The organism is Hydrogenophaga electricum, from assembly GCF_030160815.1.
GTDB lineage: Bacteria > Pseudomonadota > Gammaproteobacteria > Burkholderiales > Burkholderiaceae_C > Hydrogenophaga > Hydrogenophaga electricum.
In genome coordinates, this window is the sequence record NZ_BSPB01000028.1 from 1 (window position 1) to 46,865 (window position 46,865).

General features: G+C 68.3%; 46 protein-coding genes, 3 pseudogenes and 2 riboswitches. Of the genes and pseudogenes, 16 read left to right on the forward strand and 33 right to left on the reverse strand.

The features are described 5' to 3' along the window. Both QQK43_RS15210 and phnF read right to left on the reverse strand, forming a co-directional pair. Positions 1–221 (reverse strand): annotated as a pseudogene (locus QQK43_RS15210) (DUF1045 domain-containing protein); the annotation flags it as partial. After that, entirely contained in the window at positions 203–952 is a 750-nt protein-coding gene (gene phnF / locus QQK43_RS15215) for a phosphonate metabolism transcriptional regulator PhnF (RefSeq protein WP_348533538.1), read from the reverse strand. The gene phnF and the pseudogene QQK43_RS15210, both read right to left, overlap by 19 nt. A 78-nt stretch (positions 953–1,030) precedes the next feature. On the opposite strand from phnF, the gene QQK43_RS23425 reads away from it, so the two are divergent. From QQK43_RS23425 to QQK43_RS15235, 4 genes are read left to right on the forward strand one after another with little or no spacing between them, the layout of a single operon-like run. Further along, a complete protein-coding gene (locus QQK43_RS23425; RefSeq protein WP_348533539.1) occupies positions 1,031–1,429 on the forward strand; it encodes a hypothetical protein in 399 nt (132 codons plus the stop codon). 7 nt (positions 1,430–1,436) lie between these two features. Then, positions 1,437–1,775 carry an NIPSNAP family protein gene (locus QQK43_RS15225; protein WP_284308407.1) on the forward strand — a complete coding sequence of 113 codons (339 nt, stop codon included), beginning with the start codon at positions 1,437–1,439 and terminating at the stop codon, positions 1,773–1,775. Further along, positions 1,772–2,116: an antibiotic biosynthesis monooxygenase family protein gene (locus tag QQK43_RS15230; RefSeq protein WP_284308408.1), complete on the forward strand. Its 345-nt coding sequence runs from the start codon at positions 1,772–1,774 to the stop codon at positions 2,114–2,116. Before QQK43_RS15225 ends, QQK43_RS15230 begins: the two co-directional genes overlap by 4 nt. Positions 2,117–2,120: 4 nt before the next feature. Continuing rightward, positions 2,121–2,813, forward strand: a complete 693-nt coding sequence (locus tag QQK43_RS15235; RefSeq protein WP_284308409.1) for an ArsR/SmtB family transcription factor — start codon at positions 2,121–2,123, stop codon at positions 2,811–2,813. Between the two features lie 12 nt (positions 2,814–2,825). On the opposite strand, the gene bla is transcribed toward QQK43_RS15235, so the two are convergent. Further along, on the reverse strand, positions 2,826–3,719 hold the full coding sequence (gene bla, locus QQK43_RS15240; protein ID WP_284308411.1) for a class A beta-lactamase: 894 nt from the start codon (positions 3,717–3,719) through the stop codon (positions 2,826–2,828). 104 nt (positions 3,720–3,823) lie between these two features. On the opposite strand from bla, the gene QQK43_RS15245 reads away from it, so the two are divergent. Next, the gene (locus QQK43_RS15245; protein WP_284308412.1) at positions 3,824–4,690 is read left to right on the forward strand and encodes a LysR family transcriptional regulator; all 867 of its coding nucleotides are present in this window, start codon (positions 3,824–3,826) and stop codon (positions 4,688–4,690) included. 158 nt (positions 4,691–4,848) lie between these two features. Here QQK43_RS15245 and QQK43_RS15250 read toward each other — a convergent pair whose 3' ends face one another. From QQK43_RS15250 to QQK43_RS15275, 6 genes are all read right to left on the reverse strand, one after another. Then, positions 4,849–5,982 carry a hypothetical protein gene (locus QQK43_RS15250; RefSeq protein ID WP_284308413.1) on the reverse strand — a complete coding sequence of 378 codons (1,134 nt, stop codon included), beginning with the start codon at positions 5,980–5,982 and terminating at the stop codon, positions 4,849–4,851. Between the two features lie 66 nt (positions 5,983–6,048). Beyond that, positions 6,049–6,567: a type I restriction enzyme HsdR N-terminal domain-containing protein gene (locus tag QQK43_RS15255; protein ID WP_284308414.1), complete on the reverse strand. Its 519-nt coding sequence runs from the start codon at positions 6,565–6,567 to the stop codon at positions 6,049–6,051. A 173-nt stretch (positions 6,568–6,740) separates the two neighbouring features. After that, positions 6,741–8,366, reverse strand: a complete 1,626-nt coding sequence (locus QQK43_RS15260; protein ID WP_284308415.1) for an ABC-F family ATP-binding cassette domain-containing protein — start codon at positions 8,364–8,366, stop codon at positions 6,741–6,743. A 169-nt stretch (positions 8,367–8,535) separates the two neighbouring features. Further along, positions 8,536–8,790 (reverse strand): hypothetical protein, encoded by a 255-nt coding sequence (locus QQK43_RS15265; protein WP_284308417.1) that lies wholly within the window; start codon positions 8,788–8,790, stop codon positions 8,536–8,538. Positions 8,791–8,965: 175 nt separating this feature from the next. Next, positions 8,966–9,415 (reverse strand): carboxymuconolactone decarboxylase family protein, encoded by a 450-nt coding sequence (locus QQK43_RS15270; protein WP_066151953.1) that lies wholly within the window; start codon positions 9,413–9,415, stop codon positions 8,966–8,968. A gap of 158 nt (positions 9,416–9,573) precedes the next feature. Continuing rightward, positions 9,574–10,503, reverse strand: coding sequence for a sigma-70 family RNA polymerase sigma factor (locus QQK43_RS15275; protein ID WP_348533540.1), 930 nt, complete (start codon positions 10,501–10,503; stop codon positions 9,574–9,576). 119 nt (positions 10,504–10,622) lie between these two features. On the opposite strand from QQK43_RS15275, the pseudogene QQK43_RS15280 reads away from it, so the two are divergent. After that, positions 10,623–10,772, forward strand: a pseudogene (locus QQK43_RS15280) (DUF1428 domain-containing protein); the annotation flags it as partial. 12 nt (positions 10,773–10,784) lie between these two features. Here the strand turns inward: QQK43_RS15280 and QQK43_RS15285 are convergent. Then, positions 10,785–11,390 (reverse strand): glutathione S-transferase family protein, encoded by a 606-nt coding sequence (locus QQK43_RS15285; RefSeq protein ID WP_284308419.1) that lies wholly within the window; start codon positions 11,388–11,390, stop codon positions 10,785–10,787. A 113-nt stretch (positions 11,391–11,503) separates the two neighbouring features. On the opposite strand from QQK43_RS15285, the gene QQK43_RS15290 reads away from it, so the two are divergent. The 3 genes from QQK43_RS15290 to QQK43_RS15300 all read left to right on the forward strand — a co-directional run bounded on the left by QQK43_RS15290 (position 11,504) and on the right by QQK43_RS15300 (position 17,522). Then, positions 11,504–12,472, forward strand: coding sequence for a helix-turn-helix transcriptional regulator (locus QQK43_RS15290; protein ID WP_284308420.1), 969 nt, complete (start codon positions 11,504–11,506; stop codon positions 12,470–12,472). Between the two features lie 333 nt (positions 12,473–12,805). Then, a complete protein-coding gene (locus QQK43_RS15295) occupies positions 12,806–16,153 on the forward strand; it encodes an AAA domain-containing protein (protein WP_284308421.1) in 3,348 nt (1,115 codons plus the stop codon). Then, positions 16,140–17,522 (forward strand): phospholipase D-like domain-containing protein, encoded by a 1,383-nt coding sequence (locus tag QQK43_RS15300; RefSeq protein ID WP_284308422.1) that lies wholly within the window; start codon positions 16,140–16,142, stop codon positions 17,520–17,522. The genes QQK43_RS15295 and QQK43_RS15300 overlap by 14 nt, the downstream gene beginning before the upstream one ends. Positions 17,523–17,757: 235 nt before the next feature. Here QQK43_RS15300 and atzF read toward each other — a convergent pair whose 3' ends face one another. From atzF to QQK43_RS15330, 6 genes are all read right to left on the reverse strand, one after another. After that, positions 17,758–19,593 (reverse strand): allophanate hydrolase, encoded by a 1,836-nt coding sequence (gene atzF / locus QQK43_RS15305; RefSeq protein ID WP_284308423.1) that lies wholly within the window; start codon positions 19,591–19,593, stop codon positions 17,758–17,760. A 32-nt stretch (positions 19,594–19,625) separates the two neighbouring features. Continuing rightward, the gene (gene uca / locus QQK43_RS15310; protein ID WP_284308424.1) at positions 19,626–23,252 is read right to left on the reverse strand and encodes an urea carboxylase; all 3,627 of its coding nucleotides are present in this window, start codon (positions 23,250–23,252) and stop codon (positions 19,626–19,628) included. 285 nt (positions 23,253–23,537) lie between these two features. Further along, positions 23,538–24,206: an urea amidolyase associated protein UAAP2 gene (locus QQK43_RS15315; protein WP_370465287.1), complete on the reverse strand. Its 669-nt coding sequence runs from the start codon at positions 24,204–24,206 to the stop codon at positions 23,538–23,540. A 17-nt stretch (positions 24,207–24,223) separates the two neighbouring features. Next, positions 24,224–24,922, reverse strand: coding sequence for an urea amidolyase associated protein UAAP1 (locus QQK43_RS15320; protein ID WP_370465289.1), 699 nt, complete (start codon positions 24,920–24,922; stop codon positions 24,224–24,226). Positions 24,923–25,097: 175 nt separating this feature from the next. Then, positions 25,098–25,958, reverse strand: a complete 861-nt coding sequence (locus tag QQK43_RS15325; protein WP_284308426.1) for an ABC transporter ATP-binding protein — start codon at positions 25,956–25,958, stop codon at positions 25,098–25,100. Between the two features lie 5 nt (positions 25,959–25,963). Then, the gene (locus QQK43_RS15330) at positions 25,964–26,872 is read right to left on the reverse strand and encodes an ABC transporter permease (RefSeq protein ID WP_284308427.1); all 909 of its coding nucleotides are present in this window, start codon (positions 26,870–26,872) and stop codon (positions 25,964–25,966) included. Positions 26,873–26,951: 79 nt separating this feature from the next. Beyond that, positions 26,952–27,076: riboswitch (guanidine-I (ykkC/yxkD leader) on the reverse strand. A 414-nt stretch (positions 27,077–27,490) separates the two neighbouring features. On the opposite strand from QQK43_RS15330, the gene infA reads away from it, so the two are divergent. Further along, entirely contained in the window at positions 27,491–27,754 is a 264-nt protein-coding gene (gene infA / locus QQK43_RS15335) for a translation initiation factor IF-1 (RefSeq protein ID WP_234266547.1), read from the forward strand. Between the two features lie 79 nt (positions 27,755–27,833). Then, positions 27,834–28,130, forward strand: a complete 297-nt coding sequence (gene rbp / locus QQK43_RS15340; protein ID WP_234266546.1) for an RNA-binding regulator — start codon at positions 27,834–27,836, stop codon at positions 28,128–28,130. 84 nt (positions 28,131–28,214) lie between these two features. On the opposite strand, the gene QQK43_RS15345 is transcribed toward rbp, so the two are convergent. Beyond that, a complete protein-coding gene (locus QQK43_RS15345) occupies positions 28,215–29,111 on the reverse strand; it encodes an NAD(P)/FAD-dependent oxidoreductase (RefSeq protein WP_284308428.1) in 897 nt (298 codons plus the stop codon). After that, positions 29,098–29,571 (reverse strand): Rrf2 family transcriptional regulator, encoded by a 474-nt coding sequence (locus tag QQK43_RS15350; RefSeq protein WP_284308429.1) that lies wholly within the window; start codon positions 29,569–29,571, stop codon positions 29,098–29,100. The genes QQK43_RS15345 and QQK43_RS15350 overlap by 14 nt, the downstream gene beginning before the upstream one ends. A gap of 152 nt (positions 29,572–29,723) precedes the next feature. Here QQK43_RS15350 and QQK43_RS15355 point away from each other — a divergent pair, with 152 nt between their 5' ends. Together QQK43_RS15355 and QQK43_RS15360 are read left to right on the forward strand one after the other, a co-directional pair. Next, entirely contained in the window at positions 29,724–30,140 is a 417-nt protein-coding gene (locus QQK43_RS15355) for an ankyrin repeat domain-containing protein (RefSeq protein WP_284308430.1), read from the forward strand. A 126-nt stretch (positions 30,141–30,266) separates the two neighbouring features. Next, a complete protein-coding gene (locus QQK43_RS15360) occupies positions 30,267–30,476 on the forward strand; it encodes a hypothetical protein (RefSeq protein ID WP_234266542.1) in 210 nt (69 codons plus the stop codon). A gap of 50 nt (positions 30,477–30,526) precedes the next feature. Here QQK43_RS15360 and QQK43_RS15365 read toward each other — a convergent pair whose 3' ends face one another. From QQK43_RS15365 to QQK43_RS15380, 4 genes are all read right to left on the reverse strand, one after another. Beyond that, positions 30,527–30,895 carry a hypothetical protein gene (locus QQK43_RS15365; RefSeq protein ID WP_284308432.1) on the reverse strand — a complete coding sequence of 123 codons (369 nt, stop codon included), beginning with the start codon at positions 30,893–30,895 and terminating at the stop codon, positions 30,527–30,529. Between the two features lie 124 nt (positions 30,896–31,019). Then, positions 31,020–31,499, reverse strand: a complete 480-nt coding sequence (locus QQK43_RS15370) for a DUF2127 domain-containing protein (protein ID WP_284308434.1) — start codon at positions 31,497–31,499, stop codon at positions 31,020–31,022. Between the two features lie 61 nt (positions 31,500–31,560). Beyond that, positions 31,561–32,175, reverse strand: a complete 615-nt coding sequence (locus QQK43_RS15375; protein WP_234266539.1) for a DUF6198 family protein — start codon at positions 32,173–32,175, stop codon at positions 31,561–31,563. Positions 32,176–32,183: 8 nt separating this feature from the next. Then, positions 32,184–33,023: an AraC family transcriptional regulator gene (locus QQK43_RS15380; RefSeq protein WP_284308435.1), complete on the reverse strand. Its 840-nt coding sequence runs from the start codon at positions 33,021–33,023 to the stop codon at positions 32,184–32,186. A 136-nt stretch (positions 33,024–33,159) separates the two neighbouring features. Here QQK43_RS15380 and QQK43_RS15385 point away from each other — a divergent pair, with 136 nt between their 5' ends. The 3 genes from QQK43_RS15385 to QQK43_RS15395 all read left to right on the forward strand — a co-directional run bounded on the left by QQK43_RS15385 (position 33,160) and on the right by QQK43_RS15395 (position 37,289). Continuing rightward, positions 33,160–34,107 (forward strand): DMT family transporter, encoded by a 948-nt coding sequence (locus tag QQK43_RS15385; RefSeq protein ID WP_284308436.1) that lies wholly within the window; start codon positions 33,160–33,162, stop codon positions 34,105–34,107. 87 nt (positions 34,108–34,194) lie between these two features. After that, positions 34,195–36,564: a heavy metal translocating P-type ATPase gene (locus tag QQK43_RS15390; RefSeq protein ID WP_370465288.1), complete on the forward strand. Its 2,370-nt coding sequence runs from the start codon at positions 34,195–34,197 to the stop codon at positions 36,562–36,564. Beyond that, positions 36,561–37,289, forward strand: a complete 729-nt coding sequence (locus QQK43_RS15395; protein ID WP_284308437.1) for a transglutaminase-like domain-containing protein — start codon at positions 36,561–36,563, stop codon at positions 37,287–37,289. Before QQK43_RS15390 ends, QQK43_RS15395 begins: the two co-directional genes overlap by 4 nt. Before the next feature lie 272 nt (positions 37,290–37,561). Here the strand turns inward: QQK43_RS15395 and QQK43_RS15400 are convergent, their stop codons facing one another. The 11 genes and pseudogenes from QQK43_RS15400 to QQK43_RS15450 form a co-directional block, all read right to left on the reverse strand. Then, positions 37,562–38,317: an aspartate/glutamate racemase family protein gene (locus tag QQK43_RS15400; RefSeq protein WP_284308438.1), complete on the reverse strand. Its 756-nt coding sequence runs from the start codon at positions 38,315–38,317 to the stop codon at positions 37,562–37,564. An 89-nt stretch (positions 38,318–38,406) separates the two neighbouring features. Next, on the reverse strand, positions 38,407–39,198 hold the full coding sequence (locus QQK43_RS15405) for an MBL fold metallo-hydrolase (RefSeq protein ID WP_284308439.1): 792 nt from the start codon (positions 39,196–39,198) through the stop codon (positions 38,407–38,409). Between the two features lie 28 nt (positions 39,199–39,226). Further along, complete coding sequence (locus QQK43_RS15410) at positions 39,227–39,856, reverse strand: hypothetical protein (RefSeq protein WP_284308440.1); 630 nt, start codon at positions 39,854–39,856, stop codon at positions 39,227–39,229. Between the two features lie 4 nt (positions 39,857–39,860). Continuing rightward, positions 39,861–40,538: a cysteine hydrolase family protein gene (locus QQK43_RS15415; RefSeq protein WP_284308441.1), complete on the reverse strand. Its 678-nt coding sequence runs from the start codon at positions 40,536–40,538 to the stop codon at positions 39,861–39,863. Beyond that, on the reverse strand, positions 40,535–41,317 hold the full coding sequence (locus QQK43_RS15420; protein WP_284308442.1) for a creatininase: 783 nt from the start codon (positions 41,315–41,317) through the stop codon (positions 40,535–40,537). Before QQK43_RS15420 ends, QQK43_RS15415 begins: the two co-directional genes overlap by 4 nt. Next, positions 41,314–42,246 (reverse strand): DMT family transporter, encoded by a 933-nt coding sequence (locus tag QQK43_RS15425; RefSeq protein ID WP_284308443.1) that lies wholly within the window; start codon positions 42,244–42,246, stop codon positions 41,314–41,316. Before QQK43_RS15425 ends, QQK43_RS15420 begins: the two co-directional genes overlap by 4 nt. Positions 42,247–42,388: 142 nt before the next feature. Continuing rightward, positions 42,389–43,138 carry an SDR family NAD(P)-dependent oxidoreductase gene (locus tag QQK43_RS15430; protein WP_234266276.1) on the reverse strand — a complete coding sequence of 250 codons (750 nt, stop codon included), beginning with the start codon at positions 43,136–43,138 and terminating at the stop codon, positions 42,389–42,391. Then, complete coding sequence (locus tag QQK43_RS15435; protein ID WP_284308444.1) at positions 43,135–43,920, reverse strand: SDR family NAD(P)-dependent oxidoreductase; 786 nt, start codon at positions 43,918–43,920, stop codon at positions 43,135–43,137. Before QQK43_RS15435 ends, QQK43_RS15430 begins: the two co-directional genes overlap by 4 nt. Then, complete coding sequence (locus QQK43_RS15440) at positions 43,917–44,930, reverse strand: fatty acid desaturase family protein (protein WP_284308445.1); 1,014 nt, start codon at positions 44,928–44,930, stop codon at positions 43,917–43,919. Before QQK43_RS15440 ends, QQK43_RS15435 begins: the two co-directional genes overlap by 4 nt. Positions 44,931–45,050: 120 nt before the next feature. Then, positions 45,051–46,085 carry an ABC transporter substrate-binding protein gene (locus QQK43_RS15445; protein ID WP_284308446.1) on the reverse strand — a complete coding sequence of 345 codons (1,035 nt, stop codon included), beginning with the start codon at positions 46,083–46,085 and terminating at the stop codon, positions 45,051–45,053. A gap of 50 nt (positions 46,086–46,135) precedes the next feature. Further along, positions 46,136–46,236: riboswitch (guanidine-I (ykkC/yxkD leader) on the reverse strand. Between the two features lie 185 nt (positions 46,237–46,421). Beyond that, positions 46,422–46,865 (reverse strand): annotated as a pseudogene (locus QQK43_RS15450) (hypothetical protein); the annotation flags it as partial.

Below are 46,865 nucleotides of genomic sequence, written 5' to 3' on the forward strand. Positions count from 1 at the left end.
ATCGGGGCCTTGAGCGTGGCGTGCCAGCCGTAGCGCCGCGGGTCGGCGGTCAGGGCCGCCAGGGACGCCGGGTCCAGCCCGTCGATGGCGGGCTGGGGCAGGGACCAGCGCCGCAGCGCGCAGCGGCCCAGCCAGGCGCTGCCGCGCGCCCAGGCGTCGGATTCGGGGTCGGGCGCCGCATAGATCGCCACCCGGTGCGGCCTCAAAGGTTCATGCGCCATGGTCGTGGTCCACGGTGAGGGTGACTCGGTCGCCAGCGAACCAGGTGCCGGCGTATTCGATCGGCGTGCCGTCGGGGTCGACGTTCACGCTGCTGACGTACAGCGCCGGCCGGGTGGGCGGCCACGGCGGCCTCGGGCAGCCGCGCCGAAATGCGGCTCTGGCGCCGCGTGTAGTCGGGCACGCCCAGCGCGGCCAGGGCCTGGGTGATGGAGCCGCTTTCGCGCACGTGGGCGTCCAGCCCGGCCAGGCGCGGCAGCGGGAAGTAGCGGTCGCTGACGTGCAGCGGCTGGCCCCCGCCATCGCCGATCACCAGCAGGTGCAGCACCGCGCTGCCGGTGCGCAGGCCCAGCGCCTGGGCCACCTCGGCGCGGGCGCGCTCACTGCGGGCGGCAAGCACTTCGAAGCCACCCGGCAGGCCGGCCTGCGCGAGGTTCTGCCGGTGCCGGGTGCGCCGGCCCAGCACCAGATCGACGGCGAAATCCTCCACGTAGGTGCCGCTGCCCTGGCTGCTGCGCACCAGGCCGATCTGGCCCAGGCTCGCCAGCGAGCGGCGGATGGTGTGGCGGTTGACGCCGTAGCGCTCGGCCAGCGAATGTTCGGACGGCAGGCGCTCGCCCGGCACGTAGACGCCGCGGCGGATGGCGTCGGCCAGTTCGTGGGCGATGCGGGCCCAGAAGCTGTGGTCCGGCTCGGGCAATTGCAGGGGAAGGGTGGCGCTGGCTCTTGTCATGAAAGGGACACAGGTCAAACCTAAGCTGGCGGTCGACAACAAGTTGTCTACACAAATTGACCGCAGGCTATCACGATGATGTTTCACGCGTTTGACAACCCCGGGCCACCCCGCGCCCCGAATCCTTCTTCTACAACGACGCCAAGACCGACCCGCGCGCGCGAGATCGTCTTCAAGCTCGCCAAGCTCTCGGGCTTCAAGCCGTCGAGCAACGCGCAGCCGATCCCGATTCACAAACTCGACCTGTTCAGCCAGCGCAACAAGATCGACGCCGACACCACCCTGGCCAAGCTGTTTTCGGGAGCGGTGGAGGGCATCCGATCCACGGTCGCTTCGGTACTGCACGACATCGGCCACCTGCTCGCCGCCGAGCAGGCAGGCCCCGTACCCTGCACGCGGGCCCGCACCCTTCGGCCCGCACCGAAGCATCCGAAGGCCCACCGGCGGCACAGTGGACACCCTGTTCCACCCCTGTAGGGCCACCATGTCTGTCACCTGCTTCATCCGTTACCAGATCGACCCTTTCCAGCGCGAAGCCTTCCGCCGCTACGCCGAGGCCTGGGGCCGCATCATTCCCCGCTGCGGCGGCAACCTGCTGGGCTACTTCCTGCCGCACGAAGGCAGCAACCACATCGCCTGGGGCCTGGTCGGGTTTGACGATCTGGCCGCCTACGAACGCTACCGCGCCGTGCTGCGCAACGATCCCGAAGGCCGCGCCAACTTCGAGCTGGCGCAGACGCAGCGCTTCATCCTGCGCGAAGAACGCAGCTGGCTCGAAGACGTGGCCGGCACCGTCCACCAGGCCCGGCAGGTGGCGCCGTGATCGCGGTCATCTTCGAGGTGGAACCGCACGGTGGTTCGGCCGCGCCTTACCTCGACCTCGCGGCCGGCCTGCGGCCCGAACTGGAAGCCGTGGACGGCTTCCTCTCGGTCGAGCGCTTTGAAAGCCTGGCCCGACCGGGGCGCTACCTGTCGCTCAGCTTCTGGCGCGACGAAGCCGCCGTGCGTGCCTGGCGCAACCACGAACACCACCGCGCCGCGCAGCAGGCGGGCCGCGCGGGCGTGTTGGCGAACTACCGACTGCGCGTGGCCGCCGTGCTGCGCGACTACGGCCTGCACGACCGCGCACAGGCGCCCGCCGATTCGCGCGCTGCGCTACGCTGAGGCCATGACCCGCAGCACCCCGCACGAACCCCGCCTCGCCCGCGTGGCCGCCATGGTGGCCGACCCCGCGCGTTCGCGCATGCTGGCCTACCTGCTCAGCGGCGAATGCGCCAGCGCCAGCGAACTGGCCCGCGCCGCGTCGGTGACGCCCGCCACCGCCAGCGGCCACCTCACGCAGTTGCTGGAAGCGCGCTTCGTGGTCTGCGAACCGCGCGGGCGCCACCGCTACTACCGGCTCGCCGACGCCGACGTGGCCCACGCGCTGGAAGCCCTGGCCGTGGTGGCCGAGCGCGGCGAGCATGAACAGCAATGGGCCTCGTCCGAACGGGCGCGCCTGCGCGCAGCGCGCTGCTGCTACGGGCACCTGGCCGGGCGGCTGGGCGTGCAGGTGTTCGACGGCCTCATGGCGGCCCAGGGGCTGCAGCCGGTGAGCCCCGGCTACACGCTCACCGGCAGCGGCCGCGCCTGGCTGCAACGGCTGGGGTTCGACGCGCCCGTGCCCGGCAAGCAACGGCGCTACGCCTACCCGTGCCTGGACTGGTCCGAACGGCGCGACCACCTGGCGGGCGAGCTGGCCGACCGGCTGTACCTGCACCTGGTGGCGCAGGGCTGGGTGCGCCGCGGCACGGGCCGCGACGTGGCCATCACGCCGCTGGGGCAGCGGGTCCTGCTGCCGCTGCTGGCGCCGCCAGGCTGACCCGCCCCGGCATCAGAGCGCCCAGCCCTTGAAAACCGCTGCCGCCACCTGCGCGATGGCGGCTTCGCGCACCGCCAGGCTGGCCTTCGATTCGGTCAGGAACACGGCCACCACCAGGGGCGCGCGCCCCTCGGGCCCATAGACACCCACGTCGTTGGTGGTGCCGTGCGCGCCGGTGCCCGTTTTGCTGCCCACGCGCCAGCCCGGGGGCAGGCCGGCCGCCAGGCGCCGGGCATTGGTCTGGGTGGCCTGCAGCCACTGCACCAGTTGTTGCCGGCTGCCGGCCGACAGCGCATTGCCCAGGGCAAAGCGGTTCAGCAGCGCCGCCATGGCGCGCGGACTGCTGGTGTCGCGCGGGTCGCCCGGCGTGGCTTCGTTCAGCGCCGGCTCCCAGCGGTCCAGCCGCGTGACGGCGTCGCCGGCCTGCCGCGCAAACGCGGTCAGCCCTTCGGGGCCGCCGAGCGTCTGCAGGATCAGGTTGGCGGCCGCGTTGTCGCTCTGTGCCACGCTGGCCAGGCACAAGTCGCCCAAGCGCATGCCCGCGCCATCGGCGTGCTGCTCGGTCACCGGCGACCAGGGCAGCAAGGCATCGCGCCCGAAGCGGATGCGCCGGTCCAGCCGCTCGGTGCCCTGGTCCACGCGCTGCAGCACCTGTGCCGCCGCCAGCCATTTGAAGGCGCTGCACATCGGAAAGCGTTCATCCAGGCGGTGCCCCGTGAGCACGCCCGTCTGCGTGTCCAGCACCGCCACGCCCAGGCGGCCCGGGCTCTGCGCCTCGATCGCCGGCCAGGGCAGGGCCTTGGCCGGGTCTGGGCTGCCGGCCTCGGCCGCCGCAGCCCGGGAAAACTGGGGCAACAACACGCTGGCGGACAGCAGCGACACCCGGTGGAAATCTCGGCGCTTCATGGGATTGGATCTTTGAAAGAGAGAAAGAAGTGGGCGATGCTAGGCCGGTCCGCTGCTCCAAACAAACGGTGATTTTTGGCGCCAAACCCCAGAAAATCTGGGGCATGAACCTGCCCTTGAACGCCTTGCGCGCCTTTGAAGCCTCGGCCCGCCACCTCAGCTTCACCCTCGCCGCCACCGAACTGCACGTGACCCAATCGGCGATCAGCGCCCAGGTCAAGAACCTGGAGCAGCGCCTGGGCGCGCCCCTGTTCCGGCGCCTGCCGCGCGGCCTGGCGCTGACCGACGAAGGCCTGGCCCTGCTGCCCATGCTCAGCGAATCCTTCGCGCGCATGGGCGCGATCCTCAGCCAGTTTGAAAAAGGCCGCCTGCGCGAGCCACTCACCGTGGCCGCCGTGGGCACCTACGCCGTCGGCTGGCTGATGCCGCGGCTGCCGGCCTTCCGGCGCGACCACCCGTTTGTCGACCTGCGCCTGATGACGCACAACAACCGCGTCAACCTGGCCGGCGAAGGGCTGGACTTCGCCATCCGGTTCGGCGACGGTTCGTGGCACGGCACACAGGCCGAGCCCCTACAGCAGGCGCCGCTGACGCCCGTGTGCGCCCCCCAGATCGCGCAGCGGCTGCGCAGCCCCCAGGACCTGGCCGGCGAAACCCTGCTGCGCTCCTACCGCGCCGACGAATGGCCCCAATGGTTCGCGGCCGCCGGGCTGGCACCACCCATGCTGCGCGGGCCCGTGTTCGACACTTCATTGGCCATGGCCTCGGCCGCCGTGCAAGGCTTCGGTATCGCGCTGCTGCCGCCCAGCATGTTCACCGCCGACCTGCAACAGGGCCGGCTGGTGCAACCCTTTGACGTGCAGATCGCCCACGGCCGGTACTGGCTCACCTGGCTGAAATCGCGCAGCCCCAGCGCGGCGATGGGGGAGTTTCGGGCGTGGTTGGTGGGGGAGGTTGTGGACGGCGGCTAAAGGCTGAGGGCGGTCTTTCAACCTTGATGAATGCGAATGTCGCGTAAGCCCAGAGCTGACTCTCGCTTTCTTCCATGACTGTCAGCAGAAACGACCCTGTGCCCGCCTCCGAACCAGAGGCTCCCGGCTCATCTAAGACAAACCAGTGACTGATGTCTTCACTTTCTGTTCCCGTAAGCGTCCCGCAGCGCTGTGAAAAGCGCGAGATCGCCATCGAAGAACCGCTTGGCGCTCTCGGCATCCGGCAAACGCACCACCTGCTCATTCGGCGCCAATCCCAAAATTTCACGAGCTGCCCACGAGCCGCATGCCGCAATCCGCTGGACGTCGTCCCTGTGATTGGCAAGTGCGTAATCGCGCCAATCAGGAAGGTCTTTCAACACGCACAACACGATGTGACCCAACGAGTCGTAGTCGACCCAGTTGTGCTCAGTCGGGTGAAGCTCGCCCCCGAGCCCTCGACCATCTAGATTCCTCCAGTAGTCGGCGCCGTCACGTAACAGTTGACGTTCAGCGATCCATGCGTCCTTCAGCAGCGTATGTGCCCGGTTCAAGTTGAAGCGGCCTCGACACTGCTCCTTGCCAACACACTCGTATACGAACCAGTCGGTGAGTTGGTACGCGTGTACATCGAGCTGACTGAGATTGTGTCCTTCGGGGCTCGACAAGATCTGCGCATAGTCGAACTCATCAAAATGGTGGCGCACTTGGTGGTGTCGGAGCTCACCCAACTGGGCTAACGTGGGAATGAACGCCATCAAAATTTTTGACTTCCTTCGCGAGCAGGCCGCAAACTGGAGCACAACCCTGAACTCTGGCGCAGCTTCAAAGCCAGTGAGCGAGAGCGCAATAAGTTTCTTGATTGGCGCTACAGGACAGGAGCCAGGTTGATGGGGACCCAGCCAAGCAGGCATCCAACTGGCTTTACTTCCTGCCTTACCGAACTCGATGAGGGTACGTAAAGCCTGCGCCACATAGTTGTCGTTCAAGTTTCCAGGCTGGTCCGGGAACATTGCGTGCATCAACTCGAATGCTCCGGGGCTCGCTTTATCAACCAGACACTTGGCGACCCCCTCCAAGACGGCCACTGTCTGGTCTGGAAAGAACGCCGTGGCCACAATGTCCTTGATAGATCTCTTTTCAAGTGCGCTTTGCCACAGCGCGTATTCGTCGGTGATGGGCTTCACTTTGCGCCAGTTGTCGTAAACCTTCGCTCGCGCGTCCCGCACTCGTCGTTGTACGGAATGCGAAAACTCCTCAATTCGGCCAGGCGTCATCTCGAGTTCCAGCACGCGACTAACAACCTTGAGCGCGCGGCGCTTCTGGAAGAACCAGGCCTGCCAAGGACCGAGTAGGGCCTAAAGCAAGTGAAACTGGTCCGGCAGCTTCTTAACCTCCACGCGCGCGGCCGGTTGGGTGACGCTCTCATCACGGTCATACACCTCAAAGACTCGCCCGTCACACAGCACAACCAGAGCAGCATCGATTTCAGGGTGCACCGCATACAGCAGCGCCTGTTGCAGTTCTGCTGAGGTGAACTTAAGCGGCTTGCGCTTGACTTTCTTAGCCTCGATGACCCAGAAGGCCTGCGACCACAACGTCATTCGGTAGTCGATGAACAGATCACCATCCGCAACCTTCAGGTGCTTTTCACGTTGCGAGGAGAAGTATGTTTCTTTAGCGTAGCCAAGGACACGGATGACGGGGTCAATGATCTCTGCTCGGACGTCTGCCTCCGAATAGTTTGAGACGTCGTACTTCGAAATGCGCTCCAGTTCCGCCATCTGTTCGGGGATTAACGGCCATGGCGCCTTCGAGTGAAGCAGCAGTTCTCTGATGTCAGCAGCGGTTGCGATTTGAGGTCGTTTGGAGGCCATAGAGATTCGACGGGCGCGCCAGATGCGCTTGCATTATCCGATCAGTGCGATAGACGAGAACAGGCCTCGGCCGCGCACGAGTGACCGGTTCTTGCTGGTTCTCCTGAGACCGAGAGCATCGTACGAAGGGTCACTATCGCTGCAGCACCGACACCCACAGAAGCCCATCCCCTTCAACCCACCGCACCCAACCGCCACCCCTTCCCCGTCGCCTCCAACCGATCCGTCAACCCCAGTGCCTCCAGAAACACCGGATCGTGTGACGCCACCACCATGGCACCCTGGTAGCTCGTCAGCAGGGTTTCCAGCGCGCGCAGCGAAGGCAGGTCCAGGTGGTTGCTCGGTTCGTCGAGCAGCAGCAGGGGCGGTGGTGGGTCGGCATAGAGCGCGCAGGCCAGGGCGGCCTTCAGGCGTTCGCCCCCGCTGAGCAGGCGGCTGGGCAGCGCCACCTTCTGCGCGTCCAGGCCGAGTTGCGCCAGGCGCATGCGCAGCGCGCTTTCGTCCAGGGTGCGTTGGGCTTGCTGCAGTTGTTCCAGCACCGCGCGGTCCGGGTCAAGGTGGCCCAGGCTCTGGTCGAGGTAGACCGCGCCTGTGATCACCTGGCAGCGGCCCGCCAGCGGTTGGATCTGCCCGGCCAGGACTTTGAGCAGGGTGGATTTGCCGCTGCCGTTGGGGCCGGTCAGGCCGATGCGCTGGCGGCCGCGCACCTGCAGGCTGATGCGGCGCAGGGCCTCGGGCACGAAGGGCAGTTCAACGCCGTCCAGCTCGGCCACCAGGCGTTGCGCGACACCAGCGGTGGGCGGCGCGTGCAGGTGGATGGCGGCCTCGTCGGCCACCTGCTCGGCCGCTTCGCGCACGCGCTGCGCCAGGGCCTGCCGCGTGGCCGCCTGCTGCCGCAGCAGCTTGCCGGTGGCATGGTCGCTGCGCTCTTTCTGGCGGTCGAGCAGGATCTTCGCCTGGTTGGCCTGCTGGCCGGCGCGCGCGCCGCGGGCCTGGCGCTTCTCCTGCCGTTCGCGCTGCGCGCGCAGGGCCTGTTCTTCGCGCCGGCGGTCTAGCCTCGCGCGGTCGAGTTCGGCCACGGCGTTCTGCTGTTCGTGTGCCTTGGCCTGCGCATAGAACGCGTGGTTGCCGCCATAACTGCGCAGGCCCAGCGGCGACAGTTCGACGATGCGGTCCAGCGTGTCGAGCAACTGGCGGTCGTGGCTGATGACCAGCAGCCCCCGGGGCCAGTGCGCAAGCTGTTCGATCAGCGCCTGGCGGCTGGGTTGGTCGAGGTGGTTGCTGGGTTCGTCCAGGATCAGGAAGTCGGCCTCGGAGAGCAGCGCGCCGATCAACGCCACGCGCATGACCTCGCCGCCGCTGAGGCGGCTGGCCGGGGTATCGGCCCGCAGGTGCGCCAGGCCGTGTTGTTCAAGCGCGTGTTGCAGTTGCTGGCGGATGTGCCAGCGCTCGCCCACGGTGTCGAAATCCGCCGGTTCGGTGCTGCCCGCCTCGATGCGTTGCAAGGCAGCCAGCAACGCCTGCACGCCCGCCAGATCGGCCACGGTGGCGCCGGGCGCGGGCGTGCTGATCTGCTGAGCCAGGTAGTGCACCGAACCCGCACGCACGCAGCGCCCGCCGGAGGGCGGCTGCAGCCCCGCGAGCATCCGCGCCAGCACGGTCTTGCCGCTGCCGTTGCGACCGACCAGGCCGGTGCGGCGCTGGTCATCGAAGGTTTCGGTGAGGTGGGCGAACAGCAGGGTGCCGTCCGGGAGGACGCAGGACACGTCCTCCAAAGCGAGGTAATGGGTGGTCGCCATACACAGTCCAAAGATGCAAAGAGCTCCCCCGCGTTTGGGGGCAGTGGAGATTTGCCGTCAGGTCGACGGCGGCATCAGTGGCGCATGGGACGGGTACCTCGCTGGGGTGTGAAAGGCCGAATTGTAGGAGCGGCACCTTGATCGACCCCCTGGCCGACCGAAAGTTCGGTCAGGCGTCGAGCACGGTGAGCAGTTCGTCCAGGGCCTGGTGCGCCGCGGTGCCGTGCGCGTCGTCGGGCGTGCCCATGTTTTTCGCGGCCTGCAGATTACCGCGGCCGGCACCGTGAGCGGTGTGGAAGAACGCTCGCTGCGCGCGCTGGTGCAGCGCATGGGGCCCACCATCGATGCCAGCGTGCTGGCCACCCTGGCCACGGCCTGCCGCGACCAGCTTCAGGTGGGCTTCAGCTACCGCGCACTGCCTCATGCTCTGCGGCACCGGCCAGCTGGACTCGCTGGTCTACTGGCTCATGGCGCTGGACGTGGAGTTTGATGTGCTGGAGCCGCCCGTGCTGAAGGAGCGGCTGCGCCGGGTGAGTGAGCGGGTGGGGCGGAGTCCCGCCCTGGAAAGGACACAGGCAAGCATTGGCGGCCCGACAGGTTCACGCTTTGGCCCGCGGCTTCATACGGAAACTCACGCCCATGCGATTGATGGCGTTCATGGCGGCAATCGTGAGCGTCAGATCCACCAGATCCTTCTCACCAAACACGGCCAACGCGGCCGCATAGGCGTCATCGGAGGCGTGGGTCTCGCTCACGCGCGTCACCTCCTCGGACCACGCCAGCGCGGCGCGCTCCTGCTCCGAGAAGAGGTATTCCGCCTCGTGCCAGACGGGAACGAGCACCACCTTCTCCACCGACATGCCTTCGGCAAGCAGGTCCCGCGTGTGGATGTCGATGCAGTGCGCGCAGCCGTTGATCTGCGACACGCGCAGGAAGACCAGGTGCGTCAGCAAGCTCGGAAGGCCGGTGCTCTTGGTGACAAAGTGGTGCAGCGTGCCGACAGCCTTGGCACCCTCAGGAGAGACTTGGAACCAAACAGCGCGATTCATGAATCCATTTCCTTCGATGTGAATGATGGGCGGAGGCCAAAACCGACCTCCCGCTCACAAGACGTTTGACCCGAAGGCGCTGTGACACCAGTTGAAAAAAAATGCGAACGCCGCCAGGCCGCGCACGTTGTCGCGGCCACACACCGGAACCGGCGGCATCAGTGAGGATTCGGCCGGGGCAGCAAGTAGCTCTGGCGTTTGACACCCGCCAGCTTCGCGGGATTGCGCTGTATCCGCACCTGCGAGATGCGGCCAGCGTCGAACTCAAAGGCCTGGACGGACTCCAGTTCCCCTTGCAGGTAACGCAAGAGCGCCCACTCGCCGTTCAACCAGGCCAGTTCGAGTCGCATGTTGTCGCCATGTCGCCGGTGGTGCGCGTAGTAAAGCTGGGCAATGCGCCGGGCCCCGCTCAAAGGTGAGCGCAAGCTTGGACCGACCCCGCCAAAGTCGCCCATCAGGGCGGCCTCCTCGGCCAGCAGTGCCTGGATCCCCTGGAAGTCACCCTCCGTGATGGTCTGGATCAGGCGACGCAAAATCGCGTACTGCTCCTGCGGCGGGGTTCGCGCGTGCTGCCGATCTGCGCCGCGCACTTTCTTCAAACGTTGCTTGGCGCGGTGCACGATCTGGCGGGCCGACGCCTCGCTCTTGCCAATGGCCGCTGCGACCTGCTCGTAGTCGACTTCAAAGACCTCCCGGAGCAAGAACGCAGCCCGCGCCTCCGGGGTCAGGCAATCGAGCAGCACGAGGAAGGCGATGGAAACGTCATCGGCGAGTTCGCGGATCTGCTCCGGCGAGGCTGGTCCATCCTCGACCAGGGGCTCGGGCAGCCAGAGGCCCGGGTAGGCTTCACGTCGCAGCTTGGCAGAGCGCAGTCGATCGATGGCCATGCGCGTGGTGACCGTGACCTGCCAAGCCTCTGGAATGAGCACGGCGGCATGTGGATCCTTGAGTTCATCGTGCCAACGCAGCCAGACATCCTGCACCAAGTCCTCGGTCTCCTGGACGGAGCCAAGCATTCGATAGCCGATGGCCATCAGCCTTGGTCGCAAGCGTGAAAAGACTTCTTCAGACGGTGGGGACAAAGTCACCTTTTTGATATTCCTTCTATCGCCGTTCCTGCACGCGCAGCGCGGCGCCTGACCCATTGTGAGACATCCATTGAGCGCCCCATCGAAAAGATGTCGGGCTGCCTACAGTCCAGCGACTCCCGAGCGAGGCCTGGGGCGACGCCGGTATGAAAAAGATGCTGGAAGACCCGCGCATGGACCCGGCCAACCCCGACAACCCGCCCATGCCTTTCGACGGCAAACGCATGATCTTCGGCGGCTTCGAAACGGTGGTCGAAGTGAAGGCTTGAGCGGCTGTTCGCTCAGGCGTCGATCTGCATCGCCGGGCGCGCCTGCACCTTCTGCAGCCAGGCGTTGGTGGTCGGGTGCTCGGCCACCGGCGCGCCGAGGTAGGCGCTGTAGCCGATCACCGAGGCCACGATCAGGTCGACCAGCGAGTAGGCATCGCCGAGCAGCCAGGGGTGCTGGTTCAGGCGCCCGTCGAGCACGCTGAGCAGCTCGTCCAGGGCCTTGTGCGCCGCGGCGCCGTGGGCATCGTCGGGCGTGCCCATGTCCTTCGCGGCCTGCAGCCGCACCAGCTGAGCGCCGTAGGTCACGTAGGACCAGGTGCTCCAGGCCATGGCCTGCAGGTGTTCCGGCGTGCCGCCGGCCGGCCACAGGCCGCTCTTCGCGCCGTAGGTTTGGCCCAGCCACAGCTCGATGGCCAGCGCCTCGAACATCGGCGCGCCGTCCACGGTCAGGGTGGGCACCTTTCCGTTGGGGTTGAGGGCCAGGTAGTCGGGCCGGCGCTGCTCGCCGGTGGTGATGTCGACCTTGACGCGCTCGTGCGGCACGCTGAGTTCGGCGAGGGCGCAGGCGACCGGGGTGGCGCTGGACATGGGGTGCCAGTAGAGAACGATCTGGGACATGGTGGGCTCCTGGGTGGTGTGGGTGGCGGGCCCGGCACCGCGCCGAACCCGTGGCCGCAATGTCGCGCCCATTGCGGACAGCTTCGGCCCTCGATAAAAGTTAGAGTGCGGCCATGCTTTCATCGTCCTCGCGCCTGCTGCGGGTGCTGTCGCTGCTGCAGACCCGCAGCCACTGGGCCGGCCCCGAACTGGCCGAGCGGCTGGCCGTGCACCCGCGCACGCTGCGGCGCGACATCGACCGGCTGCGCCAGCTCGGCTACCCCATTCACGCCAGCAGCGGCGTGGCGGGCGGCTATGCGTTCCGCGCGGGGCAGTCGCTGCCGCCGCTGCTGCTGGACGACGAAGAGGCGCTGGCGGTGGCCATTGCCCTGCAGATCGCCGCGGCCGGCACCGTGAGCGGTGTGGAAGAAAGCTCGCTGCGCGCGCTGGTGAAACTGGAACAGGTGATGCCCACCCGCCTGCGCCGCCGCACGGGTGCGCTGCGCTCGGCCATCGTGCCGGTGCAGCGCATGGGACCCACCATCGACGCCAGCGTGCTGGCCACGCTCGCCACGGCCTGCCGCGACCAGCTGCAGGTGGGGTTCAGCTACCGCGACCTGCGCGGCCAGGCCAGCGTGCGCCAGGTGCAGCCGCACGGACTGGTGCACACCGGCCACCACTGGTACCTCGTGGCCTGGGACCCGGCGCGCGACGACTGGCGCACCTTCCGCATCGACCGCGTGCAGGGCACGCCCCGCACCGGCGCGCACTTCGCGCCGCGCCCGCCGCCCGCGGGCGACCTGCGCGCCTACGTCACCGGGGCCATGGCCGGCGTGCACCCGCAGGGCGACCAGGCGCGCGTGGTGCTGCACCAGCCGCGCGAGGTGATGGCCAAAACCATTCCCCCATCCGCCGCCACGCTGGAAGCGATCGACGATACGCACTGCCTCATGCTCTGCGGCACCGGCCAGCTGGACTCGCTGGTCTACTGGCTGATGGCGCTGGACGTGGAGTTTGATGTGCTGGAGCCGCCCGTGCTGAAGGAGCGGCTGCGTCGGGCGAGTGAGCGGGTGGGGAGGAGTTTGGAGCGGGGTGGGGGGTGAGCATAGTGGTCGCGACAAAGGTTCAGGTCAGCTGCAAGACCGCTTTGGGCTGAACTCGATCGGTCAAGCTTGACATCACAAACGTCCGCTAGACCGGATGCCGGTCGCCGACCAACTCGCGGCGTGGTTATCGGCTACCCTTCGACCGAGATGCCACCAAGCTGCAGTTGTGTGTCCGACGGCACGCCGACATCAACGACGAAGTTGAGAAGAAGCAACCTCTGCAGTACCCCTATTGACCCCGGAAGATTGGCCCATGAAGCTTGCGTTTAGCTGGACTCTTGACGGCGCTAACTTCGCTGGGGAGTGATTCTTGGAGCGTAGACTGCCCGTATGAGTTCGCGTGCATTTCTCTTTTCTGACTTTGAGGCATCGGATGTCAAGCGTACGGGCGGGATGTCTGAAATTGTGCGTGCCAAGTTGACCTCGACGGGTGACATATGTGCACTCAAGTTCTCCAGCCGAGTTGACGGCGATTCTCAAGCCACCGCGAGCTTTGCTCGAGAGGAGGCCGCTCTTAGCGACTTGTCTCATCGTCACATCGTGCGGCTGCTCGGAATCGGTACTGATGGTGCGAAGAGGTTTCTCGTGCTGGAATGGCTCGAAGAAACACTCGCCGACTACATACAGTCGGTGGGCCCCATGGAGTGGTCGGTCTTCTACGAGAACTTCGGAAGGCCAATTCTCGACGCTCTCAAACACGCACACGCAAGAACCTATATCCACCGCGACCTGAAACCTCTCAACATCATGTTGAACCGCATGCGCGAGCCGAAGCTGACCGACTTCGGAATATCGCGCTCGACCGGTGATATCCGACTCGGGGTCACGTTCGCATCGGCGGGATCACCGCCCTGGACCCCGCCTGAGCTGGACGATGGCTTGTTCAGCGAGCGTCGAGACCTCTATTCCTGGGCGGCGATTTGTGTGGCATGCCTCACGGGTCGTGTGGACTACCGTGGCGTGGCCGACCTGCGCGCGGCAGCAAAGGGCCTCGGGCAAGCTGCCCCGCAGAAACTCCTCGAACGATGCCTGTCGGATTCTCCGCATGAGCGTGTGGAGTCCGCGAGCTTCCTAATGTGGAGCCTCGACGACTTTCACCGTAGCCGATTGCTCGAAGTTGATCGCGTCCGGCAGATTGGTGTTGAGATTTCAGCGCATGTTCACAGGAAGCTGGAAGACCTATTGCCCGCAGAAGCCGATGCCGATGCGCGTGTGCAGCGATTGTTCCGGGACTTCGAGGAGCCTTGCGACGTGTCCCGCCTGCACGAGGGGGACTTGGAGTTTGCTGGTAGCACCCTTGTGATTCGCTCGGCGCGAGGCTCTTCTGACTCGCCATGGCTAGTCGTCAAGGACATTCGCGCCGCTTCACTGGTTGCTGCCGTGACCGCGACCGCCCGGCTGTCTATTCGGCTCGTGGAGCGAGGCCCTGGGGTAGCCGTTACCCCGGAACTCAGGGCAAACATCTCGTTCCTGGAGTCGTTCTTGCTTGCTGCGGAGGAGCGAGCACAGGAAGAGCAGCGGCGTCGGGACGAAGAGCGCTACTTGAACATGCTCCAGGACACGGTGTCGTCTCGCATGCGTGCGTTGCGTGACATGCCTGCGCTCGAATACGACGACGGGAAGTGGGACGGGGGCGAGTTCGTCGTCAAGATCATTGGAGTTCATTCGCTGAGGCCTGGCGAGAAGCGTGTAATTCGTACCTCTCAGGCAATCTTGGTGCTGCAGGTGAGCGGGATTCAGCATGACCGTGCCCGCTTGCGACCCATTGGCCATCGACGGCAGATCCCTCCAGAGGGCGTTCTGCGAGTCGACACGGTTGCGCAACGGCGCGCATTGGAACGCCAAGAAGAGGCGGTCAAGGCCTTGAGATCGGACATGGCAGTGATGCCGTCGCTCCGTCGCTTGATGCTGCGTCCCGCTTCAGCAGACCTGCCTGAGACCGGTGGACGGCCAGGCCCTGAAGGGCTAAGCGAAGACAAAGTGAAAGTGCTGGACGCAGCGCTCGGAATGCGGCAGCTCATGGTCGTCGAAGGCCCGCCGGGTACGGGAAAGACCACGCTGATCACAGCTATCGTCAAGCAATTCTTGCGCGAGAACCCAGGGAGCCGGATCCTGATTGCAGCTCAGACTCACATCGCGATTGATCACGTTGTGAGCAAGCTGCTGAAGGACGAAGCCTTCGTAGATCGTGTGGTACGGGTGGCCAGGGCGGATGAGGAAAAGGTCTCCGACGAAGTGCGCCCAGCGCTACTGGACCGATGTCTTGCGCGTTGGTGCCAGAAGGCCGCGGAACGTTCACGCGCATTCCTGCGCCAGCGCGGCCTAGCGGTTGGCCTGAACGCGTCGGAGGTGGAGCTCTCGGTTCGACTGGAGGCGCTGCTTGCAGCGTGCAAACGAAATAAGGAAGTGGTTTCCTCCCTGGGGGCAGCTGAACAGCGCCGGGACGAGGCCGAGACGCTGGCTGTTGCAGCGCCGGAAGCTGACGTTGGCGGGTTGGAGACAGCGACAATCGAGACTGTCACCTTGGCAGAGTTGGAACAGGAGCGGGAGCTTCTGGGCGAGCGCATCCAGCGACTGCGAGACGAACTGCGGACCTTGGGCGAAGACGGGCGGCTTCTAGCCGAAGTACCTGAAGACGAGCAGGCAACCTGGTTGCAAATGCTAGAGCAGCGGGACGAGACTTGGCGGGCCTTTCGCAAGGAGCTTGAACTTCAAGTCGCCTGGCTGGACGTCCTTGGGCAGTTGAAGCAGCTAGAGGAAGTCGTGCTGCGCGGTGCGTCTGTTGTCGCTGGCACTTGCGTGGGCTTGGGCAGCAGCGAAGCGTTCGCAAGGACACGGTTCGACCTTTGCATCATCGACGAAGCGTCCAAGGCAACACCTACCGAGGCTCTCATACCGATGGTACGGAGCGCGCGCTGCCTGGTGGTCGGCGACCCTCGACAGCTGCCGCCTTACGACGGGGACGCCGTTGAAGTGGAGGGATACGGGGCAGAGGAGTCGAGGGAGACGCTACTTGATTACCTGATCCCGCGTCTGCCTCCAGCATGCGTCGAGCGGCTAACTCACCAGCATCGCATGTGCGCAGGCATTGGAGGCCTTATCAGTACCTGTTTCTACGACGGAGTACTCAAAAACGAACGTCCTGACGTGAACCGACCAGATTGGCTGCGCAAGAAGTTTCCCAAGCCGGTTGTCTGGATCGATACGCCGAACTCGCCGCAGCAGAGGCGAATTCACACGTACACGAACCCTGGCGAGCAGGACGCGGTGCTTAGCTTACTCAAGACCATTCAACACGGGGCAAGCCGTGCGCAGCAGAAGGTGTCCGTGGCAGTGATTGCCGGCTATGCAGCACAGGCGGAGGCACTCGACGCGCGAATTCAACGCGACTCCTTCGGCTCGCTGGCGATCGAAGTCGCTACGGTCGACTCGTTCCAGGGGAAGGAGGCGGACATCTGCATGTTCTCCGTTACGCTGAGCAACTCGTCGGACTTCCTGGGGTTCCTCCGCAGTATGAAGAGGCTCAATGTCGCGCTGTCACGACCAAAGGATCTCTTGGCAATCGTCGGAGACCAAACGTTTTGCTACCAGGTCACCGGGGATAACCCTTTCGTCAATGTCATCGACTACATAGAGGCGAACCCATCGTCATGCGAGACGCGTCGTGATAGCAAGTGACTCCATAAGGCTAGCAGCGGCTCACTTGTCGGAGGGTGACGATGTTCCCTCCGCCATCGCACCGGCAGCCATCCCGTACTTCTTGGTTCGCCTCACCGCGATTTGCATAGAACGTCGCGAACTTGGGGTTGTTAGGGAGTTCGCGCTTCGTGCCCTGGCGGCCGGACTTGAGGCCAGTTCAGATCTGGCGGGCTTTCTTGGGATCGATCAACAGGAGATGGACCTCGAGTTGGCTGCGATGCAGGTAGATCTGTTCATTGGAAAACTGGCATCAGGTGGGTTCTATCTACTGGAGAAAGGCAAACTAGCGATCAGCCAGAGCGGTCTGCCTCGTGTTGCCGAAAGGGAGGCAGCCTGCTATGTGAACGGGGTCACCCGACGAATCGAGCACGCCGTTGGTGAGTTGAGTCCAAAGAGAAAACTACCGGATGGGACGCTCATCCTCCCAGCAGTTCCGGCAAGACCGCCTCATGTGGATGAACTGGACCTAGCTGGAGTTCGGTCAGCCATGGCTCTTGCAAGGAACTCGCTTCCCCGGGTCTTAGAAGTATCTAGGCTTGGGCGCGTGGTACGGGCTACTAACCTCTTCGCTACCGGGCACCTTATGGTACGCAAAGGTACGCATGCGGTCCCTATCGTTTGCGTGGACGGGGCGGCGGACTCGGATCTCGCGCGAAGGCTCGGAGCCCATCCGGCACTAGAGGCCCTGAAGACGTGCATGGAGAAGCAGGAGAAGCAGATTCGTCACTTGCTTGGGCAAATCTCTCCAAAGGTTCGCGGGGTGAAGCATGCTCCCCCTGAGTCTGTCCGACGAGCAATTGCGGCATTCATCACCTATGTTGATGCCGAAGCGGAGGGGATCGCAAACGCCAAGGTGGCATTCCTTGCGACGGTCAAAGAATTGACGAAGACAACTCACTGGGCAACTGGCCTCGAGTTCGATGTCCTACTCAGTGCATCACTGTTGTCGGCAAGAGGTCGCCTGTTGATCGTGGCACCCAGCATAGTTGAATTCCTGGGATCGAACAGGGGAAATCTCGTGCAGGATGCCGTCCGAAGAGGCGTCAAGATCGAGCTTCACCTTCCTGCGTCAGAGTCTCAGGTGCTGGATCGCCGAAGGGAACTTCGTCCCAGCCTCAATGGCGTACAGGTCGAGCAACTAAAGTCGACTGGGGAGTGGTTCGGGTTCTGCTGCGACGAGTCTTACACGGTGATAGGCGCGTCACGTCCAGAGCAAACCTCTATGGGTAGGTTCGACTATGTCTTTGGGGCTCTTATCGTCAGCGAGTCGGATAAGCTGCTTCGCGACACAGCCGTCAAGTTCGGTGCAGCTGTCATGGTCAAGCAAAAGCGCAGGGTCTCGAAGTGAGTCAAGCTAGGCGTCGAGCAAACGCAAACAATCGAAGTTCGAGTGAGTAGCGCCGCGGAAGCGTCGCCGCGCGCAGCCGATAACTGCAGCCTAGTTGTGGCTCCGCTGCCTGCAATACGTCGACCCGGCTCGCGAAGATCTGAAAGTCTGCTACGTGACGCAGAACGCGCGTTCGGTGCACTTTTTTTGGCTGTCAGCTATTGCCTTGCTCCCACAAAAGAGAATGCACTTGCCCTCAGGCGTTCTTCGCCAACCACTCACGCCAACTCCCCAACTCCGTGATGTCGGTCCCGCCCTCCACGCCAACCGCCTCGCACACAAACCCACTGACCCACGACCCATCGGCCAGCTTCACCTTGCCGATGCCCAGCGGGGCGGGGATGCCGTCGACGAAGCTGCCGAAGTGTTCGGCGGGCAGTTCCCAGACTTCCATGTCGATCGCGGCACCGCCTTCCTTGACGCGCACCATGCCGGGCCGCTGGACCGGGCCGCCGGCCAGGGCGTAGAACTTGTATTCGGGCGCGGACTGTACCGCGCCGAGCAGGCGCGCGCCGCGCTGGGTGAGTTGCCAGTTGAGCGGCAGGCCGCTGAGGTGGGCGCCGCAGACCGCGACCTTGACGGTGCCGGCGGTGTTGCTGCCTTTTGGCAGCTCGGCGGTGTTGATGGCCGGGGTGTCGGCCAGCGTTGCGGAGGTGGCGCCGAGTGACAGCGCCTGCGCGCGGTGGAAGCGATCGGCCAGGCGCAGCAGCGGCACGTCCTTGAACGCGGGCGCGGCCAGGGTCACGCCCCAGGGCAGGCCCTGCGCGTCGCCGCTGCCCTGGAAGCCGGCGGGCACGGCGACAGCGGCGTAGTCCAGCAGGTTCATGAAGTTGGTGTAGTGGCCGAGGTTGCTGTTCAGGCGGATCGGGTCGGCCTGCATGTCGACGATGCGGTAGATGGTGCCGGCGGTGGGCGTGAGCAGGCAGTCCACGTCTTGCCACACCGCGTCGCACACGCGCTTGAACGCCTTGAGCTTGTAGCTGGCCGCGAAGGCTTCCGCGGCGGTCTTGGTTTTGCCGCCCTGGATGATGGTGCGCACGGGCGGGAACACGGCCTCGGGTTGGGCTTCGATGAAGTCCTGGATGGCGACGTAGCGCTCGGCGACCCAGGGGCCTTCGTAGAGCAGGCGCGCGGCGTCGAGGAAGGGCGTGAGGTCGATCTCGACGGCGGTGCCGCCGAGGGCGTGCAGGCGTTCGATGCTTTGCGCGAACAGCCCGATGGCCGCGTCGTTGCCGAAGAAGTTGAGGTCTTGCGGGCGCGGCACGCCGAAGCGGAAGGGGCCGGCGGAGAAGTCCACGCCGAAGGGCTTGGCCGCGCGACTGAAGGCGTCGGCTTCGTCGGGCACGGCGGCCACCGCGAGCACGGCCTGCGCGTCGGCGGCGGTGAGCGCGAAGATGGACACGGTGTCGACCGAGCGGCAGGCCGGCACCACACCGGTGGCCGAGAGCAGGCCGAGGCTGGGCTTGAGGCCGATGAGGTTGTTGAAGCTGGCGGGCACGCGGCCCGAGCCGGCCGTGTCGGTGCCCAGTGAGAACGACACCCAGCCCTTGGCCACGCTCACGGCCGAGCCGCTGCTGGAGCCGCCCGAGACGAAGTCGGGGTTGAAGGCGTTGCGGCAGGCGCCGTAGGGCGAGCGCGTGCCGTTGAGGCCGGTGGCGAACTGGTCGAGGTTGGCCTTGCCCAGCGGCACGGCGCCGGCCGCGATGAGCTGCTGCACGAGGAAGGCGCTCTGCGTGGGCGTGTAGGCGTATTCGGGGCAGCCGGCGGTGGTGGGGATGTGCGCGAGGTCGATGTTGTCCTTGATCGCGAACGGCACGCCGTACAGCGGCAGGCTGGCCGTGTCCACGCCGTCGAGGTGGGCGAGGTAGGGCTCGATCTCGGCGTCGGTCAGGCGGTGGATGAAGGCGTGGGGGGCGTCGCTGGCGCAGCGGCGCATGGCCTCGGCGATGACGGCGCGCACCGGGGTGCCGGCGGCGTAGGCGGCGCGCAGGCTGGCGAGGTCGAAGGACAGGTCTTCAAGGTTCAGGGGCATGGTGTGCTCCGGGGTTTCTGTTCGGTTCGCGTTCAGTCTTCGGTGACCAGCACCAGCACGTCCTGGCCGGCGGCCACGGGCGCGCCTTCGCGGCACATGAGGCGGTGCACGGTGGCGTCCTGCGGCGCGAGCACGCTGAATTCCATCTTCATGGACTCGACGACGAGCAGCACGTCGCCGGCCGCGACGCGCTGGCCTTCGCTGACCAGCACCTTCCACACGCTGCCGGGCACGCTGCTGGCCAGCGGCCGGCCGCCGGGCGGCAGGTCCAGCTCGACGCTGGCATCGGCCGCGGCCACGTCGGCATCGCCCGCGTAGGCGAGTTGCCCGCTGGCGGCCCAGCGCTCGCGCTCTGCGTCGAAGGCGGCCTGCTGCTGCGCCTTGAAGGCGCCGATGCTGGGCGCGTTGTCGGCCAGGAAGCGGCGGTAGTCGCGCAGGCTGAAGGTGGTCTCTTCGACGTGCAGCGCATAGCCGCCGTGCGGGAAGGCGGCGCGGATGCGCAGCAGCTCGTCCTGGTCCACCGGCACGAAGCGGATCTGGTCGAAGAAGCGCAGCAGCCAGGGCTGCTCGAACACCGAGCCGGGCTCGCCGTGGCGCCAGCGGTTCCACATCTGCAGCGTGCGGCCGACGAACTGGTAGCCGCCGGGGCCTTCCATGCCGTAGACGCAGAGGTAGGCGCCGCCGATGCCGACGGCGTTCTCGGGCGTCCAGGTGCGCGCGGGGTTGTACTTGGTGGTCACCAGGCGGTGGCGCGGGTCCACCGGCGTGGCCACCGGCGCGCCCAGGTACACGTCGCCCAGGCCGAGCACCAGGTAGCTGGCATCGAACACGACCTTGAACACGTCGTCGATGCTGTCCAGCCCGTTGATGCGGCGGATGAACTCGATGTTGCTCGGGCACCAGGGCGCGTCGGGCCGCACCGACTGCATGTACTTCTCGATGGCGAGTTTGGTCTGGGGGTCGTCCCAGCTCAGCGGCAGGTGCACGACGCGGCTGGGCACGACCATGTCGTCGACCGCGGGCAGCGCGGCTTCGGCCTCGACCAGCACCTTGAGCAGCTCGGCGCGCGAGACCTTGGACGGGTCGAAGTGCAGCTGCAGCGAACGGATGCCGGGCGTCATGTCGACGATGCCGGGCAGTGTGCCGGCGGCCATGCGCGCTTGCAGCGCCTGCATGAGCACGTGCACGCGCAGGCGCAGTTCGATGTCCAGCACCAGCGGGCCGAACTCGACCAGCAGGTAACGGTCGCCGGCCTGGCGCACCACCATGGCGGGCACGGCCTCGTCTTCGCGTGCCGGGTCTTCGTAGACGATGGGTGTGGGATGGGCGGTGGCGTCGTCGTTTGGCGTCGCGGGCAGTGCCTGTTGGAGTGTGGCCAGCGCGGCTTCGACGGTGGCGCTGCGGTCCAGCGCCTGATCGAGCGAGAGGCGGTGGAAGCGCACCGTGTCGCCGGGGCGCAGCTGGCCGAGCTTCCAGAGTTCGGCGTCCACCACCACGGCCGGGCAGACGAAGCCGCCGAGGCTGGGGCCGTCGGGGCCGAGGATGACCGGCATGTCGCCGGTGAAGTCGATGGCGCCGATGGCGTAGGCGTTGTCGTGGATGTTGGACGGGTGCAGGCCCGCCTCGCCACCGTCGCTGCGCGCCCACTGCGGCTTGGGGCCGATGAGGCGCACGCCGGTGCGGCTGGAGTTGTAGTGCACCTCCCAGTCGGTGGCGAAGAAGGTGGCCACGTCGTCGGGCGTGAAGAAGTCGGGCGCGCCGTGCGGGCCGTAGAGCACGCCCACGTCCCAGTGGTGGGTGAAGGCGGGCACGGTGTCGGCGGCGGCGCTCACATCGGCCGTGCCAGCGCCGGGCGCGGCCAGGTGCAGCACGTCGCCGGTGCGCAGGTGGCGGCCGGCGTGGCCGCCGAACTGGCCGAGCGTGAAGGTGCTGCGGCTGCCCAGGTAGAGCGGCACGTCGAAGCCGCCGCCGACCGCCAGGCAGAGGCGCGCGCCGGCCTCGGCGCGGCCGATGGCGAGCACGCTGCCGGCGGCCACGCGGTGGCTCTGCCACATGGGCAACGGCTGTCCGTCCAGCGCAACCGGTGCGGGTGCGCCGGTGACCGCAATCACTGCATCCGCGTTGAAGCGCAGCACCGGGCCCGAGAGCGTGATCTCCAGCGCGGCCGCGTCGGCGGCATTGCCCACCAGCCGGTTGGCCATGCGGTGCGCGTAGGCGTCCATGGGGCCGCTGGGCGGCACGCCCACGTCCCAGTGGCCCAGGCGGCCGGGCCAGTCCTGCACGCTGGTCTGCACGCCGGGCTCGACCACTTCGACGGTGGCGGGGCGGAAGTGGAAGCTGTTGAGAAAACGCGTGACCTGCCGGCCTTCGCGGAACACCGGGTCGCGCACCACCTGGCGCAGGTAGCCCAGGTTGGTCTCGATACCGGCCAGGCGCGTGGCGGCCAGCGCGGCATCCAACTTCGCCAGCGCCTGTTCGCGGTCGGGCGCGGTGACGATGAGCTTGGCCAGCATGGGGTCGTACCAGGCGGGCACCTCGGTGCCGCGCTCGACCCAGCCGTCCACACGGGCGTCGGCGGGGAACACCACCTCGGTCAGCAGACCGGCGCTGGGCTGGAAGTTCTTCGCCGGGTCTTCGGCGTACAGCCGCACCTGGATGGAGGCGCCCTGCGGCGTGGGTTTCAACATGTCCAGCGAGGGGAGTTCGCCGGCCGCGAGTTGCACCATCCACGCCACCAGATCAACCCCGGTGACCTGCTCGGTCACGCCGTGTTCCACCTGCAGGCGGGTGTTGACTTCGAGGAAGTAGAACTGGCCGGTGGCCGCGTCGTAGACGAATTCCACCGTGCCGGCGGAGCGGTAGTTCACCGCCTGCGCCAGGCACACCGCGGTGGCGTGCAGTTCGCTGCGTTGCGCATCCGTCAGGCCCGGCGCGGGCGTCTCTTCGATCACCTTCTGGTTGCGGCGCTGCACCGAACAGTCGCGCTCGCCCAGCGCGAGCACCGTGCCCGCGCCGTCGCCGAAGACCTGCACCTCGATGTGGCGCGCCTGCTCGACGTACTTCTCCAGGAACAGGCCGGCGTCCTTGAAGTTGGCGCTGGCCAGGCGCTGCACCGAGGCGAAGGCGTCGCTGAGTTCGTCCTCGCTCCACACCAGCCGCATGCCGATGCCGCCGCCACCCGCGGTGCTTTTGAGCATGACCGGGTAGCCGATGCGCAGCGCCTCGGCACGCGCCTGCGCCGCGTCGGCCAGCAGGCCGGTGCCGGGCAGCAGGGGCACGCCGCGCTGTTCGGCCAGATCGCGCGCCGTGTGCTTCAGGCCGAAGGCGCGCATCTGCTCGGGCGTGGGGCCGATGAAGGCGATGCCCGCGTCTTCGCAGGCCTGGGCAAAGCCCGGGTTCTCGGACAGGAAACCGTAGCCGGGGTGGATGGCCTCGGCGCCGCAGTCGCGGGCGATCTGCAGGATGCGCTCGGCCCTGAGGTAACTCTCGGCCGCGGGTGCGGGGCCGAGCAGGTAGGCCTCGTCGGCTTCGCGCACATGGCGCGCCTGCGCGTCGGCTTCGGAATACACGGCCACGCTCTGCACGCCCAGGGCTTTGAGCGTGCGGATGATGCGGCAGGCGATGGCGCCGCGGTTGGCGATCAGGACCTTGCGGAACATGGTGTCTCCGGTGGCAGGCCGTCCTGCCCAAACAAGGAAATCAGACGGGTCGTCCCGTCGTCAGGAGAAGAGGATGTGGTTGGATGAGGTGATGCTGTTGCTGACGTGGTGCTGTTGCCGACGTGGGTCACACCTTCCTCGTCATTCCCGCGAACGCGGGAATCCACGACAGGCGGGGTGCTTCCTCGTTCGTGGATTCCCGCGTTCGCGGGAATGACGGAACGGGCGGGAATGACGGAACGGGCGGGAATGACGGAACGGGCGGGAATGACGGAACGGGGGGGTTCATGTCGGGTTCCAGACCAGCAGCCGCGTGGGCGTGGGGTTGTAGGCGTTGCAGGGGTTGTTGAGCTGCGGGCAGTTGCTGATGAGCACCCAGAGGTTCATCTCGGCGCGCATCTCCACGTACTTGCCGGGGCCGGACACGCCGTCGGCGAACTTGAGGTCGCCGCCTTCGGTGACCGGCACGTTCATGAAGAAGTTGATGTTGGGCACCAGGTCGCGCTTGCCCAGGCCAATGTCGGCGTGTTGCAGCGCGATCAGGTAGTTGTCGCGGCAGCTGTGCATGAACTTCTTCTGCAGCGCGTAGCGCACGGTATTGCTTTCGGCCGCGCAGGCGCCGCCCAGCGTGTCGTGCCGGCCGCAGGTGTCGGCCACGATGGTGAGCATGGGCCGCGCGTCGTTGCTGCGGATGACCGAGCCGGTGGTCAGGTAGATGCCGCCCTGGTGCAGCATGGTGTCGGTGGCGCTGTAGTGCTCGGCCGGGTCGTCGCGGTTGTAGAAGATCACGTCCGCGGCCTGGTTGCCTTCGAGGTCGACGATGCGCAGCGTCTGGCCCTGGTTCACGGCAAACAGGATGGGCTCGCCCGCGGGGTGGCGCTGGTTCATCACGGCGTTCGCCGGGTCGAGGGCGCTCTCCTGGATGCGGATGTCGGTGGCGGTGATGGCGTTCATCTTTGAATCTCCCTGGCTCACAGATACAGAACATCCGAGTTGTGCAGCGCGCGCGCGTTCTCGGGCCGGAAGGCGCGGCAGGCGTCGTTGGCCGGCGCGGGGCCGCAGCGCCAGGCCAGCAGGCCGACCTTCTTCGGCGACCACTCAGTGGCCGGGTCCAGCGGGTGCGGCGCGCTGGAGACCGCGACGATCACGTCCATGTCGAAGCGCAGCTCGACGAAGTCGCCCGCGCGGCTGTGGTCCTTCGCGAAGTGGAAGCGGCCTTGCTCGTCCACGCTCACCTTTGAAAACAGATTGACCGGCGCGACCAGATCGCGTTTGGTGAGGCCGTACTTGCCGATCTCGATCAGCAGCCCGTCCTTGCCCGAGCGGTGCATGGCGTTGCGCGCCTGTTCGTAGCGCCGCTCGCCGTATTTCGCGGTCATCAGTTCGTTGTCGAGCAGCGCGCCCAACGGGTCGTGCCAGCCCAGGCTGTCGGCCGTGACGCTGGCCATGCTGCGGCCCATGTCGCTCATCAGCACATGGCCCTTGCCGTAGTGCGCGGTGTGCTGCGCCTTGAGGCTGTCGGGCATGTTGTAGCGCTCCAGCTTTTCGTGGGCGGCGTACATGACGAGGCTCACGTTGGCGCCGGCGTCGAGCGCGACGAAGCGGATCGCGCTGCCGCGGGGCATGCGCCAGCTCCAGTGGCTGCCGCCGGGCATCACCTCGCTCCACATGGCGTGGCCGGTGTGCACGCCCGCCAGTGCGGCCTGCGGAAAGCGCTGCCAGAGCGCGGGCGCGTCGACCGGCATGGCGGCCGGCGGGTTGGACGGGATCACGCTCAGCGGGTCGGTGAGCGTTTCGGGAACGGGATAGGAGGTCGTGGGGCTCATGGGGTGTCTCCGTTCAGGTTCACACGGTCTCGGCGGTCAGGCCGGAGAGGCGCTGCAGCTGTTCGAGGTCGGTCTTCATGCCCGAGGTCTCGCGGATGCGTTCGAGGATCTCGCGCTTGAGCGCGAGGAACTCGGGCGCGTGCTTGAGGTCCTGGGTGCGCTGGTCGCCGAAGGGCACGTCGTAGACCGTGTCGATGCGGCCGGGGCGCGGCGCCATCAGCACCACGCGGCCGCCGAGGTAGATGGCTTCCTCCACGTCGTGCGTGACGAAGACGATGGTCGCGCGCTCCAGCCGGTGCACGTGGCGGATCAGGTCGTGCATCACCTCGCGGGTCTGCGCGTCCAGCGCGCCGAAGGGCTCGTCCATCAGCAGGATGCCGGGGCGGCCCATCAGCGCGCGCGCGATTGCCACGCGCTGCTGCATGCCGCCCGAGAGCTGGTTGGGCCAGGCGTTGGCCGAGGCCTGCAGGCCCATGAGGCGCAGCAGCGCGTCGGCGCGGCCCGAAGCGGCCTCCACGTTCGCGGACGTGAGGTCCTTGCGGTGCGCGGCGAGCTGGCGGCAGAACTTGATGTTCTGCATCACCGTCATCCAGGGGTAGAGGCTGTAGTGCTGGAACACCATGGCGCGGTCGATGTCGGGGCCGGTGACCGGCCGGCCGTCCACCAGCAGCTCACCGCTGGTGTGCGTCTCCAGCCCGCCGATGGTGCGCAGCAGCGTGCTCTTGCCGCAGCCCGAGGCACCGACGAAGGTGACGAACTCGTTGTGCGCGATGTCGAGGTCGATGTGCTCCAGCGCGTTCAGCGGCGCACCGTCGAAGCGCTTGTGCAGGTCGCGGATCTGGATCTTGGGGACCAGGGGGTTGAAGGCAGGGAAGCGCATGGCGATCAGCCTTTCAGGTAGAGCCAGGGAAAGGCCTTGCGGTGCGCGAGGCGGAACAGCTGGTCCGTGGCCAGACCGATGAGGCCGATGACGATGATCCCGGCGAAGATGGTGTCGGTCTGCAGGAAGCGCTGTGCGCGCAGGATGGCGTAGCCCAGGCCCGAGTTGGCGGCCACCAGCTCGGCCACCACCAGGTAGGTCCAGGCCCAGCCCATGGTGATGCGCAAGGTGTCCACCAGCGCGGGCTTGGCGCTGGGCAGGATGACTTTTTCGATCAGTTCGCGGCGGTTGGCACCCATGGTCTGCGCCGCCTCGACCTGCGCGGCCGGCACGCGCCGCACGTCTTCGGCCACCATCAGCACCATCTGGAAGAAGGTGCCGATGAAGATGATGGCGATCTTGGAGCCCTCGTCGATGCCGATCCACAGCATCACCAGCGGGATGAAGGCCACCGCCGGCATGTAGCGGATGAAGTCGGTCAGCGGCTCCAGCAGCGCCTGCACCGAGCGGAAGGTGCCGATCAGCAGCCCCAGCGGCAGCGCGATCACGGCCGAGATCAGGAAGCCGGTGACCACGCGGTAGATGCTGATGCCCGCGTCTTCCAGCAGGCCCGATTCGGTGGCCCACAGCCAGGCCTTGGCGACCACGGCGGCCGGTGAAGGCAGGAAGGTCGGGTCCATGCCGCCGAAGGCGGCGAAAGCGGCCCACACCAGCAGCGGCGTCAGCAGGCCGACGGCGGCCAGCACCCAGTAGGCACGCCGGCTGATGGGGGCGCGCACCGTCAGCCAGCGCGGGCGGCGCCGGGGAGGCGGGGAAGGGGGGGCCGCAAGGGCGGGGGACACCGGCCCGGCCGGCAGCACGACGGGAATCGCAGCGTCGGACACCGGTACGGTGATGACATGGCTCGAAGACATGCGGGCTCCTGTTCAAGAGGGACACAACCCAGAGAGGCTCGTGCGCACATCACTGCAAGTGATTCGTGTGCCAGCAAGCATCTCCCGGGCTTTTGTCCCTCCGTGGAGCCACGACGATCCGCGGCCGACCGCTCTCGGACCAGACAGCGCTGCACTGGCTTCACACCCCAGCAGACAGCGCCCGGAACCCTAGCGGTCTTCAAGGCTGCGTGTGACCGATTTGGTGCACGAAGCCTCTCTGTACCGGGAGCTATGCAGGATTGATGCCAGCCCTGTACAATGGAGGGCTTGCGCTGTGGCTTGCTCGCCGTTGCAGCGCGCCTGCTCTGACACGGTTCGCGGCTTTCCTCAAGCCGCATCCCCTGCCGGCAAACGGCATCCGGCCTGGCCGGCGATCCGCAGCCTCTCTCGGCGAGCCTCACCGGCCCCGTACCCACCGGGCCACAACCTGCCGGGCCACCAGCCCCCAGCGTCCCACCGTGTCTGCGGTCCGGTGACCTGCGGCTGTGCACCACGGCAAACCCCGGCGTGCTCCACGGTGCGGCCGCCCAGGGCCTTTGCGGGCCCGGCATTGCGAAAGCGCCCGAACGCCATTCGAATACAGCAAGGACACATCCCATGGCCAAAGAAGAGTTGATTGAAATGCAGGGCAAGGTCGACGAAGTGCTGCCCGACTCCCGCTACCGCGTCACGCTGGAAAACGGGCACACGCTGATCGCCTATTCCGGCGGAAAAATGCGCAAGAACCACATCCGGGTGCTGGCCGGTGACCGCGTTTCGCTGGAGCTCTCGCCCTACGACCTGAACAAGGGTCGCATCACCTTCCGACACCTCGAGCCACGCTCGGGTGGCGCCCCGGCGCCGCAACGCCGCTACCGCTGATCGGCCACACCCCCCTGGCCCTGCTCCGGATGGGTGACCATCTGGTACGGCAGCGCCTCGACTTTTTCAGAAAGCATTCATGACCCAAAAACTCTATGTCGGCAACCTTCCCTATACCGTCGACGACAGCGCGCTGACCCACAATTTCTCGGGCTACGGCACCGTCCAGTCCGCCAAGGTCGTGATCGACCGCGACAGCGGCCGCTCCAAGGGCTTCGGCTTTGTCGAGATGGCCACCGCCGCCGAAGCGCAGGCCGCCATCGATGCGCTCAACGGCATGTCCGTCCAGGGCCGCAGCATCACCGTCAACCTGGCCCGCCCGATGGAATCCCGCTCGGGTGGCGGCCGTTCCGGCGGCGATCGCCGCCCGTACTGACCGGCAGACGCCCGGCCGGTGCACCGCCACCGGCCTGCGCAGCAGGGCGCCTTCGGGCGCCCTTCTTTTTTTGGCGGCGCGGTCTCAGAACATGACCGAGCGGTGTGCCGCCGCGCCGGTCATCGCCCCATCGCCCACGGCCAGCGCCACGTTGCCGGCCGCGCGGGCGGCGTCGCCGCAGGCAAACACGTGGGGCACGCTGGTCTGGCCCATGCGGTCCACCTGGATGAACGGGCCCATGGGCCCTTGTTCAAAGGCGCAACCGAGCTGTTCGGCCACCGGACTGGCCATGTGCACCCGCGCCTGGGCGAACAGACCGGCCATGGCGCAGCGGCGGCCGTCGGCCAGCACCACGTCGGCCACACCGTCGATGCGCGCCACGGGGGTGCGCTCGATCTGCGTGCCGCGCCGGGCCAGCAGGGCCAGCTCGTCGGGCGACGGGGTGAAGGCCTCGTTGAGAAACAGCGTGGTCGGGCCCCAGTCGGGCAGCATGGCGGCCTGATGCACGGCCATGGGCGAGGTGGCGATGACGCCGATCGCGCCCTCTTCCAGCTCGTAGCCGTGGCAGTACGGGCAATGGAAGACGCTGCGGCCCCAGCGCTCGGCCAGTCCGGGCACGGGCGGCATGTCGTCGCGCACGCCGGTGGCGAGCACCAGGCGCGCGGCGCTGACCTCGGTGCCGCCCACGCGGAAGCCGAAGCGCCCATCAGGCCGGTGGTGCGCGTCTTCGGCCAGGCCGTCGATCCAACGCACGTTCGGGTAGGCCAGCAGTTGCCGGCGCGCTTCGGCCGCGATGGCAGCGGGTGCGCGGCCGTCCTGACCCAGAAAGCCGTGCGCCGTGGCGCCGGCCTCGTCGACGAAGCGGTTGCGGCGCTGGCCGGCGTCCACCACCAGCACCGGGCGGCGCGCCCGCGCCAGTTGCAAGGCGGCCGACATGCCGGCGTAGCTGCCGCCGATGACAGCGAATTCAATGGGGATCATGCAAGTGCTCCTCGGGCCGGTGGGGGTGCGCCCCGCGGGCCAACAGGCGTTGATGGAAATCGCGCGACAGCGTGGCCAGCGTCACCCCGTCCAGACGTTGCAGCAGGGCGGCCTCGGCCGCCTGCACCGCGCCGCTCAGCGCGTCATTGACCGCCTGCGCCACCAGGCATTCGGGCCGGTCTTCGCGGAAGCCCAGCGACACCAGCGCCGGTGCGCCCAGCGCTTCGTGGACGTCGCGCAGGGTCACCTGGTCCAGCGAACAGGTCAGCACCCAGCCACCGCCATGCCCCCTGGCCGACCCGACAAAACCCGCCTCGCGCAACCCGCCCATGAGCCGGCGCAGCACCACCGGGTGGGTCTGCATGGCCAGGGCCAGGGTTTCGGACGTCAGCGGCGTTTCGCTCTCGGCCATGTGCAGCAGCACATGCAACACGTCGGACAACTGGCTGTTTTGTTTCATGCAACATTATTAGTTGCATGATAGAAACCCATCATCATGTAGGGCCATCCGTTCAGGCTGGCACCTCCCGTGCCCCGCCTGAAACCGGTGGAGTCCACCGGAGCGACGCCATGGCGTACGCTCGGCACCCTCCCTCTTCACACGCTCCGCCCATGTCCTCCTGGCAATTCCAGCAAATGATCAAAGCCTCCGGCTGGCCTCTGGCCGCGGAACAGCTCGCGCCCGGCGCCGATTTCAACGCGCGGCTTGAGGGCGGTCTGGTGCCGCTGCACTGGGCCTGCGCGGCCGGCAAGGCCAGCCTGGTGAAGCACATGATCGAACACGGGGCCGACGTGTCCGATGCGGCGCCCGACGGGCAGACCCCCCTGACGCTGGCGCTGCAGGCCGGCAACTTCCAGAGCGTGATGCTGGTCATCGACCGGCTCAAGGTGCTGGGCGCGCCACCGCCCGACGACACTTTGCGCCAGCGCCTGACCACCACCTTCCGCGAGAGCCACACCGACGCCAGGAACCGCCTGCAACAAACCCTGAAAGACTGGGACCGCATCGCGAAGAAGGCGCGCGGCTGAGCGTTGCGCCGCCTGCACCGGGCCCGCCACCGGCGTAGGACACCGCTGACCGCCCGGCTGCGTGGTGTCTGATGGTCCGGTGGCCACACTGGCCACAGAATGGTCTTCAACAGCAAGGAGACCTTCATGACACAGACCGGAAACATCGTTGGCACCGTGGAATTCCGCCCCGGCGACGGCCCCATGATCCCCATCCCGTGCGGCCCGGTGGACATCGAAACCACCCACACCGAAGCGACCCTGAGCTGGCTCGATGGCGACACGCACGGTGTCGCCGCCATGCCGTTGACGGAGTTCAAGCGTTACCTGAACGAGGGCGCGATCAGGCTTGCCTGAGCGGCCCCGGGGCCGACCGCCTCAGCCTGGGTGAATCGGCCTTTGGCACCTCAATGTGGGTAGGCGCGGATCGCCTCGCGCACCGCGTCGCCGGCCAGCACGGCACCGGTGTGCACCCCGACGCGCGCAGCCCCGGCACCCCGGCCCAGTTCCAGAAACACCCGGTGCTCGACCTCGGTCAGACCGCCTTCGATGCGCTCCATCGGGTGCATCAGCATCACGGGCGCCCACAGCCCGCGGCGAACGGTCTTCACCAGCGCCGACAGCTCCCCCGCCGCCACCGCGAAGGCCCCGATCAGCATGCGCGGCGACACCGACTGCGGATCGCGCGGAACTTCACGCACGACGCCCGAGTCGATGTTGCTGGCGACGAAGCGGTGGGCGAAGACCTGGATGTAGAGGGTATCGGGAAGAAACATCGGACAAGCGGGGGTCAGTGGGAAGGGTGAATAGGCGGAGCAGGTGCGCCCAAGTTACCGGCAACCCCCTATCCCGTCCATCGCCCAAATGGGTGAGGGCGCCGCCCGGGTCACACCCGGCCGCTCAGAGCGCGCCAGCCGCGCGCCGGCGCCACAGCGCCCGCAGCATGATCGCCACCACCGCCAGATTGGCGAGCAGCAGCGCGGCGCTCAGCGCACCAGGGTGCCGCACGAGTTCGGCCACTTCGAAAGGCACGTAGAGGGCGCCGCTGCCGGCGGCCAGCAGTTCGGCCCAGGTTTTGCGGAAAAACAGGCCCCAGGCCTCGGCAAAACGCAGGCTGGCATAGGCCAGGGCGCCCAGGGCCAGCCAGAGCACGCGGGTGTTCTGCAGTTGGTCGATGGCGGCCAGCCACACGCCCGGGTAGTGCGCGGCAGGGTTGAGGTGGGCGTGCGCCATCAGGCGGGCCGCCAGCGCGTGCAGGTCGTGGTGCACGAACGTCAGCACCCCGGAAGCCGCCAGCAGGACCACGGTGCCCTTGAGGGCTTCGAAAGCGGCGATCCAGCGCACGGCGACGGCGGCATCGGGGGCGGTGGCGACGTTCATGCCGCCCAGCATGGCACAAAAGAACACCGGGACACGGCGCAGGCGGTGCTCCGCGCCGGGCCTACACGCCGAGATAACGCCCCGGCCGGTGGTTGAGCGCGAGGATGGCACCGATGGCCACCGCACCCACCACGGACTGCGCCACGCGCACGGGCGGCACCACCACCAGGGCGGCGAGCACGACGACGATGTCCACCGACATCTGCACCTTGCCGGCGCTCAGGCCGCGGGCCTGCTGCAGCCATTGCGCCAGGATGTTGACGCCGCCCACGCTGGCGTGGTGGCGCAGCAGGGCCAGCAGCCCGAAGCCGATCAGAAAACCACCCACGACCGACGCCACCCAGGGATTGATGAACTCGAAGCGCACCACTTTGGGCGCCACGGCGGTGCAGGCCGACACCAGCGCCACCGCGCCGAAACTCTTGAAGGTGAATTCGGCCCCGAGCCGGAACCACGAGAGCACGAAGAACGGCAGGCTGAACAGAAAGAAGAACAGGCCGAAGTTCCCGCCCGTGGCGTAGCTGGCCAGGAAGGCCACGCCCGCCACGCCGCCGGTGAGCAGGCCGGCGTGGCCGAACATGGTCATGCCCAGCGCCACGAACAGGGAGCCTGCAACGAGGGCGTGCATGTCGTCGAGCCAGGAATGGCGCATGGGGGGCGGGGCGGGTGGGGTCATGCGCGGGATCAAGCACGCAGCGTGCCGTGCCCGGCGGCACGGCCGGCGCGGCGGTGCTCGTCGGGGCTGAGGCCGGTCATGCGGCGGAACATGGCGGTGAAGGCCGAGGCGCCGGCATAGCCCAGGTCGAAGGCGATGCTTTCGACCTTCTCACCGGCGTCGAGCCGGGGCAGGGCCTTGATGACGCGCAGGCGCTGGCGCCATTCGGCGAACGACATGCCCAGATCGCGCTGGCAGCGGCGGCTGAGCGTGCGTTCGGTGCTGTGGAACTGGCCAGCCAGTTCGGCCAGGGAGCGGCTGTCGGCCGGGTGTTCCTGCAGCCATTGCAGCAGCGCCCCCAGCGCCACGTCACCCGACTGCGGCAGGTAGCTGCCCACGCGGCGCGCGTGGCCGATCTGGTCGACCAGCACCTGCAGCAGGCGCTGCTGCTCCGCGCTGAGCGCCAGCACCGGGCCGGCCGCCGCACCGCTGCGCAGGTGGTCGAGCAGGGCGCGCATGAGCGGGCTGACGGCGATGACGCCCGCCTCGGCCGGCAACGGGCCGCAGAGTTCGGGGCTGACGTACAGCGAGCTGTGCACCGCCGCCTGCCGGTTGGAGCCCCGGTGCTCCACCCCCGGCGGCAGCCAGATACCGAACTGCGGCGGCGCCATGAAGTGCCGGTCGGCCAAGGCCACCTCGATCACGCCGCTGAACGAATAGACGAATTCCCCCCATGCATGGCGGTGCTGCGGGTAGACGGCGCACGCCGGCATCTGCGCGGTGCGGAACACCATGGCCGCGGGCAGGGCGTCGCGGTAGGGCGGTTGGTGCAGGCTGGGCGCCGGCGGCGCGCGGCGGGGGGTCGGCATGGCGTCTGGGACGGCGGTTGGGCGGCAGAAGGACACAACGGCGGAAAGCCGCCATCGATTGTCGGGAAATCGATGGTTGCTGCCAACTCGCCACGCGGACAATGGCGCTCCTTTCGCCGATCGCCTGTTTTTGTTCATGGACACCCGCCAACCGCTGGACGCCCGCGCCAGCCTGCTCATGCTCTCGCTGTGCCTGCTGTGGAGCCTGCAGCAGATCTCGCTCAAGGCCGTCGCCGGCCAGGCCAGCCCCATGCTGATGGTGGGCCTGCGCTCGGCGGTGGCGGCCCTGCTGCTGGTGGGCTGGATGCGCCTGCGCGGCGAACGCGTCGTGCTGCAACGCGCGCACTGGGGCCCCGGCCTGGTGGTGGGGGCGCTGTTCGCGCTCGAATACCTGCTGGTGGCCGCGGCGCTGCAGCTGACGCACGCGTCGCACGTGGTGGTGTTCCTCTACACGGCACCGCTTTTCGCCGCCCTGGGCCTGCAGTGGCGCCTGCCCTCGGAGCGGCTGGACGCGCTGCAATGGACCGGCATTTCGGTCGCGTTCGCGGGCATCGCCATCGCCTTCCTCTCGCGCGGACCGGGCGCCCAGGCGCTGGGCGGCCCGGTGCTGCTGGGCGATCTGCTGGCCCTGCTGGCCGGCGCGTCGTGGGGCGCCACCACGGTCACCATCCGCTGCACCACCCTGTCGACCGCGCCGGCGGCCGAAACCCTGCTCTACCAGCTGCTGTGCGCCTTTGCGCTGCTGGTGCCGGCCGCCTGGCTGACCGGGCAGACCCATTTCGCCCTGAGCGCGCACACGCTGGGCCACTTTGCCTTCCAGGCCGTGGTGGTGTCGTTCGCCAGCTTTCTGGTGTGGTTCTGGCTGCTGCGGCACTACCTGGCATCGCGGCTGGGGGTGTTTTCTTTTCTGACACCGGTGTTCGGCGTGCTGCTGGGCATCTGGCTGCTGGGCGAACCGCTGGAAGCGAGCTTCCTCGCGGGCAGCGCCCTGGTGCTGCTGGGCATCTTCATGGTCAGCGCCGGGGGCTGGCTGCGGCCCTGGTGGGACCGGCTGCGCGACCACCCGCAGACCGTCCGGCGCTGACCGCAGCGGGCGGGTCCCAGGGCGGGACGGGGGCTTGACCTTGTAGCCACTTTAGGGTTTTCAATACCCCTGAAGCGAGGCTGCACCATGAAAACCTTCCCGATCCGTTCCGACGCGCCCCCTGCCGCCGACACCGCCTGCGGTTGCGGCAGCGACGCCTGCGCCAGCCCGCTGGCGCTCACCGACACCCCGGCCACGTCCGCCGGACCGGGGCACGCACACGGCCCGGCCGACCACGACCATGCGGACCACGATCACGCAGGCCACGACCATGGCGGCCACCCCCACGGCGCGGCGCCCGCCGCTGCCGCGTTCCCCGACGGTGCCACCGGCCTGCGCCTGCGCATTCCGGCCATGGACTGCGCGGCCGAAGAGAGCCAGATCCGGGGTGCGCTCGACAGCGTGGCGGCCGTGCAGAGCCTGCGCTTCGACCTGGCCGCCCGCACCCTGCTGGTGGACGCGCCCGCAGCCGTCTGGCCCGAGGTGGTGCAGAAGATCGAGGCCAAAGGGTTTGCCACCGAAGCGCTGGCCCAGCCCGTGAGCGTGGCCGACATCGCCCGCCAGCAGCGGCGCGAGATGGGGCGCCTGGGCGCGGCGCTGGTGGCGGCCGTGGCGGCCGAGCTGCTGCACTTCTTCACGCCCGAGACCTTGGGCTGGAAGATCGCCGGCATGGCGGTGGCCGCGCTGGCCATCGCGCTGGCGGGCACCTCGGTGTTCAAGAAGGGCCTGTCGGCACTGCGGCGCGGGCAGCTCAACATCAACGCGCTGATGACGGTGGCCGTGACCGGCGCCTTCGCCATCGGCCAGTGGCCCGAGGCCGCGATGGTGATGGCGCTGTATTCGCTGGCGGAGCTGATCGAAGCGCGGGCCGTGGAGCGCGCGCGCAACGCCATCAAGGGCCTGCTCGATCTGGCCCCGGCCGAAGCCGAGGTGCGCCAGCCCGACGGCAGCTGGCAACGCCAGCCGGTGGCCGGCATCGCGCTGGGCGCCACGCTGCGCGTGAAGCCGGGCGAGCGCCTGCCGCTGGACGGCCGCATCACCGCCGGCCAGAGCGCGGTGGACCAGGCCCCGGTCACGGGCGAGAGCGTGCCGGTGGAAAAAGGCCCGGGCGACGCTGTGTTCGCGGGCACCATCAACCAGAACGGCTCGTTTGAATTCGCCGTGACGGCGCCGGCCAGCGACACCGTGCTGGCGCGCATCATCCACGCGGTGGAGGCCGCGCAGGGCAAGCGCGCGCCCACGCAGCGCATCGTGGACCAGTTCGCCAACATCTACACACCGGCCGTGTTCGCCATCGCGGTGGCGGTCGCCATCGGCGGGCCGCTGCTGGCCGGCTGGGCCTGGGGCACGGCGGTCTACAAGGCGCTGGTGCTGCTGGTGATCGCCTGCCCCTGTGCGCTGGTGATTTCCACCCCGGTGACCGTGGTCAGCGGGCTGGCGGCGGCGGCACGGCGCGGCATCCTCATCAAGGGCGGCGTCTACCTGGAAGAAGCGCGCCGTCTGACGCAAGTGGCCGTGGACAAGACCGGCACCGTCACCGCAGGCAAGCCCCGGCTGGTGGCGCACGAGGTGCTGGTGGAGGGCGCCGATGCGGCGGCGGTGCGGGGCATCGCGCACGCCATCGCCGCGCGCTCCGACCACCCGGTGTCGATGGCGATCGCGCAGGGGCTGGTGGAACAGACCCGTCAGGAAACGGGCGCCGTGGACGACTTCGCCGCCGAAGTGGGCCGGGGCGTGCGGGCACGCATCGCCGGGCGCGGCTACGCGCTGGGCAACCACCGCTGGATCGAGGAACGCCAACAGTGCTCGCCCGCACTGGAAGCGCGCATGCGGGCGCAGGAAGCGCAGGGCCGCACCGTCACCCTGCTGGCCGACGACAGCGGCGTGCTCGCGCTGTTCGCGGTGGCCGACACCATCAAGCCCAGCTCGCAGGCCGCCATCGGCGAGCTGCAGGCGCTGGGCATCACGCCGGTGATGCTGACCGGCGACAACGCCGCCACCGCGCAGGCCATTGCGGCGCAGGCCGGCATCACCGCCGTGCGCGCCAACCTGCTGCCGCAGGACAAGCTGGAGGCCATCCGCACGCTGTCGGCCCAGGGCCCGGTGGGCATGGTGGGCGACGGCATCAACGACGCGCCCGCGCTGGCCGCTGCGTCCATCGGCTTCGCCATGGGCCAGGCCGGCACGCACACCGCGGTGGAAGCGGCGTCGGTGGTGATCATGAACGACGACCTGCGCCGCGTGCCCGAGACGGTGCGCCTGTCGCGCCGCACGCACACGGTGCTGTGGCAGAACATCACGCTGGCGCTGGGCATCAAGGCGGTGTTCCTGGTGCTGGCGCTGGCCGACAACGCCTCGATGTGGATGGCGGTGTTCGCCGACATGGGCGCCAGCCTGCTGGTGGTGTTCAACGGGCTGCGGCTGCTGCGCGGCGCCCCCGGAAAGGCCACCGGATGACGGCCACCACCGACCCCGGCCCGGCGCACCTGGCGACCACACCGCTGCTGGACTTCAACCACCCAGCCATCGAGCGCCTGGTGAACGAACGCGGCTGGCGCACGCTGTCGGCCTACGAACGCATCGGCGCCGCCTACGGCTTCGTGCGCGACGAAGTGGCCTTCGGCTACAACGCGTCGGACGAGCTGCCGGCCTCGGCGGTGCTGGCCGACGGCATTGGCCAGTGCAACACCAAGGGCACGCTGCTGATGGCCCTGCTGCGGGCGCTGGGCGTGCCCTGCCGCTTCCACGGCTTCACCATCGACAAGGCGCTGCAAAAAGGCGCCATCACCGGCCTGGCCTACCGGTTCGCGCCGCCGGAGATCGTCCACAGCTGGGTGGAGGTCTGGCACGCGGGCCGGTGGGTGAACCTCGAAGGCTTCATCCTCGACAGCGCCTACCTGGGCGCCCTGCAACGGCGCTTTCGCACGCACCAGGGCGCGTTCTGCGGCTACGGCGCGGCCACGCCCGACCTGCAGGCCCCGGGCGTGGACTGGCGGGGAACCGATACCTACATCCAGCGCGAAGGCATCCGCCAGGACTTCGGGCGCTTCGACGCCCCCGACGATTTCTACACCCGCCACGGCAGCAATCTGTCGGGCCCGAAACGCTGGCTCTACAGCCACGTGGTGCGCCACGCCATGAACCGCACGGTGGCGGCGATCCGGCAGGGCGGTTCACGCTGACTGCGGAGTGTCGATGGCTGTGCCTGCGGGCCTCGCCTGACGCCCCTGCCGGGCCTTTCGGCGAGCTTCTCGGCCACCACCGGCTGGTACCTGCCTGTGCGCACGAGCGCGCGCGGGGCCTGCAGGCCGTCCACCCGCACCGTGTGGCGCCGATTGCGCAGAGCCGGCTTCCTGACCAACCCGCCCTGTGACATGAAGGCCTGGTGCTGCGCGAACCGCACGCCGGGGTCGGTGCTCATGCCGCCCGATCATGCAAAGCCCAGACCGCGACGTCAGCCAGCCGGAGGCCGGATGTCGGCCCCCACGGCCCGGCGCAGCGCGGCGCGGGCCAGCAGGCGCGTGGAGTCCAGGGTGGGCAGGGCCGCGTTGTGGTCGCCGATGATCAGGGGGATCTCGGTGCAGCCCAGAACGACGGCGTCACAGCCGGTTTGCGCGAAGCCCTCGATCACGGTCTGGAAGAAGGCCACGGTGTCCGGCCGGAACACCCCGCCCACCAGCTCGTCCATGATGAGGCGGCCCATGGTGGCGCGCTGGGTATCGTCGGGCCGCTCCCAGGCCAGCCCCTGGCGGGCCAGGGCGGCGGGGTAGACATCGCTGCCCACCAGCCAGGCCGTGCCCGTGATGCCAATGCGCCGGAAGCCGCGCCGCTGCGCTTCGGCCGCCACCTCGTCCGCAATGTGCAGCCAGGGCAGGGGTGAGTGGGGTTGCACACGCCCGAACGCCTGGTGGATGGTGTTGTCCGGGCAGATGAGGAAGTCGGCACCGGCGGCCTGCAGACGGCGCGCCGAGTCCAGCATGAGCACGGCCACGCCATCGAGATCGCCACGGTCCAGGCAGTCGACGTACGCGGCCAGCGACGGCGTGTGCATCGAGACCTCGGGATGGGCATGCGCCCCCAGCCACGCCGGCGCTTCGGCGCAGATCGTCCGGTAACACAGCGCAGCCCCTTCGGCCGAACACCCCACGATGCCGATGTGCCGGGGCGAGCGGGAAAGTGGGGCGATGGCGGGGGCGGCGGGATTGGGCATGGCGGTCTGGCAGAACGGAAAGCTCGCCAGTATGCCCAGCCTCCGGGTCGCGCGGCGGCGCCCCTGGATGGCCCGGGCCTGGCGGCCCGCTACGGCCCGGAAACCTGCGCGCCGTGGACACGTCCCTGAGCGTCGAGATACCCCCGCACCAGTTCCTTCAGCCGCTCGCGCCCGAAGCTCGGGTCGTGGCCGGCGTGCACAACGTTCACCGGCAGTGTCAGCAGGCGCTCCATGGTGCGCGCGTAGGCGGCGCGGTCGGCGTGCGGCAGTTGGTCGAGCAGCGGGCCGTCGTAGACCGCGTCGCCCGAGAACAGCGTGCCGGTCTTCGCTTCCCACAGGCCGATGCTGCCGGGCGAGTGGCCAGGCAGGTGCAGCACCTCGAAATGGCGGTTGCCCAGGTCGATCACGTCGCCCTCGTCCAGCTCGCGTGTCACCGTGGCCTGCCGGATCTCCCAGGCCGACAGGTCGTAGTCCGGCGCCGGCAGCGCGGTGATCGCGGGGCCGCCGGTGGTGTAACCGGGCACGTCGATGCGCACGTCGTTGAGGTGAAAGTCGGCCAGTGTGAAGGACGGGTCGGCGCCGCGCAGGCCGGGCGCTTCGAGCCGGTGGCACCAGCATTCGGCGAACTCGTGGTGGCCGCCGACGTGGTCGAGGTGCACGTGGGTGGCGAGCGCGGCCACGCGCTGGCCGAACAGGTGGCGCGAGGCGCTGTAGAGGCTGCTCACGCCCAGGCCGGTGTCGACCACGAGGTCGGTGTCGCGGCCCTGGATGTGCCAGATGTTGCAGCGCAGGAAGGGGATGACGTGCGGCTCGGTGATCAGCGTCAGGCCGTCGCCGAGCGCGCGGAATTCAAACCAGTCGCCGTCGATGGGTTGAAGCATGGTGGGTCTGTGCCGGGAAGGGGCCCGTCTAGGCCGGTGTTTCGCTGAACACCAGGTCGAAGTCCAGCAAGGCGGCGGCCATGTCCGGGTGGCGCTGCACCAGCGCGGCCAGGGTTTCGTCCGGCTTCAGGTCGGCCGGCCAGTCGGCCGTGCGCGGGCGCACGGTGAGGGCGTAGCGGCCAGCGACGAAGCGCATCGCGCCGGTGGGCTGGCCCTGCGCATCCACCTCGCCCTGCGCGGCAAAGGCGCCGGTGGAGCCGGGCAGGCGTTCCCAGATTTCCAGGTAGCGGCCGTGCACGCCGGTCTCGACCACGCGCTCCCGGGTTTCAAACACCATGTAGCCGGCATCGGGCGTGCTGCGCGGCGGCTGCACGTCCCAGCGCCGCTCCCAGGTGCAGATGTCGGGCTGGCCGTCGCGCCCGGGCGTGATGCGGGTGAGGCCGCAGAAGCCCTGCAGCTGCGCGCGGCCTTCGGGCATCGCGGGGTTGGCGCCAGCGGGCACACGCAGGTCGGCGTGCCAGCCCTCGGTCTGCAGCCAGTGCACGCGGGTGCTGGTGTCGCGGCCCTCGGGTGTTTCGAGCAGGGTGCGCTGCCAGACGCCGCGATAGGCGGCGGGCACGGGCTCGTCGGGCGCGGGCAGGTCGATCCAGTGGGTCATGGCTTCATGCCGCTTCCCGGTTCGCGCGCGGCAGGGCGTTGAGCGCGGCCACGGCATCGGCGGTGCTGCAGACGCCGCCGAGGATGCCGCCCTCGACACCGATCATGGCCAGGGCCGGGGCCTGGTGTTCGGGCTGGCTGGCGGCGGTGGCATCGCCCACCGTGGTGCAGACGAAGCCCCGGTCGATGGCCTCGCGCAGGGTGGAGTGCACGCACACCTCGGTGGTGACGCCGCACAGCAGCAGGCGGCGGATGCCGAAGGCGCCGAGCAGCGCGCCCAGCGTGGTCTTGTGGAAGGCGCCGTAGCCGGGCTTGTCGATCACGTGTTCGCACGACAGCGGGCGCAGCTCGGGCACGAAATCGTGGCCCTGCTCGCCGCGCACCAGCAGCCGGCCCAGCGGCCCGGGGCTGCCGATGGGCGCGCCGGCTGCCGCGCTGCGCGCCAGCTTGGCGGGCGTGCAGTCCGAGAGGTCGGGCAGGTGGCCTTCGCGGGTGTGGAAGACGTGCAGGCCGGCCGCGCGCGCCGCCACCAGCAGGGTCTTCACCTGGCCCACCACGGCCTGCATGCGCGTGATGTCCAGGCCGGCCTGGTGCGCGTAGCCGCCCGGGCTGCAGAAGTCGCGCTGCATGTCGATGACGATCAGCGCGGTGGCCTGGGGGTCGAGGTCGTGCAGGGAGGTCATGGGCGTGTGAATCCGGTGGTGATGGCCTCGGCCATGCGGCGCGCGACCTCGTCGGACAGCAGCTGGCCCTTGACCGCGTCCGCGCCCTTGGCCGAGGACAGCACGCCCGAGGGCGGCACCCAGTCGGGGCGGCTGGGGTACATGTCGTAGGGCGGGAAGTCGGCCGGGCCGTCGTTCGGCAGCAGGTCCATGCGCACCAGGCCGGGGTGGTGGTGCAGCATCATCGACGTCTCCAGCACGGCCGCGTGCTCCAGCGCGAAGCCGGGGAAGCCGTCGGGGAACACGTGGCCCAGGGTCTCGGGCGTCATGAAGTCCCAGTACTCCAGCCGCATCACCTGCAGCGCGCAGGCCGGATCGGCGGCTTTGGCATCGCGCAGCCCGAGGTCGATGCCTTCGATCAGGAACCACTGGTTTTCGTAATGGCCGTTGACGATGACGAGCTTGTCCACGCCGTGGCGCGCAAATTCGCGCACCGCGTCGCGCACCTGGCCGATCAGCGTGGCGGCGTCGACGCTGGTGGTGCCGCAGAAATGTTGCCCACCGCCGCACTTGGGCTGCGACTTGTAGCCGTAGCTCAGCGTGGGCGCGACCAGGCCGCCCACGCGCGCCGCGGTGTCGGCCGCGACGGCGGCGGCCAGCAGGCCGTCGGTGCCCAGGGGGAGGTGGGGGCCGTGCTGCTCCAGCGCGCCCACGGGCAGCAGCACGGGCGGGTGCTCGATGCGGATGCGCTGCTGGTAGTCGACCCAGGACAGCTGGTTCATCCAGACGGTGGTGTTCATGGTGTGTGCACGGCGGTGGGGGCGGTTTCGGTCAGGGGCTTCTCAGCGGGCGGGAACAGGGCCTCGGCCAGCGCCGCACAGGTGATCAGCGCGCCGCCGGCCCAGCCCATGGGGCTCAGGCTCTCGCCACCCAATGCAATGGCCGTGCCCACCGACACCAGCAGCTCGGCCAGCAGGATCACGCCCGCGCGGCTGCTCTCCAGATGGGTCACGCCGTACTGCCAGGTCACGGTGGCCAGCAGCATCCAGCCGAAGCCGTAAGCCAGCAGCGCCAGCCACAGCCACGCACCGATTCCGGGCAACGTGCGCCCGGTCAGTGCGGTGGCCAGCGCCGAGAGCAGGCCGCAACCGACGAAGACGGCGAAGGTCTTGGTGCGCAGGGGCACGCGGTCGGCGGCGCGGGCGATGACGTTGTTGGCGGCGAAGGCGAAGCCGGCCGAGAGCGAGAGCGCGTCCACCCAGGTGAAGGCCAGCGCCTCGGCACCACCGATGCCGGGCCCGCCCAGCACCAGCCACAGCCCGACGATCGCGCCGGCCACCGCGCCCCAGCGCGCAGGCGGAATGCGCTCGTTCAGGAACAGCCGCCCGCCCAGCACCGACCACACGGGCGAGAGGTAGAACAGGAACATCACCCGCGCCACATCGCCCAGCATCACCGCATTCACGAACGAGGTGTTGGCCCAGCCGCCGACCAGCGTGAGCGCGAGCACCAGGCCCCACTGCGCGCGCCACGCGGCGCGGTCGCGCCAGAGCAGCCCCACGGCGAGCAGGCCCACCGAGCCGTAGGTCAGCAGCGAGACCAGCGGGCCGGGCAGGCCCTGGGCGACGAACCACTTCAGCGGCATCCAGGTCAGGCCCCAGACCGTGGCCGAGAACAGCAGCACCGCCGTGGCGACGCGGTCGCTGGGGTGGACTGGCAACAGCTTCATGATGTACGGCGGAGCTCGGAGAACGTGAAGCACTGAGTGCAGGGGGCCAGGCCAGAGGCACCGAAGAACCGGCTTCGCCGGGCCTCAGCTGCCGCCCCTCTGAAGAGGGGTGACGCGAAGCGGCGCGGGGGGTGCTTCCTGTTCATGGCATGACGGAGCCACCGTTGGGCCCGAGGACCTGCCCGGTGTAGAAGCGCGAGAGGTCGCTGGCCAGAAAAAGCACGCTGTCGGCGATCTCCTCCGGCGCACCGAGCCGGTGCTGCGGAATGGCGAGTTCTTTCTCCACCCACTCCGCGCTCATGTGTTCGAGCGAGACCATCGCGGTGGCCACGGGACCGGGCGCCACCGCGTTGGCGCGGATGTGCTGCGAGGCGAACTCACGCGCCAGCGACTTGGTGAGCGCGATCACGCCGGCCTTGGCCGCGCAGTAGGGCGCGTAGCGCTCACGGCCCAGCAGGGCCAGGTCGGAGGCGATGTTGACGATGGCCCCCTGCCCCAGGCTCAGCATGCCGGGAACGAAGGCGCGGCAAACCAGGAACACCGCCTTGAGGTCCACGGCCAGCAACCGGTCCCAGTCGGCCTCGGTGGTGTCGAGAAAGGGCTTCTCCTGGATGACGCCGGCGTTGTTCACCAGCACGTCCACGGCGCCCACGGCTTCGGCCATGCGCTGCACCGCCAAGGCGTCGCTCACGTCGGCCTCGATGGTCTGGGCCCGGCCGCCGGCGGCGACGATATCGCGCACCAGCGCAGCGGCCGCGTCCGCCTGCCCGAGGTGATTGATCCAGACCGTCGCGCCGGCCTGCGCCAGGCGCACGGCGCAGGCGCGGCCGATGCCGGTGGCGGCGCCGGTGACCAGGGCGGTGCGGCCCTGCAGCGAGAGGGCGGGGATCACAGCATCACCTCGCCATGGCTGGCGCTCAGGCACTGGCCGGTGAGCGCGGCCGACCCGTCGGAGGCGAGGAACAGGAACACGCCGGCCAGGTCGGCGGGATCGAGCATCACCGGCACCGCCTGGCGCGCCAGGATCTCGCGTTCGACATCGGCTTCGCTGCGGCCCTGCTCGGCCGCCATCACCGCCAGCGAGCGCAGGGCCGCGGCGGTGCGCACCCAGCCGGGGCAGACCGCGTTGACGCGCACGCCGCGCGGCCCGAGTTCGAGCGCGAGCGAGCGCGTGAGGCCCACCACCGCGTGCTTGCTCGCGCCGTAGGCCGAGAAGCCGGCAACGCCGATGCAGCCCCAGATGGAGGACTGGTTGATCACGCTCGCGCCGCGCGGCAGCGAAGGCAGCAGCGCGCGCGTGAGGCGCCACATGCTGGTGGTGTTGTTGTCCAGCAGCGCGGCCCAGCGGGCGTTGGCGTCGGGCGCCGCGTCGTCGACGGGCGTCGGGTATTCGGTTCCCGCGTTGTTGACCAGCGCGTCGAGGCGGCCGAAGCGGTGGGCCACCAGGTCGGCCACGGCCGCCACCGAGGCATCGCTGCCGAGGTCGCACACGGCGCTGTGCACCTGGTGGCTGCTCAGGGCTTCGACCAGCGCATTCAGCGGCGCGGCCTCGCGGTCCAGCAGCAGCAGCCGCGCGCCCTGTTCGAGGAAGGCCCGGGCCAGCGCCTGGCCGATGCCACCGGCCGCGCCGGTGATGAGCACGGTGCGGCCGTCCAGGCCATAGTGCATCGTCATACCGCTGTGAGGAAAGACACGCCCACGGCGCCGATGAAGGTGTCGGCCCGGTGCGGCGTACCACGCGGCCGGACCTCGCCGTAGTTTTCGGCCATCACGCGGGTGACGCGGTGGCGGTGGTACGCACGCAGCAGCTCGCCCACCGTGACCACCTGCGGGTAGTCGTCGGCGTAGAGCTGGCGGTGCAAGGCCGGCAACTGGTGCCAGGGCGCCACCGGGCGCTCGTGGTGCGCGTTGTGGAAGCCGAAATTGAGCCAGACCAGATTGAGCCACTTCGCGTCCAGGCCGACCACGTCGCTGTAGGTGTTGGCCTGCTCGTAGGCGCGGTCGCGCAGCTTGTCTTTCGGAATGGGCGTTTCGTCGAGGATGGGGTAGGTGTCGTAGGTGTGCTGGAAGCAGTCGGCAAAACGCAGCAGGTGCACGAACAGCAGGTACGACAGCGCGTACAGCAGCAGGGCCTTGAGCGACCACACCGCCAGCAGCACCCAGGCCGCCAGGCGCACCGCCGCCACGCCCAGGATGCGGCCGCGGGCGTCGCGCTTGCGCTCGTCGATGAAGGGCAGCGCCATCACGATGCCGCGCATCAGGAACTCCACCGCCGGGATGTGCAGCCACTCCAGCGCCAGCACACCGCGCCGCAGCAGCGGGCGTTCGCGCAGAAAGCGCTGGAAGTCGAAAGTGAGCACGTCGGCGCGTTCGACGTGGTGGCGCATGTGCTTGCGCCGCAGGTCGGCGAAGCGGGCGTAGGCGCTGCCGTTGATCCAGCTCATCAGCACGCCCCAGCGCTCATTGGCTTCGGGCGTGCGGAAGATGGCCTGGTGCGCAAATTCGTGGATGAAGTAGGCCGACCAGGTCAGCGTCAGGGTGACCAGCAGCACGCCGGCCACGTTCCAGGCCCAGTGGGCCTGGCCGAGCAGGGCGATGCCCAGCGGCCAGCCCAGCACGGTGAAGGCCAGCGCCGCCGTGTTGGGCCAGACGCCATCGGCATGGCGGAACAGGGGGTTTTTCATCGGGTGTCTCCGTCAGACAAGGCCACCGGACCGTGGGCGCGGCGGCCAGGGCTCTGCCCGCCCCCACATGCCGGCCGGCACGGTGGGGGCGGCAGATCCGGGCGCGGCGCCCGGCCGGACTTACTTGGCCAGGGCCTTGACGAAGGACGCGTCCATCGTGGCTTCGGTGGCGGGCACCTTGCTGATCTGGCCCTTGGCCTTGAGCAGTTCGCCGATCACTTCACCGCTGGCGTAGTACGAGGTGGTTTCCTTGGCTGGCAAGAAGGCCTTGGGCATCTCGGCCAGCGGGATGTTGTAGACGCCGCTGAGCTGGTCCTTGACCTCGGCCGGCGGGATGCCCATGAACTTGCCGATGATCTTGGCGGCGTCGTCGGGCTTGGCCTTCATGTAGGCCAGGCCGTCGAGGTAGGCCTTGATGATGCCGTTGATCGGCGCCGGCTTGGCCTTGATGACCTTGTCGTCGAACACCAGCACGTCGGCGATCAGGCCGGGCGCGTCCTTGGAGGAAAACACCACCTTGAACTTGTTGCCACCGCCCTGGCTGAGGATCTGCGACAGGCTGGGTTCGTAGGTCACGCCCACGGGCAGCTGGCCGGAGGCCATGGCGGCGGGCACGGCTTCGGGCGTCATGCTGACGGGGCTGATGTCCTTCTCGCCCAGACCGTTGACCTTGAGCGCGTACGACAGCAGGAAGTCGCTGGGCGAGAGCGGGTTGTAGCCGATCTTCTTGCCCTTGAAGTCCTTGACCGACTTGACCGAGGCATCGGCCACGATGGCGTCGCCACCGTTGGAGTAGTCGATGGGCATGACCACCTTCATGGCCTTGCCGGCCGCGACCTGGCCAACCACCTGGTCGTAGGTCAGCATGCCGCCGTCGACCGCGCCCGAGGCGATGGCCGGGGGAATCAGTGCCGGGTCGGTGAAGACCTGCAGCGAAACCTTGAGGTTGTATTTCTTGAACAGGTCCAGCGACTCGGCCACGTAGAACGGGCCGTAGCCGATCCACACGACGGTGGCGATCTTCATGCTGGTGACGCCCTGCGCGAACGTGGTGGCGGCTGCCAGCGACAGCGCTGCACCCAGCGCGGGTTTGAGGAGTCGGCCGAGCACGGAGGGAGAGGCTGCGGACGGGGAGAAGAGACCTGCCAGTTTCATAGGGAAGCTCCATGGAGTGGGACAAGACGCAGGAGAGACGATCAACGTCGTTCTCCCGGGCTTTTGTCCCTCCGTGGAGCCTGCGATCAGGCCGGTCCACTCTCGGACCAGACCCTGCGCTGCCGCAGACGGAACCCTAGTGGACCTACGCACAAGCCGCTGCAACAACCGTGTGCAGACCGCTCTCCATGCTGCCTTCACCTATGCACGGAGCGTGCCAGGCACGTCTGCGCGGTTTTGCACCAAAGCACGGCACGAACGGCCCGGCCTCCACCCGGGCCGCGCTGACCGCGGCTGAAACTGGTGCATGCCGCCACCGGTGACCGGCCCGGCCCTTCAGCGCAGCGCCAGCGAGTCGCGCTTCCACGCCGGGTCGGCCCAGCGGTTGAAGGGCCCCAGCGCGTCCGGGTCGAAGGCGGTGCGCTCGGGCAGGCCGGTGGTCACGCGCACCACCTCGAAACGGCGAATGGTCTTGCCTTCGGCCAGCGCTTCGCGCGCCACCAGCAGGCGCTGGCCGCCCGGTTCCCAGCCCGCGAATTCGGCATAGCCCGCACCGGGCTGCAGCGGCGCCGGGGGCAGCACCTGCACGCCCCAGTCCTGGCCCTCGCGGCGGAACACCCAGAGCTCGCGCCAGCCGTCCACCGGCTGCACCGCCAGCGCCAGCGCCGTGCCTTCGCGGTTGGGCGCGGCCGAGGCCGCCCACACCTGGCCCCAGGTGCAGCGCTCGGTCAGCGCGGGGGCATCGGCCTGGGCGCGGAGGTCGCGCAACGCGACGCAGGT

Coding starts and splice junctions, on each gene's coding strand:
- phnF (WP_348533538.1), bottom strand. CDS start 952: ATGACAAGAGCCAGCGCCACCCTTCCCCTGCAATTGCCCGAGCCGGAC.
- QQK43_RS23425 (WP_348533539.1), top strand. CDS start 1,031: ATGTTTCACGCGTTTGACAACCCCGGGCCACCCCGCGCCCCGAATCCT.
- QQK43_RS15225 (WP_284308407.1), top strand. CDS start 1,437: ATGTCTGTCACCTGCTTCATCCGTTACCAGATCGACCCTTTCCAGCGC.
- QQK43_RS15235 (WP_284308409.1), top strand. CDS start 2,121: ATGACCCGCAGCACCCCGCACGAACCCCGCCTCGCCCGCGTGGCCGCC.
- bla (WP_284308411.1), bottom strand. CDS start 3,719: ATGAAGCGCCGAGATTTCCACCGGGTGTCGCTGCTGTCCGCCAGCGTG.
- QQK43_RS15245 (WP_284308412.1), top strand. CDS start 3,824: ATGAACCTGCCCTTGAACGCCTTGCGCGCCTTTGAAGCCTCGGCCCGC.
- QQK43_RS15255 (WP_284308414.1), bottom strand. CDS start 6,567: ATGGCCTCCAAACGACCTCAAATCGCAACCGCTGCTGACATCAGAGAA.
- QQK43_RS15260 (WP_284308415.1), bottom strand. CDS start 8,366: ATGGCGACCACCCATTACCTCGCTTTGGAGGACGTGTCCTGCGTCCTC.
- QQK43_RS15265 (WP_284308417.1), bottom strand. CDS start 8,790: ATGAGGCAGTGCGCGGTAGCTGAAGCCCACCTGAAGCTGGTCGCGGCA.
- QQK43_RS15270 (WP_066151953.1), bottom strand. CDS start 9,415: ATGAATCGCGCTGTTTGGTTCCAAGTCTCTCCTGAGGGTGCCAAGGCT.
- QQK43_RS15285 (WP_284308419.1), bottom strand. CDS start 11,390: ATGTCCCAGATCGTTCTCTACTGGCACCCCATGTCCAGCGCCACCCCG.
- QQK43_RS15290 (WP_284308420.1), top strand. CDS start 11,504: ATGCTTTCATCGTCCTCGCGCCTGCTGCGGGTGCTGTCGCTGCTGCAG.
- QQK43_RS15295 (WP_284308421.1), top strand. CDS start 12,806: ATGAGTTCGCGTGCATTTCTCTTTTCTGACTTTGAGGCATCGGATGTC.
- atzF (WP_284308423.1), bottom strand. CDS start 19,593: ATGCCCCTGAACCTTGAAGACCTGTCCTTCGACCTCGCCAGCCTGCGC.
- uca (WP_284308424.1), bottom strand. CDS start 23,252: ATGTTCCGCAAGGTCCTGATCGCCAACCGCGGCGCCATCGCCTGCCGC.
- QQK43_RS15315 (WP_370465287.1), bottom strand. CDS start 24,206: ATGAACGCCATCACCGCCACCGACATCCGCATCCAGGAGAGCGCCCTC.
- QQK43_RS15320 (WP_370465289.1), bottom strand. CDS start 24,922: ATGTGGAGCGAGGTGATGCCCGGCGGCAGCCACTGGAGCTGGCGCATG.
- QQK43_RS15325 (WP_284308426.1), bottom strand. CDS start 25,958: ATGCGCTTCCCTGCCTTCAACCCCCTGGTCCCCAAGATCCAGATCCGC.
- QQK43_RS15330 (WP_284308427.1), bottom strand. CDS start 26,872: ATGTCTTCGAGCCATGTCATCACCGTACCGGTGTCCGACGCTGCGATT.
- infA (WP_234266547.1), top strand. CDS start 27,491: ATGGCCAAAGAAGAGTTGATTGAAATGCAGGGCAAGGTCGACGAAGTG.
- rbp (WP_234266546.1), top strand. CDS start 27,834: ATGACCCAAAAACTCTATGTCGGCAACCTTCCCTATACCGTCGACGAC.
- QQK43_RS15345 (WP_284308428.1), bottom strand. CDS start 29,111: ATGATCCCCATTGAATTCGCTGTCATCGGCGGCAGCTACGCCGGCATG.
- QQK43_RS15350 (WP_284308429.1), bottom strand. CDS start 29,571: ATGAAACAAAACAGCCAGTTGTCCGACGTGTTGCATGTGCTGCTGCAC.
- QQK43_RS15355 (WP_284308430.1), top strand. CDS start 29,724: ATGTCCTCCTGGCAATTCCAGCAAATGATCAAAGCCTCCGGCTGGCCT.
- QQK43_RS15360 (WP_234266542.1), top strand. CDS start 30,267: ATGACACAGACCGGAAACATCGTTGGCACCGTGGAATTCCGCCCCGGC.
- QQK43_RS15365 (WP_284308432.1), bottom strand. CDS start 30,895: ATGTTTCTTCCCGATACCCTCTACATCCAGGTCTTCGCCCACCGCTTC.
- QQK43_RS15370 (WP_284308434.1), bottom strand. CDS start 31,499: ATGAACGTCGCCACCGCCCCCGATGCCGCCGTCGCCGTGCGCTGGATC.
- QQK43_RS15375 (WP_234266539.1), bottom strand. CDS start 32,175: ATGACCCCACCCGCCCCGCCCCCCATGCGCCATTCCTGGCTCGACGAC.
- QQK43_RS15380 (WP_284308435.1), bottom strand. CDS start 33,023: ATGCCGACCCCCCGCCGCGCGCCGCCGGCGCCCAGCCTGCACCAACCG.
- QQK43_RS15385 (WP_284308436.1), top strand. CDS start 33,160: ATGGACACCCGCCAACCGCTGGACGCCCGCGCCAGCCTGCTCATGCTC.
- QQK43_RS15390 (WP_370465288.1), top strand. CDS start 34,195: ATGAAAACCTTCCCGATCCGTTCCGACGCGCCCCCTGCCGCCGACACC.
- QQK43_RS15395 (WP_284308437.1), top strand. CDS start 36,561: ATGACGGCCACCACCGACCCCGGCCCGGCGCACCTGGCGACCACACCG.
- QQK43_RS15400 (WP_284308438.1), bottom strand. CDS start 38,317: ATGCCCAATCCCGCCGCCCCCGCCATCGCCCCACTTTCCCGCTCGCCC.
- QQK43_RS15405 (WP_284308439.1), bottom strand. CDS start 39,198: ATGCTTCAACCCATCGACGGCGACTGGTTTGAATTCCGCGCGCTCGGC.
- QQK43_RS15410 (WP_284308440.1), bottom strand. CDS start 39,856: ATGACCCACTGGATCGACCTGCCCGCGCCCGACGAGCCCGTGCCCGCC.
- QQK43_RS15415 (WP_284308441.1), bottom strand. CDS start 40,538: ATGACCTCCCTGCACGACCTCGACCCCCAGGCCACCGCGCTGATCGTC.
- QQK43_RS15420 (WP_284308442.1), bottom strand. CDS start 41,317: ATGAACACCACCGTCTGGATGAACCAGCTGTCCTGGGTCGACTACCAG.
- QQK43_RS15425 (WP_284308443.1), bottom strand. CDS start 42,246: ATGAAGCTGTTGCCAGTCCACCCCAGCGACCGCGTCGCCACGGCGGTG.
- QQK43_RS15435 (WP_284308444.1), bottom strand. CDS start 43,920: ATGACGATGCACTATGGCCTGGACGGCCGCACCGTGCTCATCACCGGC.
- QQK43_RS15440 (WP_284308445.1), bottom strand. CDS start 44,930: ATGAAAAACCCCCTGTTCCGCCATGCCGATGGCGTCTGGCCCAACACG.
- QQK43_RS15445 (WP_284308446.1), bottom strand. CDS start 46,085: ATGAAACTGGCAGGTCTCTTCTCCCCGTCCGCAGCCTCTCCCTCCGTG.